This window comes from Amycolatopsis decaplanina DSM 44594, assembly GCF_000342005.1.
GTDB classification, from domain to species: domain Bacteria; phylum Actinomycetota; class Actinomycetes; order Mycobacteriales; family Pseudonocardiaceae; genus Amycolatopsis; species Amycolatopsis decaplanina.
In genome coordinates, this window is sequence record NZ_AOHO01000032.1 from 56,301 (window position 1) to 113,266 (window position 56,966).

Here is a 56,966-nt window from a genome sequence, read left to right on the forward strand (position 1 = left end):
TCGCCAAGAACAAGGTGATCCGCGTCGACCCGAGCCCCGGTTCGCAGCTGAACATCGGCGGACAGGTCACGATCATCCTGTCGAAGGGCCCCGAACCGCTGCCGCCGGTCCCGGACGTCACGGGCCAGAGCAAGGACGCCGCGTTCCAGATCCTGCAGCAGGCGGGCTTCCAGCCGTTCCAGGCCGGTGAGGAGTTCTCCGACCAGTTCGCCGCGGGTCAGGTGATCCGCACCGACCCGAAGGGCGGCGGGAAGGCGAGCAACCGCCGGATCGGCGTGTTCGTTTCGAACTCCGTCGAAGTACCGAACGTGACCTTCAAGCCGATGGAGGAAGCGATCCAGATCCTGAAGCAAGCAGGTCTGGAGCCCGACCGTCAGGGTCGGGGAAAGGGCAACGGTCACGGCGGCGGAAACGGTGGTTTCGACTTCGTCCTGGAGCAGGATCCGCAGCCGGGCACCAAGGTGCCGAAGGGCACGAAAGTGAAGCTCAAGGGCTTCGGGTGACGCGAAAGGTGCGTTGAAACCGTTCAGTACCGGCATGGTCATCGGATACCGTGAAGCGCATGGTGGTCGTTGACTGCGTGAGCGGCGTGTCGGACAGGTTCACCCTGCGCCCTGCCGCGCCCGGTCCACGATGAGCTTCTTCACGGACGGTCCGCGCAGCCGTCCCCTGTTCCCGGTGCCGGAACAGGAACTGTTCGGCTACAACGGCCGTCCCTGGGTGGAGACGCCGCACGAGTACATCGTCCCGGCGATCCTGCCCTGGTCGATGCCGCTGGGCCGCGCCGAGCGGACCATCGTGGCCCTGCGCGGCCTCGAGGTGTGGCCGGAGTCGGTGTCCTTCCAGCTGTCGGTGTACTCGCGGGATCTCCTGCTGGACGAACCCGGCGAAGGCCTGATCGACCACCGCCGGGTCCCGGACTACAACGCACTGCTGGTGGGGGTGCTCTTCCCCGACGGCAGGCGGGCCAGTTCGGAGACCATCTCCGTGCCGTCGGCCACCAAACCGGATCAGCCGGTGCTACGCGCGCAGGGGCTGGGCGGTTCGGCGTTCCACGTCGACCACGAGATCTTCCTGTGGCCGCTGCCGCCCGACGGGCCGCTGGAGTTCATCGTCCAGTGGCTCGACCGCGACATCGAGGAGACGCGCACCTCGCTCGACGGCACCGCGATCCGCGACGCCGCCAAGGAGGCCGGCGAGATCTGGCCCGGCCTGCCCGCGCGGGAGGCGCACGGGCTGCCGGTCCGCCGAGTCGGAGCGCAGGCGATGATCACGCCGGCCTGGCCCCGCGAGTCGCAGGCTCCGCCCCCGCTGCCCCAGCCGCAGCGATCGTCCTCTCCACCCGCCGGGGCTACAGAGGATCAGCCGCGGCGTGGCGCGCCACTGCCGACCCGCCTTCCCCGCCGGGCCCGCTGAAACGTCGCCAAGAGCCTCGTGAGTGGTAAGGACGGTTCTAACCGTCCTTACCACTCACGAGGTCGACCCTCAGCGGAATGCTTCGACGTTCGCCAAGGCCCATTCCGCGTAGGTGACGCCAGGACGCCCGGTGAGTTCCTGGACGACCCCGGTCGGCTTGTCGGGGTTTTCGGTGAAGTACGCGAAGCCGTCGAGCAGCCACTCGGCGATCTCCGCCGGAACCCCGGCGGCGGCCCACTGCTTGTTCGCCTCTTCCCGGGTGAGCTCATGGAAGGCCACCTCTTCGCCGAGCGCGGCCGAGATGGCGGCGACCTGTTCGCGCTGGCTGATCGCGGTCGGCCCGCTCAGCGTGTGCTTCTTGCCGACATGACCCTCGGTCAGGATGACGTGCGCGGCGACGGCGGCGATGTCCGCGAGGTCGATCGGCGTCATCCGCGATTCGGGGTAGGCCGCGCGGACCATCCGCTCGGCCTTGATCGTCTCCGCCCAGCCGAGGGTGTTGTTCATGAACGCGCCCGGCCGCAGAAAGGTCCAGTCGAAGTCCGCCTCCCGGACCGCCTTCTCGATGATCGCGTAGTCCACACCGCTCGAGTTCTCCGGCGGGTCGTCGGCGTTGCTGCCCGACAGCGCCACCACCCGGCGCACTCCGGCCTCCTTCGCGAGCTTCACGAAGTCGTCCACTTTGGCCGCGAGCGGCGCCAGGTAGACGGTCTCGATGCCCTTGAGGGCTTCCGGCAGCGTCTCCGGCTTGCCCAGGTACCCCTTGGCGACCTCCACCTGCTCCGGCAACGCCGCCTTCGCCGGGTTGACGGTCAGCGCCCGCACCGGCGCCCCGGCCTCCACCAGCTCGTCGACGAGCAGCCTGCCGACGCTTCCGGTCGCACCGGTCACCAGGATCGTCACGATTCCCCACTCCTTTTCGTACGCCCTACGGAATCAGTTTAACCGTACCTCATACGAGAATGTAGAATCCAGCTTCACGGCCGAGTGGAGTGTGGATGGACTTCGAGCGCAGCCTCGATCTGTTGTGGCGTGACCGCGGCGAAGCCCGGCAGCCGACCAGGGGACGAAAGCCGAAACTGACCCTCGACCAGGTGATCGCCACCGCCGTCGCACTCGCCGACGGCGCGGGCGAGGCCACCGTGTCGATGAGCCAGATCGCCAAGGAACTCGGTGTCGGCACGATGACGCTCTACACCTACGTTCCCGGCAAGACAGAGCTGCTCGACCTCATGGTGGACTCGGTGCTCGCCGAACGGGACCTCCCCGGCCCCGGCGATCCCCGGCCGGACGGCTGGCGCGAACAGGTGCGGCTCTACGCCGACCGCACGCTGGCCGTTTTCCGCGCGCATCCGTGGCTGCGCTCGACGTCGATGGTGCGGCCGGTGCTCGGCCCCGGGCTGATGGCGGGCCAGGAGTACCTGATCGCGGCGGTGTCGGACATCGGACTGGCGCCCCGGAAGGCGGCCGCGGCCGCGAACAGCATCGAGATCTACGTGCAGGCCAACGCGACGCTTTTCGCCGAGACCGCGCAGGTCGAACAGGAGACCGGGCAGTCGACCGACGCCTGGTGGGGGCAGCGGTCGGTGTTCTGGGAGAAATACTTCGACGTGGAGCGGCATCCCGCGATGACGCGGATGTGGGAAAGCGGCGGTTACGAGGCGGACACCTGCGAAGCCGCCGATGAGACCTTCACGTTCGGCCTCGAACGCATGCTGGACGGCATCGAAGCCCTCGTCACCCGCTGACCCCTCCGCAATTCGGCACCTCCTTGCGGTAGTTCGTACTGCCGAATTGCGTCAGGAGACCGTCGGCAGATCGGGTGCGGAGACGTCGAAGACCTTGCCCTCGCGCGTGAGCAGCGCGGCGAGGACCTTCGCCTTGCGTTCGGTGTCGGCCGAGGTCCCCCAGCGCACGGTCTTCCCGTCGGCCAGCGCGAACTCGACGCTGCCGGGCGTCTTCGCCGTCGCCGTGGTGACCTGTTTGAGCAACTGCTGCGGGATCACGCCGAGGACGCCGGTCACCGCGCGGGTCACCGGGTCGTCGGCCGAAACCGAAGGCAGCTTCAGCTCGGGCAGCCCGGCGGGCCGTTCCTTGACGGTCTTGAACACGACTCCCCCGCCGTCGACGAGGTGCACGCCGTCGCCGCCGGGCCCGCTGTCGAAGAACGCGATCGCGGCGCGTTCGGTCACGGTGATCTCGAGGGAGCTCGGCCAGGACCGGGAGACGTCGGCGGTGGCGATGCCGGGCATCTGCGCCACCCGATCGCGGATCTCGTCGGTGTCCAGGCGCAGCATCGGCTTCTGGTCCGGCACCGCCGCCACGGCGCGGATCTGTTCCGCGGGCACGGAACTCGCCCCGACGACGTCGACCTGCCGCACCCCCAGCATCGAGCTGAACCACAGCAGGTAGACGAGGGCGACGACGGTCAGCACCGAAAGCAGCGCGACCCAGCGCCGCCGCATCTCCTTGTGCCGGGCCGGCCGGGCGGTGCGGCGGCGGTCGTACCCCGACCGCCTGCCGCGCCGGGCCTTCGCCCGTTGAACCCGTTCGCCCCGTCCGGTCCGTTCGGTGCGCGGACGCCGACCGGGTTCGGCCGGGCGGCGGCGTTCCCCGGTCTGCGTCATGGCTGGAGAGTGCCTCCCGAACTGAAGTTGGCAGGTTGCGTGAGGGTACGCGCGCGCGTTTCTTTCCGGCCGGAGGCCTCGGATTCGCGAAGGCGGGCCGCCGGCATGGCCGGGTGAGTGAGCAGACGATGCCGCGGCCCGGCTGCGGGAATCCGAAAGCGCGCTTTGAGAGACACTGCTAGCCCGCCCGCCGGTCCAGTTCGGCCAGGATCTCCGGGCCGAGCTGCGTGACGTCGCCGGCGCCCATGGTCACCAGCAGATCTCCGGGTTCGACCAGATCCGCCGCCAGCTTCGCCGCGACGTCGAACGCGGGCTGGTAGTGCACGGGGACGCCGGAGATCTGGTCGGCGATGAGCGCGCCGCTCACGCCGGGCTCCGGCTTCTCGCGCGCCCCGAACACATCCAGCACGACGACCTCGTCGGCCAGCGACAGCGCGGCCGCGAACTCCTTCGAGAACGCCTTCGTGCGCGAGTACAGATGCGGCTGGAAGACCACGATGACCCGGCCCGAACCCGCGGCCGTCCGCACCGCGCGCAGCTGCGCGTCGACCTCGGTCGGGTGGTGCGCGTAATCGTCGTACACACGGACATCGCCCGAGCGGCCCTTGAATTCGAACCGCCGCCGGACGCCGCCGAACGCGGCGAGCCCTTCGGCCAGTCCTTCGACCGGAGCGCCGAGCTCGATCCCGGCCAGCAGCGCGGCGATCGCGTTCAGCGCCATGTGCTCGCCCGGCACCGCGACGCGGAGGACGATCTCCTCGCCCTGCAACGAGATCCGGACGACGCCGCCGTCCGGCGCGGGCGCGTAGTCGAGCACCTTGGCGTCGTCCTCGCCGGTGACCGAACGCCCGTAGCGGCGGACGCGGATGCCACGTTCCTCCGCCTGCGCGCCCAGCCTGTCGGCCGCCTCGTCGTCACCGCAGACGATGAGCAGCCCGCCCGGCACGATCCGGCCGAGGAAGTCGGTGAACACCGAGACGTACGCCTCGGCCGTGCCGTGGTGATCCAGGTGGTCCGGCTCGACGTTGGTCACCACGGCGACCGACGGCGAGTACGCCAGGAACGACCCGTCGCTCTCGTCGGCCTCGGCGACGAAGACCCCGCCCTCGCCGTGGTGCGCGTTCGCGCCCGACTCGTTGAGGTCGCCGCCGATGGCGAACGACGGGTCGAGACGGCACTGCTGCAGCGCGACGGTCAGCATCGACGTCGTCGACGTCTTGCCGTGCGTCCCGGCGATGCAGGCGACGCGGTGGTCCTCCATCAACCCGGCCAGAGCCTCGGCTCGGTGCAGCACGGTGATCCCGCGTTCCCGCGCGGCCACCAGTTCCGGGTTGTCGTCCTTGATCGCGGTCGACACGATCACCGAGGACGGGCCTTCGGGGAAGGCGTCGAGGTTCTCGGCGCTCTGGCCGACGGCGATCTCGGCGCCCTGGGCGCGCAGCGAAAGGAACGCGCGCGACTCCTTGGCGTCGGATCCGGAGACCTGGGCACCGCGCGCCAGCAGGATGCGGGCGATGCCGCTCATCCCGGCGCCGCCGATCCCGATCAGGTGGGCACGCGTGAGCGTGTCGGGGAGATGGTCAGGCACCTGCGGCCTCCAGCACGATCTTGGCAAGGGTCTCGTCGGCCTCTCGGTGGCCGAGGCCGACGGCGGCCGCGCTCATCTTCGCGACCCTGTCGGCGTCGGACACCAGCGGGATCACCAGCTCCGCGACCTTGGCGGGGGTGAGGTCGGCGTCGTCGACCATCAGCCCGGCACCGGCGTCGACCGCGGGCCGGGCGTTGACCGCCTGTTCGCCGTTGCCGTACGGCAGCGGGACGAACACCGCGGGCAGGCCGACGGCGGAGACCTCGGCGACGGTCATCGCGCCGGAGCGGCACAGCACCGCGTCGGCGGCGGCGTAAGCGAGGTCCATGCGCTCCAGATACGGCACCGGGACGTACGCGGGCCTTCCGGGGAACTCCTGGACGACCAGCGTGTTCTTCGGCCCGTGGGCGTGCAGGACGCCGACACCGGCGTCCGCGAACTCCTTGGCCGCACCGGAGACCGCGCCGTTGATGGACACCGCGCCCTGCGAGCCGCCGAAGACCAGCAGTGTCGGGGCGTCGGGGTCGAGCCCGAAGAACTCACGGGCTTCGGCGCGCAGCGCGGACCTGTCGAGCGAGGTGATGGAGCGCCGCAGCGGGATACCGATGACCTCGGCCTTCGCCAGCGGTGTCCCCGGGACGGCGACGGCGACGCGGACGGCGAACCGCGCGCCGACCTTGTTCGCCAGGCCCGGCTTCTCGTTGGCCTCGTGCACCACGATCGGCGTGCGGCCGCGCGCGGCGAGGTACGCCGGGAGCGCGACGTACCCGCCAAAACCGACGACGACGTCCGCGCCGACCCGGTCCAGGACCTCACGGGTGCGCTTGACCGCGTCGCGGACCTTCAGCGGCATCTTCAGCAGTTCGGGTGTCGGCTTGCGGGGCATCGGCACCGGCGGGATCAGCTCCAGCGGGTAGCCCCGCGCCGGGACGAGCTTGTTCTCCAGCCCGCGCTGGGTCCCCAGCGCGATCACCTTCGCGTCGGGACGCAGGCGCATCACCGCGTCGGCGAGGGCGAGTGCCGGTTCGATATGCCCTGCGGTACCGCCGCCGGCGACCACGACCACCGGTGCCTTGCCGGCGACCTCGCCTGTGGCGCCACCTCTGACGGGGTTGTTCACCTATGACCTCTCCGGTTTGCGGTACCCCGTTTCGCGGTACCGCGGTTCACCGCCGTTCGCGCGGCCGTCCTCCTGCCGGGTTCCCGTACCGAACGGCGCCGTTCCTGGGCGGGCGCGGGCCTCGCCGTCCTCGGCGCGGGCCTCGCCGCCTTGGCGGCGCCTCCCCTGGCCGCGGCGCCCTTGCGCTTGGCGGGCGGGCGGTACGGCTCGGGCGCGGGAAGCCTCAGCAGGCGTCCGAATTTACCCGGCCCCTGCGAGCGCAGTGCGGCCACCGCCTCCGGTTCGTGCCGGGCGGCGTTGGCGAGGATCCCCATGATGAGCATGGTGATCACCAGTGACGTCCCGCCGTAGGAGATCAGCGGCAGCGTGACCCCGGTGACCGGCAGCAGGCCGACGACGTAGCCGATGTTGATTCCGGCCTGCGCGACCAGGAAGACGGTCAGCGTGCCGGACACGATGCGGATCCACGGATCGAGGTTCCGGGTGGCGATCCGCAGGCCCACGACGGCGACCCCGGCGAACAGCCCCAGCACCACGACGCAGCCGATGAAGCCGAGTTCCTCGCCGATCAGGGCGAAGATGAAGTCGTTCTGCACGTTCGGCAGGTAGCCCCAGTTGGACTGGCCCTGGCCGAGGCCCTTGCCGAACAGCCCGCCGTCGGCGAGCGCGAGTTTCGCCTGGTTGGCCTGGAAGCCGTCCGCGCTGGTGTCCGGGTCGCCGGAGACGAACGACATGACCCGCGCGAGCCGGTACGGCGCGATGATGGCCAGCACCAGGATCCCGGCGAGACCGCCCGCGAGGATGACGCCGAACAGCCGTTTCGGCGCGCCCGCGAACCACAGCAGAGCCAGCAGCACCACCGCGAGGGTGACGGTGCCGCCGAGGTCGGGCTGCATCATGACCAGCGCGAACATCAGCAGCGCGATCGGCACGACCGGGACGAGCAGATGGCGCCACTGGTTGATGATGTTGTACTTGATCACCAGGATGTGCGCGCCCCAGAAGGCCAGCGCGACCTTGGCCGCCTCGACCGGCTGGAAGGCGAATCCCCCGAGCCTGAACCAGCCTTGCGAGCCGTTGACCTCGGAGCCGAGCGGGGTCAGCACCAGCACGAGCAGCCCGAGGCAGATCACCGTCGCCGTCGCCGACAGCCGCCGGACGCGTTCCAGCGGGACCCGCAGCCCGACCCAGAACACCACCGCGCCGATCGCGACGAACATGATGTGCTTGCTGAACTGGGCGTACACGCCGGTGCCGGTCTTGGGGTTGTACGACGCGACCGACGAAGCGGACAGCACCATCACGATGCCGATCACGGTCAGCACGCCGGTGAGCGCCAGCACCAAGTGGAACGAAGCGAGCGGCCGTGAGAGCCACGCCGTCAGCGCGGTGCGGAAGGCGACGAACGGGCTTTCCTTGCGTTCACGGCCCTCACGAGACTTGCGCTGCCGGGGCGCGGGCTCGCGCTTCCTGTCCTCAACCGCCGTCACTGGTCTCCCCCGCACCGTCGCGCAGGACACGGACCGCACGCGCGAACGCGTCGCCGCGTTCGCCGTAGGAGCGATACATGTCCAACGACGCCGCGGCGGGGGCCAGCAGCACCACATCTCCGGGACGCGCCAGGGCGCGGGCCGCCTTCACCGCCGCAGTCATGGTGTCATCGTCACCCGAAGGGAGGCTGTTGACCGGGACATCCGGCGCGTGTCGCGCAACAGCGGCGGCGATCACGGGTGAATCCACGCCGAACAGGACGACTCCGCGCAGCCTTCCGGCGATCGAGCCGACGAGCTCGTCCACGGAAGCGCCCTTGAGCTGGCCACCGGCGATCCAGACGACGTTCAGATGCGCGCGCAGCGAACCGCTCGCCGCGTGCGGATTGGTCGCCTTGGAGTCGTTGATGTACCGGACGCCGTCGATCTCGCCGATCTCCTCGGCCCGGTGCGGGGCGGGCCGGTACTCGCGCAGCCCCTTGGCGACGTCCTCGCCCGTGACGCCGTACGCGCGGGCCAGGGCGGCCGCGGCGAGCGCGTTGGAGACGTTGTGCGGACCGGCGGGACGCACGTCGGCCAGCGTGCCGAGTTCGTCGGCGCTGGTCGCCGGGTCGGCGACGAAGGCGCGGTCGACCAGCAGATCCTCCACGATCCCGAGTTCGCCGGGGCGCGGGGTGTCCATGCCGAAGGCGACGCGGCGGGCGCCGGCGGGCGCGTGTTCGTCGGCGAGCCGGGCGGACCACTCCTCGTGAAGGTTGTGCACCACGTTCCGGGAGTGGGTGTGGACCCGTCCCTTCGCGGCCGCGTATTCCTCCATCGAGCCGTGCCAGTCGAGATGGTCCTCGGCCAGGTTCAGCACCACCGAGGCGAGCGGGGCCAGCGTCGACGACCAGTGCAGCTGGAAGCTCGACAGCTCCACGGCGAGCACTTCGTGCCCGGCCCGCACCGCGTCGAGCACCGCGAAACCGACGTTACCGCAGGCCACGGCGTCGACCCCGGCGGAACGGAGGATCGATTCCAGCATCCCGACAGTGGTGGTCTTGCCGTTGGTGCCGGTGATCGCGAGCCACACCGGCGGTTTGTCGCGCAGCTGCCCGACGCGCCACGCCAGCTCGACGTCGCCGATCACCTCGATACCCGCCTCGGCCGCCGCCACGAGCAACGGCGACGTCGGCTTCCAGCCGGGGCTGGTCACGACCAGTTCGACACCTTCGGGCGGCTCCGGCAGGCCGGGCACCAGTTCGGCGCCGAGACCTTCGAGTTCCGCCAGCCGTTCGGCGTCGCCGTCGGTGACGGTGATCCGCGCACCCAGGTCCTTCAGGACGGGGACGATCGACTTGCCGGTGACCCCGGCTCCGGCGACGAGGACATGCCGCCCGGCGAGCTCCACTTCTTAACCCCCGAAGCTGAGCTGTTCGCTGTAGAACAGGCCGAGCCCGAACATGCAGCAGATGGCCGAAAGCAGCCAGAACCGGATGATGACGGTGGTCTCGGCCCAGCCCGCGAGTTCGAAGTGGTGATGGAACGGGGCCATCCGGAACAGCCGCCGCCTGGTGGTGCGGAACACCGCGATCTGCGCGACCACCGAGATCATCTCGACCATGAACAGACCACCGATGACGATGGCGAGCAGTTCGGTGCGAGTGGTCATCGACAGGCCGGCGACGAGGCCACCGAGGGCGAGCGAGCCGGTGTCGCCCATGAAGATCTTCGCCGGGGCCGCGTTCCACCACAGGAACCCGACGCAGGCGCCGGTCGCCGCGGCGGCCACCACGGCCAGGTCCAGCGGGTCACGGACGTCGTAGCAGGCGGTCTGCGGGGTGACCGCGCACGAGAGGCGGGTCTGCCAGAAGGCGATGACGACGTAGGTCGCCAGCACCATCGCCGCGGTGCCGCCGGCGAGTCCGTCGAGGCCGTCGGTGAAGTTCACCGCGTTCGACCAGCCCGAGATGACGATGTAGCAGAAGATCACGAAGAACACCGACGGGAAGGTGATCAGCGCGAGGTCCCGCACGTAGGACAGGCTCTCCGAGGCCGGGGTCAGCCCGCGCTCGTCGGCGAACTGCAGCGCCAGGATCGCGAAGGCGATCGTGACCACCAGCTGGCCGACCAGTTTCGCGGTCTTGTTCAACCCGAGGTTGCGCTGCTTGCGGATCTTGATGAAGTCGTCGAGGAACCCGACGAGCCCGAGGCCGACGGCCAGCAGGAGGACCAGCAGCCCCGAGGCGGACGGACCGCCGGTGCCGTTGCCGCCGCTGAGCGCGCTGATCAGATGCGCCACGAAATACCCGACGACCATCGCGACGATGATCGCGACACCACCCATCGTCGGGGTACCGCGTTTGGATTTGTGTCCCTGCGGTCCTTCCTCCCGGATCTCCTGGCCGAAGCCCTGCCGGGAGAACACCCGGATCAGATAAGGAGTGAGGAGGATGGAGACCAGCAGGCCCGCCGCGGCCGCGATCAGGATGCTGATCACGCGTCACCACCGTTCGAGCGTTCTTGAGAGGGGGAAGGGAGTACTGCAGGGGATTCAGCGTTGGTTCCGGGGGAGGCGAGCACGGCGTCGGCCACTCGCCACAGCGCGGCGGCCTTGGACGCCTTCACCAGCACCACGTCCCCCGCGCGGAGCTGATCATGCAGCAGGGCGATGGCGGCCTCGACGTCGGGTACCAGTACCGACTCCTCGCCCCAGGAACCCTCGTGCTGCGCGCCCTGATGCGTCGCGGCGGCGGCCTGGCCGATGACCACGAGCTTGTCGATGTTGAGCCGGACGACGAGCCTGCCGATGCCGTCGTGCGCCGCGACCGAGTCCTCGCCGAGGTCGCCCATCACGCCGAGCACGGCCCAGGAGCGGCGGTTCGCGCTCATCGACGCGAGCGCCTTGAGAGCGGCCCGCATCGACTCGGGGCTGGCGTTGAACGAGTCGTTGAGCACCGTGACGCCGTCGGCCCGGGTGGTGACCTCCATCCGGCGTTCGGAGCGCCGTTCGAGGTTCGACAGGCGGGCCGCGACCTCTGCGACCGTCGAGCCCATTTCCAGCGCCACGGCGGCGGCGCTGAGCGCGTTGCCGACGTGGTGCTCGCCGTAGAGCGGCAGTTTCACCGGCGCCTCGCCGTCCGGGGTGACCAGGCGGAACGACGCACGCGCTTCGTCATCGAGGGTGATGTCGACGGCGCGGACCTGCGCGGACTCGCTTTCGCCGACGAACACCACCCGCGCGCTCGTGCGGCTCGCCATCGCCGCGACGTACGGGTCGTCGAGGTTCAGGACCGCGACACCGCCGTCCTCCGCGCTCGGCAGTGCCTCGACGAGCTCACCCTTGCCCTTGGCGATGCCCTCACGAGAGCCGAACTCGCCGACGTGCGCGGTGCCGACGTTGAGCACGACGCCGATCCGCGGCGGCGCGATGGCCGCCAGCTCGGCGATGTGACCGGGCCCGCGAGCGGACAGCTCCAGCACGAGCTGCCGGGTCGTGTCGTCGGCCCGCAGCGCCGTCCAGGGGTGGCCCAGCTCGTTGTTGAACGATCCCGGCGGCGCCACCGTCGGGCCGAGCGGCTCCAGCAGCTGGGCGATGATGTCCTTGGTGGAGGTCTTGCCCGACGAGCCAGTGACCCCGACGACGGTCAGGTGGTCCCCTGACAGCTTCTGGATCACGTGCCGGGCGAGTTTGGCCAGCGCGGCCAGCACCGCGGCGCCCGCCCCGTCCTTGTCGGAGACCAGCGCGAACGCCCGCTCGTGCGTGGCACCGGCGGCAGGCGGCGGCACGATCACGGCCGGGGCGTCGACCTCACGGGCCGCGAGCACCGCGACGGCGCCGGACTCGACGGCCTGCGCGGCGAAGTCATGGCCGTCGACCTTCGCGCCGGGCAGCGCGACGAACAGACCGCCGGGCGTGATCTGGCGGGTGTCGAATTCGACGCTTCCGGTGACCTCGGCTGTCCCGTCGGTCCGATGCAGCCTGCCGCCGACGATGGCGGCGATCTCGGCCAGGCTGAGCACGATCACACTGTCTCCAGACGTCTGCGGATGGCGGCGGCCAGCTCGTCCCGGTCGGAGAAGGGGTGCACGACACCCTGGACCTCCTGGCCGGTCTCGTGGCCCTTGCCCGCGATGAACACGATGTCGCCGGGCTGGGCGAGCTCGACCGCGTGGACGATGGCTTCCCGGCGGTCGGCGATCTCGAGGATCTCGCCGCCCAAGGCCGGTCCGGCGTTGCGGGCACCGGCCAGCATCGCCGCCCGGATCGCGGCCGGATCCTCCGAACGCGGGTTGTCGTCGGTCACGATCAGCATCTCGCTGCGCCGGACAGCCGCCTCGCCCATCATCGGGCGCTTCGCGGTGTCGCGGTCCCCGCCGCAACCGAGGACGGTGATGATCCGGCCCTCGGTGCGGGCACGCAGCGCGTCGAGCCCCTGCGCGACCGCGGCGGGCTTGTGCGCGTAGTCGACCACCGCGGTGAACGGCTGGCCGAGGTAGACCCGCTCCATCCGGCCCGGCACTTCGACCGAGGCGAGCCCGGCGACGATGGCGTCGAGCGGGACACCGGCGGTGTTGAGGATCGCGGCCGCGAGCACGGCGTTCGCGACGTTGAACTCACCCGGCAGCGGGATCTTCGCCGAAGCGGTGAGGCCGTCCGGACCGTGGAGGGTGAAGGTCTGCTCTCCCGCCGGGGTGGGCGTCAGGTCGGTGGCGCGCCACAGCGCGTCCGTTCCCGGCTCGGTGGAGACGGTCACCGTGTGCGGGGTGAGGAGTGCTTGGCCCCAGGCGCTGTCGACGACGACCACCTCGGCGGTGGAGCGGCCGTCGAACAGCAGCGACTTGGCGGCGAAATACTCCTCCATGTCCTTGTGGAAGTCCAGGTGGTCCTGGGAGAGGTTGGTGAAGGCGCCGACCGCGAAGCGCGTGCCGTTGACCCGGCCCAGCGACAGGGCGTGGCTGGAGACCTCCATCGGGACGTGCGTGACTCCGCGTTCCACCATCACCGCCAGGAGCGCCTGCAGATCCGGCGCCTCGGGAGTGGTGAACCCGCTGGTCAGCCGCTCCCCCGCGATCCGGGTCTCGACCGTGCCGATGAGCCCGGTGGTGAGCCCGGCCGCCTTGAGCCCGGCGTCGACCAGATACGACGTCGTGGTCTTGCCGGACGTCCCGGTGATACCGAGGACGGAGAGCTCCAGCGACGGCTCCCCGTAGATCCAGGCGGCGATCTCGCCGAGGGCGGCGCGCGGGTCCGGGTGCACCAGGATCGGCACGCCGGCGTCGCGGAGCACCGGACGCTCGGCGCCCGCCTCGTCGGTGAGCACGGCGGCCGCGCCGGCGGCGATGGCCTGGTCGCTGAAGTCCGCGCCGTGGGCGCGGGCGCCGGGAAGGGCGGCGAAGAGGTCACCGGGGAGGACGTGCTGCGCACGCAGCGTGCTGCCCGTGACCGTCAGCTCGGCCGCGGCCGTGTAGTCGTCGTCACCGACCACGAGCCGGGCGCCCGCCCTGGCGAGCAGCGTGCCCAGCGGCATCGGCTCGATCCTGGCCGGACGCGGGGGTGCGGCGACGGCCTTGACCGGGCTGTCCGGGACCTGGGCAGCCGTCGCGCCGGACCCGCTTTCGACGGCGGGACCGCTGCGGGGATCTGAAGTAGGCACCGACACAGCCAAGGAGGTTACCGGCGCGGCATCCGGGTGACTGAAGCGGTGCGGGGTGTGCGCGCGGCGATCATGCTCGTGGTAATGGGTTTCGCACGCTCTCCTTGGCACGCAAGGGCTTCCGACTGTCGCTTGAGGACTTCGGGCGAGAAGAGCTGAAGGGGACTTTCCCCGCGTCTTACGCGGCGAAGGACGCTTCCCCCCATGTCATGCGGGGAAAGCGCCCTTCAGCGGCGTCAGGAAAGCACCAGCGGGACCTGAGGCGACGGGCCGTCCGAAAGCGGGATCTGGAACCGCTGCGCCAGGTACGCGGCCACCGAGTGGAACAGCGGCGCGGCCGAGAGTCCTTGCTGCAGTGTGGCGTCCGGGGCGTCGAGCCGGATGCCGACCACGAAACGCGGGTTGTCGGCGGGCAGGATCCCGGCGAAGGTGATGTTGTAGAGGTGGTTGCTGTACGTCTTCGTCTGCGGGTCGACCTGCTGGCCGGTGCCCGTCTTGCCCGAGATCTGGTAGCCCTCCAGTGCCGCCTTCGGCCCGGTGCCGCTCTGCTGCCCGCGGCCCTTCTGCGTCACGGCGCGCATCATCTCGCGGACGGTCTTCGCCGCCTGCGGGCTGATGACCTGGACGGTCTTCGGCGCCGGTTCCGGGACGACGGTCCCGTCCGGATTGACCTTCGCCTTGACCACCCTGGGTTCCACGCGCAGCCCGTCGTTCGCGATGGCCTGGTACATCCCGGCCATCTGCACGACCGTCATCGAAAGCCCCTGCCCGATCGGCAGGTTTCCGAAGGTCGTGGCCGACCACTGGTTGCGCGGAGGCACGACGCCCGGGCTCTCACCGGGGAGGCCGAGACCCGTGCGCTGGCCGAGGCCGAACTTCTTGAGCAGGTCCGCGTACCGGTCCTCGCCGAGCTTCTGCGCCAGCAACAGAGTGCCGACGTTCGACGACTTGGCGAAGATGCCGGTGGTCGTGAACTGCTGGGTGCCGTGGTGCCAAGCGTCCTTGACGATCTTGTCCGCGACCTGCAGCGAACCCGGTACCGGCAGGGACGCCTCGGGCGTGGTGATGCCGTCGTCGATCGCGCCCGCCGCGGTGACGATCTTGTTCACCGAACCGGGTTCGAACGGCGTGGTCACCGCGCGGTTGTTCAGGTTCTCCGTCTCGCTGCGCGAAGCCGGGTCGTTGAGGTTGACGGTCTTGTCGTTGGCCAGCGCGTAGACCTCGCCGGTCTTCGAGTCCAGGATGACCGCCTGGCCGCCCTTGGCCTTCGACTTGACGACGTACTCGCTCAGCTGCCGCTGCAGTTCGTACTGCAGATCGGTGTCGATCGTGAGCTGCAGGTCCGAACCGGGGACGGCGTTCTGGATGTCCCGTTCGGTACCGGGGATGACGAGGTTGTCGTTGCCGTTCCGCGTGTTGACGATCTTGCGGCCCGGCGTTCCGGCGAGGTCGTTGTCCCGCGAAGCCTCGAGACCGTAGCCACCGTGCAGGTTGTGCTTGGAGACGTCCTTGTCGTCGGTGCGCCAGTTCGCGTAACCGACGATGTTCGCGCCGATCGAGTCACCGGGGTATTCCCGTTTCGAACGCTTCTCGACGCTGATCCACGGGTATTCCTTGACGATCGCTTCGGCGACCGACGGTTCGATGTCGTGGACGAGGTAGGTGAACCCCTCCGGCTTGTGGAACTTGTCCAGGAGTTCCTGCTCGGTGATCACCCCGGGCAGCTTGGCCGCGATCAGTTTCGCCGCGCCCGCCACCTCGGTCTCGAAGTTCTTTCCCTTGGCCGGGTTCTTCGCGGCGAAGTCGTCCATCGTCTTGTGGAGCCAGTTCAGGCTCACGGCCAGTGTCCGCACCTCGACGCTGAACGCGATCTTCGTCCCGTTGCGGTCCAGGATGGACCCGCGCTGCGCGGGGCTTTCGATCACCGACGTCCGCTGCCGTTCGGCTGCCTCGGACAGCGCACCGGCCTCGAACCACTGCACCTGAACCAGTTTGAGGCCGGCGAGCACCATCACGACGATCAGCAGGATCCGGACACCGGTGAACCGGCTCCGGTTTCCCCCGTTGCCCCGGCGGGCGGTGGCACGGCGGGTCCCGGCGGCGTAGGTCCGCCGCGCGCTCCCCGCCGACCGCGCCCTGGCCTGCGCCGGGCGGCCGGGTGACATCACTGACCTCCCTGCGCCGGGGGCACCGCGTTCTCCTGGGGCACCGCGGGCTGGTCGCCCTCGTACGGCGTGCCCTGCTGCGTGCCCTCGGCGGGCGGAGGCGCCGTCGAGTCGGACGGAGCGACCGACGCTTCGGCTTCCGCCTTCTTCGGCTCACCGACCACAGTGGACTGTCCATCCGGGCCGACCACGATATGCGCGGGGTCGCCGCCGGGCACCATGCCCAGTTCCCTGGCCTTGGGCGCCAGCGAAGCGGGCGACTCGGCCTTCGCGACCTCGCGCTGCAGCCGCTCCTTCGCCTCGGCGAGCCCGGCGTTGGTCGTGCGGAGTTGTTCGAGCCGGTACGAATCGGCGATGGCCTGCGTGGTCAGCCACAGCGTGCACGCCACGCCGACGGCCAGCATGCCCATCATCATCAGCACGAACGACGCGCGCGACCGCGGCCAGCGCAGCTTGAGCTTCTTCTTCGGCTCTTCCTTGCCCACGCCGCCTTCGGCGTCGGGACGGTTGCGTTGCTGGTCTCGCTGCAGCAGGTCGGCGCGCTGGGCGCGGCGGGCGTAGGCGCGTTCAGCCGCCGACGTCCGGCCGCGGGAGGCGCGGGTGGACGTCGTGGTCTCGGTGGTGCCGGGCGTCTGGTCGACCGTGCCGGTCGCGCGGGCACGCCGTCCGGGCGCCGGTGTCCGGCGGCCGCGGGACTTCGCGGGAGCGGTCATCGTGCTCGGTCTCCGATCCGTTCGGCGGCTCGCAGCCGCACGGAGGCGGCCCGCGTGTTCTGTTCGGTCTCCGCCTCGCCGGCCTTCTCGGCCCCTCTGGTGAGCAGTTTCAGTTCCGGGCCGTGGCCCGGCAGTTCCACCGGAAGCCCTTCCGGCGTCCGGGATTTCGCCAGTTCCGCGAAGGCCTGCTTGACCAGCCTGTCTTCGAGGGACTGATAGGACTCCACGACGATGCGGCCGCCGACGGCGAGCGAGGACAACGCCCGCGGCATCGCCCGCCGCAGCACCTCCAGTTCGCCGTTGACCTCGATCCGCAACGCCTGGAATGTGCGCTTCGCCGGATGGCCGCCGGTGCGCCTGCTCGCCGCGGGGACCGCGTCGTACAGCAGTTCCACCAGCCGCCCGCTGCGCGTGAAGGGTTCCTTCTCCCGTTCCGCCACGACGGCTTTGACGATCCGCTGGGCGAATCGTTCCTCGCCGTAGTCGCGCAGGATCCGGATCAGCTCGCCGGGGGCGTAGGTGTTGAGCACGTCGGCCGCGGTGATCCCGGTGGTCGGGTCCATCCGCATGTCGAGCGGGGAGTCCTTGGAATAGGCGAAACCGCGCTCGGCGCGGTCCAGCTGCATCGAGGAGACCCCGAGGTCGAACAGGATCCCGTCCACTCTGGACAGTCCGAGACCCTGCAGCGCGGACGGCATCTCGTCGTAGACGGCGTGCACGAAGTCGACACGATCACCGTGCGGCGCCAGCCGTTTCGCGGAGAGTTCCAGCGCGTTGGGGTCACGGTCGAGGGCGACCAGGCGCAGCGAGGGGAACGCGGTGAGCAGCGCGTCGGAGTGACCGCCGAGTCCGACGGTCGCGTCGACCAGCACGGCCTCGCGGTCGGAGAAGACCGGCGCGAACAGCTCGACGATGCGGTCGAGCAGCACCGGAACGTGCTCGTGTTCGTCTGCCATGTCTTCCCCCTTTCCTGTAGTGCCGGGGAAGATGCCGGATGCCGTCAGGTCCCTGTCCGCCCGCCTGCTGACCTGGTACCGGGGAAGGTGTACCAGGGCCACTGAGCGGACAGAGGCCTCACGGCATCCGTGTGGGCGCTTCCCGGCGTGTCCGAAGCGTGAACCCGCGCCCCCCGACGGCGTGGGTGCTTCCTCGGCCACGTCTAGAAGACGCCCGGCAGAACTTCCTCTCGAGCCTTCGCGTAGCTGTCCTCGTGTTCGTCCAGGTAGCCCTGCCACGCTTGGGCGTCCCAGATCTCCAGCCTGGTGATCGCCCCGATCACCACGCACTCCTTGTTCAGCCCGGCGTAGCGTCGGAGCTCGGACGCGATCGCGATACGTCCTTGCCCGTCCGGGCGTTGTTCGTCCGTCCCGGCGAAGAGATAACGCTGGTAGGCCCGGACCGCCTCGTTCGTGAACGGGGCGTCGGCGACCTTCCTCGCCATCTGCTCGAACTCGGCCCGGGGAAAGACGAAGAGACAGTGATCCTGTCCCTTGGTGACCATCAGCCCACCGGCGAGCGCGTCGCGGAACTTCGCGGGCAGCGTGAGCCGCCCTTTGTCATCCAGTTTCGGGGTGTGGGTGCCGAGGAACACCGGCCCCACCTCCCTACCGCTCCCGGTTGCGAACAACCGAGCTCGGCCACGGGGCTCCCTTCTGCCCCACTTCGCACCACCGTACCCCACTTTTCACCACAGTCAACGCGCCGAAAGCCGCCACCACTCCGTCGTGTCAGGCGTTTTCGCTGGTCAGCCAGGTGGGGCCAGGTGGGGGCTTGGTGGGGGACGGTGGCCAAGATCCCCCTGGCCGGGTATCGAAGCAACCTCATCCATGCCTGATGCGTCCGGAAATCGGCAGCCGGAACCCTGCTGTGGGGCGAAGTGGGGTGAAAGTGGGGAAGCCGGTGGGGATCGGTGGGGACACTGTGGAGGGTGACATCGGTTCATCCCATGACCCATGTCGACAAAGGACAGCCGTCACGTCCCTCGTGAGTGGTGAGGACGGTTCTAACCGTCCTCACCACTCACGAGGTCAGCGGCGGCCGCGCTTGCGGCGGCGTCCGTTCATCCCTGGGGTCGCGCGACGGCTGACGCCGCGCCAGTCCTTGGGCTTCTCCGTCGGTTCCGGCATGAGCCTGTCGATGCCCTTGCCCGCGAACCAGCCCACGACATAACCGGGGATCAGGCTCACGAAGGTGAAGAACATCCACCACCCATAGGAAAACGGCGCGCGCGGCCGATCCACGGGGACGATGCTGTACTGCAGCGCCCCATAGCGCCCCGCCGACCGATAGGACACCACGTTCACCTCACCCGACAGGTCCGAAACCGAACCGATCACCGCGGAAGTGACGAGTGGCCTGCCCAACGCCTTCCGATCCCACCGGACCTCGGCCTGGCATACGTGGATCATCCAGAACCGCAGCGGGCTGCGGTGGCATTCCTGAATGCGCGCCACCCCGAACCGATCCACTTTCCCCTGGTCACTGATCCCCAGTGAAACTCCCAGCGAGATCATGAACCAGGCGCTCAGTACGACGAAGACGACGCCAGTGATCATTCTCAGGCTGGATCGGCCTCGCCGCTTCCGGGCCGGCCGGTCGCCTTGTCCGGCCAAGTCAGTCATCGTCGTCGAGCGAGCCGCTGATCCGGCCGGTGCGCGGTGGAGTAACTCGACCGCGTTCGGGTGAGCCGCCGTCGTACTGGCTGCGGTCTCCGGCGACCGCCTTGCCTGCTTCCTTCCCGATCTTCAACGCGGTGTTGTCTGCGATCTTCCCCGCAACCGTGTTCTCCATCCGGTCCATCCCGCCACGCGTGTGTTTGAGCACGCGCTCGGCACCGGTTGCTTCGGAATCCAAAGCCTTCTTCGCGAGTTTGAGGTTGTCGGCCTTGAAAGCGTCCAAGGTGGTGTCGCTGGCCTTGATCGCCCTGTTCGCGTCGCGCCCCAGTTCGGAAGACTTCCGCCCCAACGTCCGCGCCGCCTCCCGTGCCCTGTCACTCGATCCTTCGAACCGTTTCACGAACTTCTGGATCGCGCTGAGCAGTTTGCCGAGCTTCTTCTGGATCTTCGCCATGACCTTGACCGCGTCGGCGAAGATGCTCGCGGTGAACGCCGCGACCGAACCACCGAGGGTGAACCACGAGGAAGCGAGTGCCAGGAGCGCACGGGTGATCACGTCGCTGATGAAGCCGGCGATGATATCGAAGATCAGCGCTCGCGCGGTGGCCACCACCATGCCGCCGGTCGTGATCCAGTGCGCCGAATCCCTGGCCTCGGCGGCGACATCACGCAGGGACCGCGTGTACTGCAGTGCGACCCGGCGGTAGGCGACCGCCGCGTCGCCATCCCATCCGGATGTCGTGGACAGCGCACCTTCGTAGTCGCCGGCCACGGCTTCGAGTTCGGCGGCGATGTTGTTCCAGGTCTGCGCCGCCTGCTGGACCAGGTCTGGATCACCGGTGAGGATTTCCAGTGGTTCGCGGATGAAATCGAGGTTCTCCATCAGCCAGCCGACTCCGGCCTTCACCAGCTCACCGAGCGGGTTCAGGACCATCGACAGCGCATCCAGCCCGACGGAGACCCCGTCCATGGCGAGCGCGAACTCGTCGATGTCTTCACCCGGCTTGGGTTTCAAAGTACCGGCCAGGCCTTCGAGGCTGTCGGCGAGACCGCCTCCCTTGAAGTTCTTTTTCTCGTCGTTCTTCCGCGCGACCAGGTTCTGTTCCCTCGGCCCCGCGACCGGCCCTTCGCTCACAGCTTCTTCCCCAGGTCCCGGCTGAGCCCCGCCGCGTCGTCGTCGATCTTCGTGTAGTCCGTGGCCGCCTTCCGCAGCGCATCGGACAACGCGTCGCCGAGGTTCGCCGCGCTGGTCATCAGCTCGTCCGCGTCGCCTTGTGCCAGCTGCAGGACGCCGCCGACGGGCACCGCGCACAGCAGGCCGTACCCCTGAAAGCCGCCCAATCCGACCTGGTTCGCCGCCGAGGCCGCGCCGCGGATGCGGTCGGCGAGATCGGAAACCTGGTCCGCGTGCGCCTTGAGGCGTTCCGGCGAGACGCCGTATCCCGGCCCGCTCACGAGCGGCCGGTCCAGTCGACGTGCTGGAAGTCTTCACCGTCGTCCTCGTCGGACACGGGGCGGGGCGGCCGGGGTTTCGCGGGTGGAGCGGGAGGCGGTTCGGAGGGGACGCCGAGGCGCGCGGAGTCGTCCGGTTCCGGCGAGGGCTGCGGTTCTTCCCGCGGCGGCAGGGTGCTCTTGATGAAATCGACCGCGTCGGAGTCTTCGCCGGTCAGCCCGGCCATGATCTCCAGCGTGCGGTCCGCCGCCCTCGCCGTCGCCTTGCGGTAGGTGCTCATGATCAGCGACGCGAGCTGCGCCGGCGGCCGTTCCTGTGCCTGCGGGGACAACGAGAGCGACGTCAGGCCACCGCCGGGGTTGACCGTCACGGTGACCAGCCGATCCGGGCTGCTCAGCGTGACGACGTTGTTCTCCAGATCGGCCTTCGCCTGTTCCGCCTTGGCGAGCAGGGCGGCACTGCGCCGCTCCTGTTCACGCATCCACTCCTGCGGATCGCGCACGTGGCCACCGAAGGGCACGGTCATTTCGAAACCCCCACTTCCCGAAGGCCCCCTCAGGCTTTCGACTCGTCTTAACCTAGCGGTCCGGGTCGAGCAGCGAGGCCAGACGCGCGGCCAGCCGGGGGCCGTCCACAGGGGACACGTTCACCCACGCCTGCCCGCCGCGGCCCTCGGTCCGCGCCGCGCAGTACGCGCCGACATCGGTGTCGAACCAGGTCAGCCCACCAGCCCGGCGCGCCCGGCCGTCACGGTCCCGGGTCCGCACGGTGAACTGACCCGCGCTGTAGACGGGCCGTGCCTGGATCGCGAGCACTTCCCGCAGCTGACTGTCCGAAGCCGACGATCGCCCGCCGTCGCCGAACACCGGATCCTCCAGGTCGTCGCCGAAGCGCGCCGCGGGCAGGCTGATGCCGTAGCCGGGGCCGGGCCGCAGTTCGGGCAGGACGTCGACGATCGCGGCGAACACCTCGCCGTCGCCGATCCCGGACAGCGCGATGGTCTGCCCCGGCTGTGTGGCCAGCACGCCGTGCCGCCCGCGCGCGGCCGCGACCGCGCGGAACGGGGTTTCGGCCATCATGTCGGCCAGCGCCTCGCATTCGACGTAGACCTCGGCGCGCGCGAGCAGGTCCAGCCGCGCTTCCAGGGCGGCGTCGAGCCGGTCCCCGTCATAAAGGCCTCGCTCGGCGAGGTTTTCGTAGACCGCGTCGCGGATCTCGGCGCGTTCGGCTTCCGTGAAGCCGACGCTACGCACGGACAGCGGCCAAGGCGGGGACGCGTGTCCCAGGTCGGACCAGAGGACGTCGAACGCCGACGCGGAAACGCGGATCAAGACCGCCCCAGCTCGGGCGGTTTCTCGAAGGAGACCTGCGGGGTCAGCGCGTGCAGCGAGGCGTCGCGGGTGTTCATGACGTCGACGGCCTTGCGACGGGCCTCTTCGGCCTGCGCGTGCTTGGCCTCCATCTCGTCGGCGAGCGCGGCGAGGAGCGCGAGGTTCCCGCCGGCGGCGGCGCCGCGGATCATCGCGCCGGGGTCGTAGTCCACCGGCGGCGGCATGTCGGCACGGGCCCGCGCCGCCGCCTCGGCCTGTCCGGAGACGGCCTTCCCCAGCGCGGACGAAAGGTCCGCGGACCAGGTCAGCCAGCCGGACGCGGTGGCCAGCACGCCGCGGAGCGCGTCGCCCGCTTCCCCGCGCCAGTTCTCTTCGCTGCTGCCGACCAACCCGGCCAGCTCGGACGTCGCGTCGTGCATCCGCCGCGCGAGCGCGTCCCAGGCGGCGCCGATACCGCCCGCCGCCTCGGGGTCGTTGCCCGCTTCGACTTCGGCGGCCAGCGCTTCGTGGCTGTAGGCCTCGTACCGCGTGGCCGCGACCGGGACCTCGCGTCCCGGCGTCTCTCCTTCAGGCACGGCACCTTCTCCTCAGTGTTCGGTGGTGAACCCGCGTCCGCTGACAGGCCCTAAGGCAGTTTGGGTTCGGCCAGTCCCGCCACCGTCACCGCGCGCTCGCAGGCGAGCGGGGTGTCGGTGAAGTTCGTGTTGCTCACGTCGATCTGGACGCTCGCCTTCTCCCCCATGCCGAGCAGCACCGCGCAGGTCCCGTCGGCGGCCTTCTTGTCGGCGACCTTGAGCGCGTCCCGGCCACCGACCTTGGTCTTGGTGGCGGTCTTGCGCGCGACCTCGAGGTCGGCCAGCCCGTTCCGCTCGTCCACGGTGATGGTGACGCCGAAGGTCGCGGGCACCGTCCAGTCGCAGGCACGGGCGCCGTTGATCTCCTTCGCTACGCCGAGCACGTTCAGCCCGGCGGTCGACCTGTCCGCCGGGTCGAGCAGCGAGCACGGATCCACACCGCGATCCGGCGCGGGCGCCGAAGAAGAAGGAGCAGGTCCCGCACCGTCGTCGGCGGCCGGAATCCGCGCCTGACCTGCGGTCCCTTGCCCACAGGCGGACACTGTCATGACGGCGAGCGCGCCGAAGAGGGCGAAAACAGAAAAGCGGGAGCTCATGGGTTCAGCCGCCGACACAATCCACATCCGCCGCCGCTTGTTCATCCTGCCGGGTGTACTTGGCCAGCGCCTTCTCGATCCGGTTCTTGAGCGCCTCGAGTTCCTTGCCGAACGCGGTGAGCGCCTCGACCGCGGAGCCTTCGGCGCCGATCCCGTACTGCGCCATGAACTTGCCGACCCTGTCCGCGTATCCCCCGCCGAGAGGAACCGTGCGGCCGAGCACCTTGGCCTCGCGGACCATCTGGCCGACCACGTCCTGCAGGGCGGAGATCTTCACGTGGGCGTCGGCCGCCAGCTCCGGGGCGACCGCGAACCCGCTCAGATCGAACCTGGGTTTGGCGGTACTCACCTCGCTCATATGCGATTACGCCTCTCCGTAGTCGAGCGACCTCGCACCGCAGCATACGACAAAACCCGGCGTCAGCGGGAGCACCAAAAACGCACTCAACTCACCCGATCGAGGTAAGGTCTCCGGTTGCACAGAGTCATCGACTGGGGTTGGCGGGGTTGCCCCCACGAGTTCGCCCGAGTTTGACACACTTCGTGGGAGGCTGACCGCTGCCCGGGGGACTGCTCGGGACTTGAGAGCTGACCTTCAGCAGGATCCAGCGGACATCCAGCCACGCGGCATCAGGAGGTCGAGTGACGTCGAGAATCCAGTCTGCGACGCCCGGCGAACACCAGGGCGAGCAGGCAACCGGGCAAGCGCCATACCCCACGGGCGCGGGCTCGGTCAGCGGACGGCAGAACGGCCAGGCCGGCCGTGCGTCGCTGGACGAACTGCACGAGACCGCGCGGCGGATCGCCGCCAACGTGGAGCGGGTGCTCGTCGGCAAACCCGACGTCATCCGCATCGCGCTCGTGACCCTGCTCGCCGAAGGCCACCTCCTCGTCGAAGACGTCCCCGGCGTCGGCAAGACCTCGCTGGCGAAGGCGCTGGCCCGCTCGATCGACTGCACCGTCAGCCGGATCCAGTTCACCCCCGACCTGTTGCCCAGCGACGTCACCGGGGTGTCCATCTACAACCGGCAGAGCGGCGGGTTCGAGTTCCGTCCCGGCCCGGTGTTCGCGAACATCGTGGTCGGCGACGAGATCAACCGCGCCTCGCCGAAGACGCAGTCGGCGCTGCTCGAATGCATGGAAGAGCACCAGGTCACCGTCGACACCTCGACGTACCACCTCGAAGAGCCGTTCATGGTGATCGCCACCCAGAACCCCATCGAGATGGAGGGCACCTACGCGCTGCCCGAGGCCCAGCGGGACCGGTTCACCGCGCGGGTCTCCATCGGCTATCCCGACCAGCAGGCCGAACTGGCCATGGTCGACGAGCACGCCGGGCACAATCCGCTGGCCGATCTCGAGCCCGTCTCCGACCGCGAGTCGGTGCAGCGGCTGATCGAGGCGGTGCGGTCGGTGCACATGTCGCCGGAGATCCGCCGGTACGCCGTCGACCTGGTGGCCGCGACCCGTCAGGTGCCGGAGATCCGCCTCGGCGCCTCGCCGCGGGCGACCCTGCAACTGGTCCGTGCCGCCCGCGCGCAGGCCGCGCTCTCCGGCCGCGAGTTCGTCGTCCCGGACGACCTGCACACGGTCGCGATCCCGGTGCTGGCGCACCGCATGGTGCTCACCACCGAGGCGCACGCCGCCCGCCGTTCGGCCACCGACGTGGTCCGCGCGATCCTGCACCGCGTTCCCGTTCCGCAGGGCTCGAACCACCGCTGAGTAAAGGAAACGTGGCCATGCTGCGTGCGCTGTCCGGCCTGACCACACGCGGCCGCTGCCTCCTCGCCGCCGGCGTCGCCGCGGCGGCTTGCTCGTTCGTGCTCAACGAACGAGATCTGCTGCGGGTCGCGGTGTTCGTCATCGCTCTGCCGCTGCTGGTCGCCTTCTTCATCTCGGCGACCCGGCTGCGGCTGGGCGCGGCCCGCTCGCTGCGCCCGGAGCGGGTCTCGGTCGGTTCGCCGGGCGAGGTCCAGCTCGAACTCTGGCGTGACGGCAGACTCCCGGCGGGCGAGGTGCTGCTCGAAGACGGCGTGCCGTACGCGCTGGGTTCGCGGCCGCGGTTCGTCGTCGAACGCCTTCCCCACGACCGCCGGGTCGCGCTGCGGTATCCGCTGCAGCCGGTGCTGCGCGGGATCCAGCAGGTCGGCCCGCTGCGGGCGACGATCACCGACCCGTTCGGGCTGTGCGAGTTCGAACGTGAGCTGATCGGGCATTCGCGGCTGGTCGTCGTGCCCAAGGTGGCCGGCCTGTGGGGGCTCCCCAGCGGCGCCGGGATCGGTGCGGGCGACGACGGCAGCATCCGCCTGCACGCCGGACAGGGCGAGTCGGACGTGATCGTCCGGCAGTACCGCCAGGGTGACGACCTGCGGAAGGTCCACTGGCGCTCGACCGCCCGCCGCGACGAGATCATGGTCCGCGTCGAGGAACGGCCGTGGCGCGGCGGCACCACGGTGCTGCTGGACCACCGCGCGGCCGCGCACCACGGCACCGGTCCCGCGGCGAGCCTCGAATGGGCCGTCTCGTTCGCCGCTTCCGTCTCATTGCATCTGCGCCGCTCCGGCCACCGGGTCCGGCTGATCACCGAACACGGCCAGACCCTGGCCGACACCCCCGGCGAGGGTGGCGAGCACTACGACAACGTCGTGCTCGACGTCCTCGCCGCCCTCCAGCCCGCGCACCAGCGCGACATCACGCTCGGCCACGACCCGGCCGAAGGACAGGAACTCATCGCGGTGCTCGGCACCGTCAGCAACGAATCCGTGCACGAGCTCTCCCGGTACCGCCCGCGCGGGATCCGGAGCCTCGCCGTGCTGCTCGACACCCCCGGCTGGTCGTCCGGCGTCAACCGGCCCGAAAACCGTGCCGCCGCCACCGAAGAATCGGTGGCGCTGCTGCGAGCCGCGGGCTGGGGCGTAGTCGTCGCCGGCCCCGGATCGCCCATGCCGCAGGTCTGGGCCGAGCTCTGCCAGACGGCCACCCGCCGGGGCACGCTGATCGGAGGCGGCCTGTGACCGCGACCGCGCCACCCCGGCCGCACACCCCCACACCACGTCCCGCCGCTCCGCCCCCGGTCTGGACGAGCAGCGTGCTCGCGCCGGTCGCGGCCGGGCTGGCCACGCTGTTCGCGTCGACTTCGCTCACCGGCGTGGTCTCCGGCTGGGCGTGGTTCGGTTATCTGCTGGTCGCGGTCGTGCTGATCGCCTCGACCGGTCTCGCCCTGCGCTCGCTGCGCGCGCCGACCATCGTCGTCGGCCTGGCGCAACTGCTGGTGCTGCTGTTCCTGATCACCGGGGCGTTCACCACGAGCGGGATCCTGAAGATCTTCCCCGGCTCGGACGCGCTCGGAGAACTGCGCGGCGTACTGGCCGCGGCGGCCGAGCAGATCCGCGTCGGCCTGCCGCCGGTCGACGGAACTCCGCCGATTCTCTGCCTGATCACCATCGCGATCGGCCTGGTCGCGGTGCTGGTCGACACCCTGGCCGTGGCCGCCGCCGCGCCCGCCGCGACCGGCCTGGTCCTGCTGTGTGTGTACGCCGTCCCGGCCGCGCTGGCCGAGGACATGCTGCCGTGGTGGACGTTCCTGCTCGGCGCGGCCGCGTTCGCCGGCCTGCTCGCCGTCGACGGCAACCACCGGCATCGCCGCTGGCGCAACCGGGACGCGCCCGGACTGGGCAACTCGGCGAGCACGTTGTCGGCCCCCGTCGGCGTGGTGGCCGCCGCGATCGCGATGGGCCTGGTGATCGGCACCGCCGTCACCGGTGTCGGCACCGTCGGCAGGCTTCCGGGCGCCGAAGGATCCGGCCGCGGTGGGGCGGGTGGCTTCGGCGTCGAGCCGTTCACCCAGCTGCGAGGCCTGCTCGACCAGGGCGAGAACGTGGAGCTGTTCAAGGTCTACGGGATGGGCGCGGACAAACGGCTGCTGCGCGCGTTCACCCTCGACACGTACACGCCGAACAAGGGCTGGGGGCTCGCGCAGAACGGCCGCGCCCAGCAGGGCGTGCAGGCCAACAAGGGGCTCCCGCCCGCTCCGGGCGACGACGGCGCCGGGCCCGGGCGCGAGATCCGGATCGAGCCGACGAACTGGGTCGACAACTGGCTGCCGATCTACGGCGCGCCGAGGGCGCTCAACGGGCTGGCGGACAACTGGCTGTACGACCCGGTCGGCGGTGCCGTGTTCACCACGACCAAGCAGAACGCGCCCGCCTACACCGAGACCGCGTCGATCAAGGAACCGTCGAAGGACGAACTCCGGCTCGACGACGCCCGCCTGGCCGAGGTTCCGCAGCAGTTCCTCCAGGTCGACCGTGTCGATCCCCGTGTCGCCGCGAAGGCCAAGCAGCTGACGGAGAACGAGTCCAACAACTTCGACAAGGCGCAGGCGATCTGGTCGTTCTTCACCGCGCAGAACGGCTTCGTCTACGACACCAAGACCGCCGACGCCACCGACTCCGACGCGCTCGCCGACTTCGTCCTCAACGGCAAACGCGGATTCTGCGAGCAGTTCGCGTCCGCGATGGCCGTGATGCTGCGGTCGGTCGGCATCCCGTCGCGGGTCGCCATCGGCTTCACCTCCGGGACGCCGAAGGGCGATCACATCTCGATCAGCTCCGAGGACGCGCACGCGTGGGTCGAGGTCTACTTCCAGACGAAGGGCTGGGTCAGTTTCGACCCGACCCCGCTGGTCGACGGCCGCGCGGTCGTCCCGCCGTACCTGCAGACCGATGCGGGCAGCTCCACGACCAACGACACCCAGGAAGTGCCGAGCGCGCCCGCGTCGAGCGCCCCCGCCACCGGCACGCCCCGTGACCCGGGCGCGGACCTCGGCGCGGACGGCAACGCGGATCAGCAGGAGGAAGAGCCGCTGTGGCCCGCCATCTTCGCCGGGATTCTCGGCGGGCTGGCGGCCGCGCTGACCGTGGTCGCGATCGTGCGGTCGCGGTTGAGGTATCGGGCGCTGATGCGGCCGTCATCTTCCCCGGACTCGCCCGCCCCGGAACACGGGTTCGTGGAAAACCAGAACGTGACGAACTGGCTGCCGCTGATCGCGATCGGGCTGTGGGTGGCGGCGTTCGCGTTCCTGGCGGCGTGGGTGTCGTGGTGGTTCGCGCTGGCGCTGGTGATCGTCCTCGGCGTGCTCGGTACGCCGACGACGATCCGGGAGATCAAACGACGGCTGCGGCTGCAGAAGATCGCGTCCCGCTCCCCCGCAGCGGCCGACGCGGCGTGGCGCGAACTGATGGACGAGTGCGCGGACCGCGGCCTGCCGCTGTCGGGCGGCGACACGGTGCGCGTGGCTGGCCGGAAGGTCGTCGAGAAGCACCGGCTGGACGAGGAGGGCCGCTCCGGCCTGCGGACGGTCATCGGTGTCGTGGAGAGGTCCTGGTACTCGGACAAGCCGGCGGACGACGAGACGCTGGGCCCCGCCTTCGACGAGGTCCGCAAGAGCCTGAAACGGAACGCGCCGATGTCGTGGAAGGGCCGGTTGTTCCCGCGGTCGCTGCGGCGGGGGAAGTAGCCGGGCAAGTACATGAAGGCCCCCTTCCTTGCGCTAGGCGCAAGGAAGGGGGCCTTCATGTACTTGCCCGAGGCATGACAACGCGAACATGCCGACAAGGCATCGCCCCGTCGGCATGTTCGCGTGTGTGAGAGCTATTGCTCCTCGAAGCGCTGGCGGAAGCGCTCTTCCATGCGCTGGGTGAACGAGCTCCGGCGCGAGGACGACTTGCCGCCACCTCCGCCGGCCCCCGGGCCACCACTGTCCTTACCGCCTTCCGTTTCGGCTCCTTGCCGAATCGATGTGACGGCCATCATGACTCCGAAGAACATCACGAGGAACCCGAGCACGCTGATCACTGGGATCTCGGCGACCCGGATGTTGACCACCACGCCGAGCACCAACAGTGCGACGCCCACTACGAACAGGGCGATGCCCTGCAAACGCCGTCGGCGGGCGGGGCGGCGCAACCGGGTGCCTCGCACCGTGGATGCGAACTTGGGGTCCTCGGCATAGAGCTCGCGCTCGATCTGATCGAGCAGCCGCTGCTCATGCTCGGAGAGTGGCATCTTTCCTCCTCCGGCACAGCTGTCGCGGGCGCCGGGCCGCGCAACGTCATGGACCCAACAGACAACCCCAGGCGGGGTGTCTCTGTCCAGGATACGAGCCCCGCGCTCGTCCGACTACCCGATCCCGCATCCAGAAGGGATCGAATTGGCCGAAACCACCCGACTCGGCTCTCTCGAAGACGGCCGAGCGAGCGATGTCACTGGTCACGGGGGGTCAGTAGGGACGCGGGCCGCACCGCGGCGGCGCCGAACTTCGACCTCGCGACGTCGGCGGCGACTTCCGCATCCCGCCAACGGGGTTCGGGTGAGTCGAAAAGCAGCTGTTCTCCATCACTCTCCGTGTCCAACCCCTCGACCCTTACGCCGATCAGGCGGACTGCGCCCGTCGGCGCGTGCTCGGTGAGGAGTTCGACGGCGGTGCGGTGGATGTCGCGGGCCACATCCACTCCGACGGCGGTCGTCCTGGCGCGGGTGATGGTCTTGAAGTCCGCGAACCGGACCTTGATCGAAACCGTCCGCCCGCGCAGTCCCCGGCGGCGCAGGGTGGCGGCGACCCGTTCGGACAGCCGGAGCAGTTCGAGCCCGAGAGCCGAGCGGTCGTGGAGGTCGACGTCGAAGGTCACTTCGGCACCGATCGACTTGTCCGGAGACTCCGGGACCACCTTGCGATCGTCGTGCCCGTTCGCGAGGGCGTACAGGTGTTCCCCCAGCGCCCGCCCGAGCGATCGCCTCAGCCTGGACAGCGGAGCGGCGGCGACGTCGGCGACGGTGTCGAGGCCCTGCTGCCGCAGATGCTCCTCGGTGCGCTTGCCGACGCCCCACAGCGCCGACACGGGCAGCGGATGCAGGAACGCGAGCGTCTCGGCCGCCGGGACGACGACCATGCCGTCCGGTTTCGCCATCCCGGAAGCCAGCTTCGCGACGAACTTGACCTTCGCGACGCCGACCGAGCAGCTGATCCCGAAGTCGGCGGCCACCCGCTCCCGGATCCAGGCGCCGAGCCGCGCGGGCGAGGAGTCCAGGCGCTTGAGCGCCCCGCTGACGTCCAGGAAGGCCTCGTCCAGGCTCAGTGGCTCCACCAGCGGCGTCAGCTCGCGGAAGATCCCCATGACGCCCTTGGACACCTCGCCGTAGAGCCCGGGTGTCGGGGTGATGCAGATCAGCCGTGGGCAGAGCCGCTTGGCGGTCGAGAACGGCATGGCCGACCGGACACCGAACTCACGCGCCGCGTAACTCGCGGCCGCGACGACCGACCTCGGACCGCCACCCGAGACGACCACCGGTTCGCCTGCCAGCTCCGGGCGCGTGCGCAGTTCACAGGACACGAAGAAGGCGTCCATGTCGACGTGCAGCAGACCGCAGCCGGTGTCGTCGGGCCAGCTGGTGGCACCGGTCGTCACGCGGTAGCGGGCCATCCCGCCGGGCAGCTCAGCGTTTCGTCCCACGGGCAGAAGCTAGCCCGGACCACCGACAGTCTCGTGAGTGGTGAGGACGGTTAGAACGGACCGGTATTTGCCTACCTGCTGCTGACCTGCACGAGGACGACGATCCGAGCGGGTATCGGGATCGTCCATGAAGGAATCAGGACACTCAACGTCCCGATTCCTTCATCAACGCGAGGTGACCCCCGTCCCGGACCATGATCAACGGAAGATGAGGTCAGGCTCAGCAGGTAAGCAAATACCAGGTCCGTTAGAACCGTCCTCACCACTCACGAGGATCAGGGACGGTGGGCCAGGACGTGCAGCCTGCTGGAGATGTCCCGCAGCGGCGAGACCGTCGCGGCCGCCAGCTCGAACTCCGCCAGATCCTCTTCCCGCACCCCGCCGGGCACGAAATCCGCCACGACGCCGTCGCCCTGCAACGAGGTCACCTCGAGCCCCGCCTCGATCAGCTGCGCACGGAGCGCCTCGGCGTCGAAGCGCCGCAGCACGGTCTCCCGGCCGCCGCCGAGCACGCCGCTCTCGGCCGCGAGCAGTTCCCGCGCCTCACCGAGCCGTCCGGCCAGCGCGCGTTGCAGGATCGCGGCGTGGCGGTTCGCCACCAGCACCGAGACCGCGCCGCCGGGTTTGACCGCGGCGGCCAGCGCGGCGAGCACCGCCGCCGGGTCGTCGACGACTTCGAGCAGGCCGTGCGCGAGGACGAGGTCGGCCGATCCGGCCGCGACGTGGGCTCCGAGCGCGTCGGAGTCGTCGGCGATCACCGTGATACTGCCGGAGACGCCCTCCTCCCCGGCGCGGCGGCGCAGGGTCGCCAGCGCGTTGGGATTCGGCTCGACCACGGTCACCAGGCAGCCCGCCGAGGCCAGCGGCACCGCCCAGCCGCCGCTGCCGCCGCCGACGTCGACGACGTGCGGCTGTTGCGCGCCTCGCGCCCGTGCGGCCCGGAGTTCTGCTTCGAGAACCCGGCGAACCGCCCCCGATCCCCGCGTGGCCACGGTGTCCGTCTTCATAAACGCACAGGGTAATGCCCGCCTTCCGGGCGCCGCCGGGTGTAGTCCGATGCGGTGTTCGACACCTTGCCAAGGAGCCACCCCGTCGGCTGCCCGTAGGCTGTATCGAGTGCACACGGTCGCTGTTCTCAGCCTGAAGGGTGGCGTCGGTAAAACGACGGTCGCCCTCGGTGTCGCGTCCGCCGCGCTGCGTAGGGGCGCCCGGACTCTCGTGGCCGACCTCGACCCGCAAGGCAACGCCACCACCTCGCTGGACCCGCCCTTCACCGATCGCACGCTGGCCGACGTCCTGGAGACACCGGTGCGCTCGGTGCTCGAACGCGCGATCGCGCCCAGCGTGTGGAGCGACCAGATCGACGTCCTCGTCGGCGCCGAAGAGCTGGAGATGCTCAACGAACCCGACGCCGACAGCCGCCGCTTGGAGAACCTCTCCCGCGCGCTCGACGAACTGCACACGAACCCGCTGCGCGAGGAGCCCTACGAACTGGTGATCCTCGACTGCCCGCCGTCGCTGGGCAGGCTGACCCGCTCCGCGCTGGTGGCCGCGGACAGCGCGCTGATCGTCACCGAGCCGACGATGTACGCCGTCTCCGGCGCCCGCCGCGCGCTCGACGCGATCGAGAAGATCCGCGAAGAGCAGAACCCCGGGCTGCGGCCGATCGGCGTCGTGGTCAACAAGCTGCGCGTGCGCTCCTACGAGCACCAGTTCCGCGTGGCCGAACTGCGGGAGAACTTCGGCCCGCTGGTGATGCCGACGGCCATCCCGGACAGGCTCGCGGTGCAGCAGGCGCAGGGCGCGTGCAGCCCGATCCATGAGTGGCACTCCCCCGGCGCGCAGGAGATCGCGCTCACCTTCAACATGGTGCTGGCGAAGGTCCTGCGCTCGAGCCGGGCCGGACGGCATCGCGTCCGCGGCGAAGAAGAGCCCGAGACCACCGAAGCGCCCGCCAAGCTGAGCGACACCGGCACGGGATAACGCCGATGCCCGAAGGCGACACCGTATTCCTCGCCGGCAAGGTCCTCGACAAGGCCTTGGCAGGCAAGACACTGCTGCGAGGCGAGTTCAGGGTCCCTCAGCTGGCCACGACGGATCTCGCCGGTCGTGACGTGCTCGGCGTCGGCACGGTCGGCAAGCATCTGCTGACGCGCCTCTCCGGCGATCTCACCCTGCACAGTCATCTCCGCATGGACGGCAAGTGGGACGTCTACCGGCCGGGCGCGCGCTGGCGGCATCCGGCGCATCAGGCGAGGGTCATCCTCGCCACCGAGGATCTGCAGGCGATCGGGTTCCGCGTGCACGACCTCGAGCTCGTGCCCACGGACGAGGAAGACCGTCTGGTCGGGCACCTCGGCCCGGATCTGCTCGATCCACAGTGGACGGACAAACTGGCGGAGCGGGCGGCGGCCGCGCTGGCCGCGGACCCGGATCGCGAAGTGGGCGACGCCCTGCTGGATCAGCGGATCATGGCCGGGATCGGGAACATGTACAAGGTCGAGATGTGCTTCCTGCTCGGCGTCACGCCGTGGACACCGGTGTCCGAAGTGGACACCACGAAGGCCGTCGCGCTCGGGCGCAAGCTGCTGAAGAGCAACGCCTGGCGCACCTCGCAGACCACCACCGGCGACCTGCGCCGCGGCCGTGAGCACTGGGTCTACGAGCGGACCAAACAAGGCTGTTTCCGCTGCGGCGGACGGCTTCGGGTCGCACCCCAGGGCGCCGGGTACCAGGCGAGGCCGACCTGGTTCTGCCCGAAATGCCAGTCAGGGCCCGCTCCCGGCGGCTGACCTGGCCTGGTGCTTCGACATCCCCGGCGGGAAAGGGGTCGTCGCCGGTCGCGAGACGGTCGTGTTCGCGCTACGCGAACGCCCCGAAGGCCTGGTGCACTTCGACCTCTGGGGTGACGGAGATCGAAAAAATCTTGTTGCAGGACACCGAACTTCTCGCATAGCGTGGCGGTACACGAGAGAGGAGGTGGTCCAAAGTTGTATTCCAACAGGACTCGTGAGGTGGCTGTCCGCTAGCGGACCGCACGCGTAGGACTCAGAGCAGCGATACAACGCAAGTTGGAGCCACCTTCGGCTCGTCGTCTCTGCTTCGCGTGATGCCTGATAGCGAATACCAGGCAGTCACCGGGCCCCCGAGGTTCCCGAGCACCGGTCCGGCTCGGGCCCGGACGCCGATTCCCGGCGTTCGGGAGCCGCCTCGGGGGTACCCCTATTTCCGGGTAGTCGCCCCTTCGCGAGGCCGAAGAACCACCCGCCCGCTCCGAAGGACCGTCCGCCGCTGTTCCGCCCCCAGGAACCCCGCCGACTGGATAGCCTGACGCCATGCTGAGGCCCGATTTCCCGATCATCACCCAGCGCCTGACACTCCGCGCCTTCACTCCGGCGGATCTCGACGAACTCAACTCCTTCCAGTCCCGCGCCGACGTCGCCCGCTACCTCTACTGGGGTCCGCGCAGCCGCGCCGAATCCGCCGCCGCGCTCGCCAAACGGGTGCACAGCAGCAGCCTGTCGCAGGAAGGCCAGTTCCTCGCGGTGGCCGCGGAACTGACCGAGACCGGTCAGCTGATCGGCGACCTGAACCTCGAATACCGCAGCAGCGAGCACCGCCAGGGCGAGATCGGGTTCGTCTTCCATCCCGATCACCACGGCAAGGGGTACGCCGCCGAGGCCGCCACGGAACTGCTGCGGCTCGGCTTCGAAGAACTGGGCCTGCACCGGATCATCGGCCGCTGTGACGGACGCAACACCGCGTCGGCCGCACTGATGGAACGCCTGGGCATGCGCCGGGAAGCACACCTGCGTGAGAACGAGATCGTCAAGGGCGAATGGACCGACGAACTCGTCTTCGCGATGCTCGAGGACGAGTGGAAGGCGAGCCGCTAGCGGCGACCAGGCATGATGGGGCCGTGCTCTTCGACAAGATCGTCCGCCCCGCTCTCTACCGGGTCTCCGGCAGCGACCCCGAAACCGTGCACGAACGCACCATCGGCACGCTCGCCAGGCTGAGCCGGGTCTCCCCCGCGCTCGCCGCGCTCGGCCGCGTCTACCGGACGGACGATCCGGTCACCTTCCTCGGTCTCCGTTTCCCGAACCGGGTCGGCCTGGCCGCCGGGATGGACAAGAACGGCCGCGCGCTGCACGCCTGGCCCGCGCTCGGTTTCGGCTTCGTCGAGGTCGGCACGGTCACCCGGTATCCGCAGCCGGGCAACGACAAACCACGGCTGTTCACCCTCACCGAGACCGACGCGGTGATCAACCGGATGGGCTTCAACAACGAAGGCGCGGAAGCGCTCGCCGCCCGTCTCGCCGCGACCGGGAAGCCGCCGGTGCCGCTCGGTGTCAGCATCGGCAAGTCCAAGGTGACCCCGCTCGACGAGGCCGTCGAGGACTACCGGTTCTCGCTGCGGGCGCTGTACCCGTACGCCGACTACTTCGCGATCAACGTCAGTTCCCCGAACACGCCGGGACTGCGAGCGCTGCAGGACAAGTCCGCGCTGGCCGAACTGCTCGCCGAGCTGCGGAAGACCTCGGCCGAGCTGGCAGGCGACGCGAAGCCGACGCCGGTGCTGGTGAAGGTCGCCCCTGATCTCTCCGACGAAGCGCTCGCGGAACTGCTGGAGGTCTGCCTCGAACACGGTGTCGCCGGGCTGATCGCGACCAACACGACCCTGTCCCGCGAAGGGATCGCCCCGACCGAGGCCGCCGTCGGCGAGCAGGCCGGCGGGCTGTCCGGCCGCCCGCTCACCGCGCGCGCGGTCGAGGTGGTGCGGTTCGTGCACGGCGAGACCGGCGGCAAGCTGCCGATCATCGGCGTCGGCGGGATCTTCGACGCCGGCGCCGCCGCACGGATGCTCGACGCCGGCGCCGGTCTCGTCCAGCTCTACACCGGTTTCGCCCTGCACGGTCCCGGTCTGGTCAAGCGGGTCGCCCGAGGTCTCGCGGCCCGGCCGTACTGACGAACCTCAGGTAGGCGCGCCAGCACTGGTACCGCGTCAGCTCCGTCGCCGTCGCCGTGGCGGCCTGGTCGCAAAGGACCGCCAGCGGCGTTTCCCCGTTCTCCAGCCGGATCCGGCCCAGGACGAACGGGGCGGGCAACGTGGCCGCGAAGGCGCCGAGTGCGGCCGGCGAGAGCCGCCAGCGTTCACCCGAGAGCATCGTGTGCTCGCCCGTGGCACTCACCGGCACCACCCCCGGCTGGGACGGATCGGTGGGCAGCAACAGCATCCGGTAACCCTCACCGGTCTGGACCAGCCCGGTGAACCGAGCCCCGGCGGCGACCAGGCTTCCGTTCAACGGCTGCCCGCGCAGATGCGCGCCGAACACCACGAGATCCGCACCCGGTGCGGGATAAGGGAAATCGGCCTGTTCGTCGGTGAGCACGGCGGCGAGGTCGATGGCGACCTGGTCGTCGAACGGCCGTACCACCACCGAAACCCCGTACGGCCCGAGATCCGACGGCGACGCCGGCACCGTGACCGCGGCGAGGTCGAGCAGGTTGACGAACGCCGTGAACCGCTCCAGCCGTTTCGCGACGCCTTCCGGATCTGACAGCGCCTCGGAAACCTCGGGGTGGTCCGCGACGGTCGGGAGGACCAGGGCGTCGTACTCGGACAGCATCCGGAGCGCGAGCATCCCGGCCTCGGCGACGCGCTGCCTGTCGGCGGTGAAGCCGTCGTCGTGGATCAACTCGCCCACCGTCAGCAGCGCGGAGACCTCCACTGTCTCCACGAGAGCCCCGGACGCCCGCAGCGCCGAAACCGCGCCGAGGAAAGCGGACCGGGACTGGAGCGAAAGGCCGGTGAGCGTTTCGGAGCCGGGGATCGCCACCCGCGGCCGGTCGCCCGCGGACAGCCGGACGTCCGGGGGCCAGTCACGCGCGAGCGGGTCGATCCCGTCGGGACCGGTCATCAGTCCCAACGCGCGCTGGCCCAGCGTGAGACTGCGCGCGAACAGGGCGATCCCGCCGCACGGCGCGGCACCGGTCTTGGGCACCAGGCCGAGCGTCGGCTTCAGCCCGACGATCCCGTTGAGCGAAGCGGGAACCCGGCCCGCTCCCGCCGTGTCCGTACCGACCGCCAGATCGACAAGGCCGAGCGCGACGGCGACGGCGGCGCCGCTGCTCGCGCTCCCGGAGACCCGGGCGGTGTTCAGCGCGGCGCTCACCGCGCCGTACGGGCTGTGGGTGTGCTCGAGGTCGCTGCCGAACCGGTCGCAGTTGGTCTTGCCGATCACGACCGCTCCGGCCGCGGTCAGCCGGGACACCGAGGTGGCGCCGACGCAGCAGACGTCCTCCCCCGTCGAGGGAAGGCCTGCGACGTCGACGACGTCGGCGACCGCCACCAAGATTCCCGCGAGCGGCAGGTCCGCGCCCGCTCGGAGACGTTCGTCGACCGCCTTCGCGTCCACGAGGGCGTCTTCCAAGGGGCGCAAGGTGATCCAGACGTCGGGCCGGTCGACTTCGGCGATCCGGTCGTACGCCGCTATGACGCGCTTATAGGAGCTGGGAGGAGGGGTGGGGGTCGGCTCTGGTTCCGGGGGAAGCGTCGTCACTGGGCGTCCTTTCCTCGGTGGGGACGAGAAAGACCACTGCGCGAGTTCCACTGTGTCCGGTCCGCCACCCTGGGACGCCCGCTCACGCGGGCTGGGTTCAGGCCCGAGCTGGGAAGAGCACTGCGTGCATGAAAGAAACGTTAGGCATCGCAGGTCGCCGTCACCAGCGGATTCGGGTCACGCGAGCATTTCGGTATCACACAGTGAGAAGGTCGTTACGCAATGGAGTATTAGCGACGACGAATGAGACGATGGTCCAGGAAGGTTCGTCAGGACAGCTCGCGCAGCGCCATCGCGAGTCCGGCGAGCTTGTCGGTCGCGTCGGACAGCGACTCCTTGGACGACGTCATGCCGTCCGAACTCGCGGCGACGGTGTGCCCGGCGGCCGCGACGAGACCGCCGTAGCCGTCGAGGCCGTCGTCGAGCTGGTCGCGCAGTTGCTTGATGGCGGCGTCGAGAGCGCCGCGTTCCCGCTCGGGCGCGGCGTCACGTCCGCGTTCGATGGCCTGGATCCGGCCCGCCAGCCCGCGCAGGGCCTGCGCCGCCTCCGCGGCGGTGGTCCGGGCGTCCGCCACGGCGATCTCCGAGACCGGCATGGTACCGAGCGACGTCGGCTGCGAAAGCTGGCGAAGCAGCTCCGCCAGCGAAGCCTCGCTCTCGGCGAGGCGCTCCATCGGCTCGCGCGCGACGGACCGCGCCGGGGGCAGCGGCGGCGGGGTGGCGGGAGCAGCGGGCAGCACGGTGCGGTTGAGCGTCCGCAGCCGCAGCCCCGATTTGACCCCGAAGGTGCCGAAGATGACGGCGAAAGCGCCGCCCGCGATGGCCTGGAGGACGTCGGCTTGGCCGTCCTTCAACAGGCCGGTGCCCGCGACGACGGCGAACAGTCCACAAAGGAAGGTGAGGAGGATCCAGAACGTCAGCGCCCGCGAGGTCCGGCGCTTGCGTCGCTCCAGTTTGGCGGCGGGTTCGTTCCAGCGCGCCCATTTGGCCTTCGCGTCGGCCACGACCGGGATCTGGCCCGCGGCCATCGACGTCAGCTGCTGCGAGATCTTCGGCATGGCCGGCATCTGCGGCATTTGCGGACGGGGCCGGGGCGGCGCCGGCTGAGCGGGCCGTGAAGAACCCTGCTCGGAGGGCGGGATGTAGCGCTGCAGCTTCTCCTGCGCGCGCTGGGCGTAGTCGGGCAGCTTTTCGATGTGCTTCTCAAGCTTGGCGGTGAACTCCCCGAAGTCCTTGCGCCTGCCCTGCCCCATTGCCCTCTCCCCTGTCTTCCGGCGAGACCGGTCCCGCACCCGCGTGGGTACGGGACCGGCTCCAGTTGGTGTGTCAGGCGGGGTTCTTGCCCTGTTCGGCCTGAACCCGTGCCTGGATCTCACGCTGGATGTCCGCGGAGCTCGACGCCTTCGGCGCGGCGGCGGTCTTGCCGTCGGTCACCTGAGCGACGGAGTCACCCTTCATGGACGCGCGGATCTGCTCCAGCCGCGAGTGCCCCGCGAGCTGCGTCGTGGAGGCCTGGACCTCCATCATCCGGCCCTGGACGGAGTTCTGTGCGAGTTCCGCCGAGCCGAGCGCGGTGGTGTAGCGCTTCTCGATCTTGTCGCGAACGTCTTCCAGCGACGGGGTGTTGCCCGGCGCGGCCAGCTGGCTCATCTGGTTCAGCGAAGCGGAGACCTGCTCCTGCATCTTCGCCTGCTCCAGCTGCGAGAGCAGCTTGGTGCGCTCGGCCAGCTTCTGCTGCAGCATGGTCGCGTTGCGCTCGACGGCCTTCTTCGCCTGCTCCGCAGCCTGAAGCGACTGGTCGTGCAGGGTCTTGAGGTCCTCGATGCTCTGCTCGGCGGTGACGAGCTGCGCGGCGAAGCTCTCCGCCGCGTTCTCGAACTCGGTCGCCTTCTGCTCGTCACCCTTGGCACGCGCCTCGTCGGCGAGCACCAGCGCCTGGCGGGTCGAAGCCTGCAGCTTCTCCACGTCGCCGAGCTGGCGGTTCAGCTTCATCTCCAGCTGACGCTGGTTACCGATCACCGAGGCGGCCTGCTGGGTCAGCGCCTGGTGGTTGCGCTGCGCCTCCTCGATGGCCTGCTGGATCTGTACCTTCGGGTCGGCGTGCTCGTCGATCTTCGACGAGAACGCCGCCATCATGTACTTCCAGAACTTCACGAACGGGTTGGCCATCTCCTCCGCCTGCCTTCTCGCATCCCACGGGCTGTTACCTCGAGGTGGGGCGTCCCCTCTGTGATGTTGCAACGTCCCGACCCCGGCGTTGAGTTCCATCGTGTCAGGTCGGCGTCCCGCGTTCCAGGCGACCCCGGCGGAATTCAGGGATACCCCTGACTGTGATGTCCACGACCTTTCGGGTTCACCGTCCGGTGACGGTGGGTGAAGACGGCCCTGGCTCAACGGCGCAGGGCGGTCTCCCGTTCAATCCGTGAAAGCTTCTTGGGGTTGTGCACCGCGTAGAGCCCGGTGAAGAGGCCGTCGTCGACGCGCAACGCGACAACGGTATCGACCTCGCCGCCGAGCCGGAGGATCAGCGCAGGCGGCTCCTGACCAGGCGGGCACGTTCGACAACGCCGCGAGCTGACCAGTGAGCGGGAAACGCGAGAGGCCCCAGGCGGACTGCCTGGGGCCTCTCCCGTACACACCTAGGCGGCGACCATCTTCGGTGCGGAGATCGTCGTCCGCAGTGCGGGGCTCATCCGCGGCGGTGGCGAGATCCGCAGGTCGGCCAGGTCGTTGCCGATCAGCTCGGATACCAGGCGGCCACCTTCGAGGCCCGCTTCGGCGCTTTCGCGCTCCGGAGCGCGCCGCTTGCCCGCTTCGACCTTCTCGTCCACCGGGGCGACCTCGACGTTGTCCATCGCCGAGACGTCCGCCGCGACCTTGTGCAGGAGTTCGCCCAGCGGAAGGTCCAGGGCCTCGCAGATGGACGCCAGCAGCTCGCTGGACGCCTCCTTCTGCCCGCGCTCGACCTCGGAAAGGTAGCCGAGGCTCACCCTGGCGGCGCGGGAGATGTCCCGCAGCGTTCGACGCTGGTTCGTGCGGGCGTGTCGGAGCCGGTCGCCGATCGCTTCGCGCAACAGCACGGTCATCACGCGCCTCCCTTCCAGGACTGACTACCCCCTACGTTACCCAGTGCGGTGCCCTGGGCGCAGGTGTTGACACGGCAATACGCCAAGGGCGAACGCGGCGATCATGCGAGATGTTCCCCCAGCAGGGCGAACGCGCCGGAGACCGCACCGGCCCTGACCGAGGCTCGATCACCGCTCAAGTCCAGCGTACGGACGGTGACCGCGTCCGGGCCCGCGAGACCGACATGGACGGTGCCGGGTGCGACACCGTCCTGCCCGGCCGGGCCCGCGACACCGGTCAGGCCGAGACCCCAGGTCGCGCCGCACCGGTCCCTCGCGCCGGCGGCCAACTGCGCCGCGACCTCGGGATGAACGGCGCCGTGCGCGGCGAGGAGGTCCGCGTCGACCCCCGCGAGCGAAGCCTTGAGGTCGGTGGCGTAGACCACCAGCCCGCCACGCACGACGGCACTCGATCCGGGGACCTCGGTCAGCGTCGCGCAGACCAGTCCGGCGGTCAGCGACTCGGCCGTCGCCACCGTCTCTCCACGCTCGATCAGGTGAGTGATCAAGGTCTCAGGTTTCATAAGCCCGCGGCACGCCTTCCGGCGGAGCGCAGCCGCACCGCGCGCACGACGTAGTCGAGTCCGGTCACGACGGTCAGCACGAGCGCGAGCCCCATGAGCACCCAGCGCACCGGCTCGGCGGACGCGGGCAGAGGCAGCAGGTACGCGGTGATGGCCGCGATCTGCGCGAGCGTTTTGGCCTTGCCGCCCCGGCTGGCCGGGATGACACCGTGCCGGATCACCCAGAACCGCAGCAGCGTCACGCCGATCTCACGGATCGCGATGACGATCGTGACCCACCAGCCCAGTTCACCGAGCACGCTCAGCCCGATCAGCGCGGCACCGATCAGCGCCTTGTCCGCGATCGGGTCGGCGATCTTGCCGAAGTCGGTGATCAGCCCGTACTTGCGCGCGACCCAGCCGTCGACCTGGTCGGTGAACGACGCGATCGCGAACAGCGCGGTGGCGATCGCGCGCCAGAAGGTGTCCGCCCCGTCGCCGGTGAACAGCGCCATCACGAACAGCGGCACCAGTACCAGCCGCGACATCGTGAGCAGGTTCGCCAGGTTCAGGGTCGGGACCGGGGTGGCCTCGGGTATCCGGGCGTGCTCACCGCCCGCCCCTTCGCCGGCCCCGGCGTCGCTCGGGGCGGCATTCACCGGTCGGCCTCGAGCGGCGCGGGCCGCACGATCAGGTCGACACCCTCGGAGTCGACGACCTCGCAGCGCACGAAGTCACCCACCGCCAGCGGAGGCAGGTCTTCCGTCTCGATCAGGACGCACTCGCCGTCGACCTCGGGGGCCTGGTGCGCGGCACGGCCGATCGGGTCCTCGCCGTCCTCGGCCTGCTCGATCAGGACGTCGACGAAGTCGCCGATACGCTCCTCGGCACGCTGCGAGGTCAGCTCCTCGACCAGCGCGGAGATCCGCGCGACCCGCTCGGCCACCACGGACTCGTCGAGTTTGCCGTCGAAGGTCTCGGCCTCGGTGCCGTCCTCGTCCGAGTAACCGAAGACACCCACCGCGTCCAGCCGCGCACCATTCAGGAAGCGCTCCAGCTCGGCGAGGTCTTCTTCGGTCTCGCCGGGGAACCCGACGATGACGTTGGTGCGGATGCCGGCGTTGGGCGAGTACTCCCGGATCTGGTCGGTCAGCGCGAGGAACGAGTCCGTGGACCCGAAGCGGCGCATGCGGCGCAGCACGGTCTCGCTGGAGTGCTGGAACGACAGGTCGAAGTAGTCGGCGACGCCCGGCGTGGTCGCGATGGCCTTGACCAGACCGGGGCGTGTCTCGGCGGGCTGCAGGTACGAGACGCGAACGCGTTCGATCCCGGGCACCGCGGCCAGGCGCGGGACCAGCAGTTCCAGCGCGCGGGCGCCGTCGCGGCCGAAGTCCTTGCCGTAGGAGGTGGAGTTCTCCGAGACGAGGAAGACCTCCTTGACCCCGTTCTCCGCGAGCCACATCGCCTCGGCGACGATCTCGTCCGGCTGGCGGGACACGAAGGACCCGCGGAACGACGGGATCGCGCAGAACGAACAGCGACGGTCACAACCGGACGCGATCTTCAGCGCGGCCACCGGGGAGGTGTCGAGCCTGGTCCGCAGTACCCGCGGGCCCCAGCCGTGCTGCGCGTGCCCCGGCACCTCGACCGACTCGGCGGCCGTCGGACGCTGGACCGGGCTGATCGGCAGCAGCTTGCGCCGGTCGGAAGGGGTGTGGGACTCGACCTTGCGGCCTGCCACGACGTCGTCGAGACGCTCCGCCAGGTCCGCGTAGTGGTCGAAACCCAGGACCGCGTCGGCCTCGGGCAGGCTCTCGGCCAGCTCGTTGCCGTAGCGCTCGGCCATGCAGCCGACGGCGACGACCTTCTTGCCGGTGTCGGACGCCGCGAGCAGGGTGTCGACCGAGTCCTTCTTGGCCGACTCGACGAAGCCGCAGGTGTTGACGACCACGACGTCGGAGTCCTCGGGCTCGGCGGCGAGCTCCCAGCCGCCCGCCGCCAGCCGTCCCGCGAGTTCCTCGGAATCGACCTCGTTGCGGGCGCAACCGAGGGTCAACAAGGAAACGCGACGGGTGGCGACAGGATCAGTGGTGGGAGAAGGCACGTGCCTTAGGGTAGCTGGCCTGCTCGCGGGGTCGGCGATCGCTCGCTCGGGCGAGCCCTCGACCGCGTCTGGCCCCGGGGATGGCTTAATGGTGGGCGTGCCGTCAGACCCCCTCGAACCGCTCCATCGCCGCCGCCCGAACGTTCGCCGGGCGCGGATCGCGGACGTCCGCAAGATCAAGGCGCTGGTCGACTCCGACGCCGGGACGGTGCTGCTGGAGAAGGAACTCGTCACCCTCTACGAGAGTGTCCAGGAGTTCTGGGTGGCCGAGGACGGTGACGACGTACTCGGCTGCGGCGCACTCCACGTGCTGTGGGAGGACATCGCCGAGCTGCGCACCATCGCGGTCGACAAGGACTCCCGGGGACGCGGCATCGGGCACGCGCTGGTGGAGCAGCTGATCGGCTTCGCCCGCGAGATCGGGCTGAAGCGGCTGTTCGTGCTGACCTTCGAGACCCATTTCTTCGCCGGTCACGGGTTCGTCGAGATCGACGGCACCCCGGTGACCCAGGAGGTCTACGAGGAGATGCGGCGCTCGGCCGATCCGGGTGTCGCGGAGTTCCTCGACCTGCCGTACGTGAAGCCCAACACCCTGGGCAACAGCCGGATGCTGCTCGAGCTCTAGGCCTTCTTGGCGTGGCGGGCGACCCGGACCCGGTTGCCGCACAGCGACGGCGTGCACCAGACCCGCCTGCTGTTGGCCGCCACGAACAGCATCGAGCAGTCGTGCGCGCCGCATCGGCGCAGCCGAGCCGCACGCGGTCCCGACACGAGGTCGATCGCCGCGACCGCGACGGCGGCGAGGGCGATCTCGCCACCGTCCTCGCCGTGCCAGGACGTCTCCGCGCCCCCGGCGGTCAGCCGCGGGCTGGTGGGGACCGCGGCGGCGGCCGCGTTGACCCGCTCGACCGCCCACGCCTCGGGCTCGCGCGCGGCCACGACCGCCTCCAGCACCTCGCGCACCGCCGAACGCAGCCGCCTCGTCCGCTCGGACGACGGTGGCCGGGCGCCTTCGGGCAGTAGCGGCGCTTGCGTCGACCAGAACTTCGCGTGACCGTCGTCGAGCAGGTCGATCGACGGCGAGACGGCCAGCATGACCGTGTCGGCGAGGTTCACCGCGAGATCGTCACCGGGGAGCGAGTCGAGATCGAGCATGCCTTGACACTATCAGGTACTAATGGTTCGAGACAGTTTTAACCATTAGGGAGCGTCCATGGCGACCATCCGGCACCGTTCCGTCAAGCTCGGCGACGTCGAGGTCTTCTACCGCGAAGCCGGCGACCCCGAAGCACCCGTTTTGCTCCTGCTGCACGGCTTCCCGACGTCTTCGCACCAGTTCGTGCGACTGATGCGCCGTCTCGCCGGCCGGTGGCGGCTCATCGCGCCGGATCTGCCCGGATTCGGGCAGACCGTCACGCCCGAGGGCTTCACGTTCACCTTCGACCGGCTCGCGGAGGTGGTCGGCGAGTTCGTCGACGCGCTGGAACTGCGGCGATACGCGCTCTACGTCTTCGATTTCGGCGCTCCGACAGGCCTGCGACTGGCGGTCTCGCGGCCGTCCGAGATCACGGCGCTGATCACGCAGAACGGCAACGCCTACGTCGAGGGGCTCGGGCCGGCGATGCCGGACTTCGCCTCCCTGACGGACGAAACCGAGGCACGGCGCGGATTCGAGGAGATTCTCGAACCGGAGCAGGTCGAGTGGCAGTACACCGAAGGCGCCCGCGACCCAGAGACCATCGATCCCACGAATTACCTGCTGGACCAGTACTTCCTCGGCCTGCCCGGCCGGTCGGAGGCGATGCTGGACCTGCTCTGGGACTACCGGAACAACCCGCCCGTGTATCCGAAGTTCCAGGCGTGGCTGAGGGAAGCGCAGGTGCCCGTGCTCGCCGTCTGGGGCCGCAACGACAAGTTCTTCGTCCCCGCGGGGGCCGAGGCGTTTCGGAATGATGTTCCCTCGGCGGAGGTTCACTTCTTCGACACCGGGCACTTCGCGCTGGAAGAGGACGTCGAACCGATCGGTGAGCTGATCGACCGCTTCCTGGCCGCGCATCACTGAAAGGCGGGACATGGACACCTCGGTCACCGACCACCTGCTCAGCACGACACGGTCGGTCCGCCGCAAACTCGACCTGGACCGCCCGGTGGAACCCGAGGTGCTCGAAGAGTGCCTGCGGCTCGCGTTGCAGGCGCCCACGCCGGGCAACCAGCAGGCGTGGCGGTGGCTCGTCGTGCGGGACCAGGGCGTGAAGGACCGGCTGTCCGAGCTGTTCCGCCGGGTCGGGAAGGCATACCTGGAAACGAACGCGGCGGCACTGGGCGAGGCGATCACCGAGCCTTCGGTGGCGCGGGCGTTCGCTTCGGGGCAGCACCTGATCGACGTGATCGACCGGGTGCCCGTGTTCGTCATCCCGTGCCTGACCGGCAGGCCGAGCGGTGACAACGCGACCGACGCGGCGTTCTACGGCGGGATCTTCCCGGCGGTGTGGAATTTCCAGCTGGCGCTGCGGTCGCGGGGTCTCGGCTCGACGCTCACGACATACCACCTGACACACGAGGCGGAGGCGGCCGGAATCCTCGGCGTCCCCTCCGACGTCACGCAGGTCGGGCTGCTACCGGTCGCCTACACGACGGTACCGGACTTCAAACCAGCATCGCGCGTGCCGCTGTCGGAAGTCGCGTACCTCGACGGCTGGGGGAACGCGCTTTAGGCAGAGATGCCGCCGGCCGGTATCGGGTCGGCGACCTACGCGACGGGACACCGCGACCTCTGGCTGTGTGGATTTCGGGACGTCAGATGTCCCGAAATCCACACAGTCCTGTCTTGACGGCCAGATCACGGCGGTGAGCAGCCCTGTCGTGAACGGGGTGTGTGGAACAGGGACGTTGAGTGTCCTGTTTCCCCACACCTCTCACCCAACGTCCTCTTGCCTCTCTAGGCCTTGGACACCCGCAGGGTGACCTGGTCGCCCCCCGAACTCACGGCGACCAGGTCCACCCGGCAGGCGGCGAACTCGACGGACTGCCTGCCCCCACGTCCGGTGGAGGCGACTTCCGCCGTCGTCCGCTCACCGCGTCCCGGTTCGGCCAGGGTCAGCTCGACCACGGCTTCCCCTTCCCAGACGCAGACCATTCCCTCGGCGCAGCGGGAATCGGACACGAGGCGAGCGAAGCGGATACTGACGTCCTTCGACGCGACCTCGGTCGTGTCACCGGCCTTGAGCACGACGGTCTCCCCCAGTTCGACCGCGCCCTGAGGCTGGTGGGCCGGCTGAGGCTGCTGCGCCGGCGCGGGCTGGGCCACAGCGGGTTGTTCGCGCGCGGCGGAGCTGCCGGCTCCGCAGGCGAGGCCGACCAGGGCACAGAGGACGACGAGCAGCTTCTTGAGGTCCACGGGCTGGAGACGTAACGGAGGCTCCGGTCCGTTGCATCGGTTCTTCAGGTGCCCTCGTGAGTGGTAAGGACGGTTAGAACCGTCCTCACCACTCACGAGGCCTTCAAGGACTCCGGTCAGTCGTCGGAGACGTCCCCGCCGTTCGCGTCCCCGCCACCGCGGATCATGAACAGCACCGACTCCAGCTCCTCCGGCTTGATCAGCACGTCCCGCGCCTTCGAGCCCTCCGAAGGACCGACGACGCCACGGCTTTCCAGGAGGTCCATCAGCCGCCCGGCCTTGGCGAAGCCGACCCGCAGCTTCCGCTGCAGCATCGACGTCGAGCCGAACTGCGAGGTGACGATCAGCTCGGCGGCCTGCAACAGCACGTCGAGGTCGTCGCCGATGTCCGAGTCGATTTCCTTCTTTTCGCCCGCCTTCGCCGCGGTGACGCCGTCGGTGTAGTCCGGCTGCGCCTGCTCCTTGGCGAAGTTCACCACCGCGGCGATCTCTTCGTCGCCGACGAAGGCGCCCTGGATGCGGACCGGTTTCCCGGCACCCATCGGCAGGTACAGCGCGTCACCCATACCGATGAGCTTCTCCGCGCCCGGCTGGTCGAGGATGACCCGCGAGTCGGTGAGCGAGGAGGTCGCGAACGCCAGCCGCGACGGCACGTTGGTCTTGATCAGGCCGGTCACGACGTCGACCGAGGGGCGCTGGGTCGCCAGCACCAGGTGGATACCGGCCGCACGCGCCTTCTGGGTGATCCGGACGATCGCGTCTTCGACGTCGCGCGGGGCGGTCATCATCAGGTCGGCGAGCTCGTCGACGATCGCCATGATGTACGGGTACGGCGCGTACACGCGCTCGCTGCCCGGCGGCGCGGTGATCTCGCCGGAGCGCACCTTCTTGTTGTAGTCGTCGATGTGCCGGACCTTGTTGACCTGCATGTCCTGATACCGCTGCTCCATCTCCTCCACCAGCCAGGCCAGCGCCGCGGCGGCCTTCTTCGGCTGGGTGATGATGGGCGTGATCAGGTGCGGAATGCCTTCGTACGGGGTCAGCTCGACCATCTTCGGGTCGATCAGGATCATCCGGCACTCGTCCGGCGTCGCCCGCGCGAGCAGCGACACCAGCATCGAGTTGACGAAACTCGACTTACCGGAACCGGTGGACCCCGCCACCAGCAGGTGCGGCATCTTCGTCAGGTTCGCGGTGACGAAATGGCCTTCGATGTCCTTGCCGAGCCCGATGACCATCGGGTGGTTGTCCTTGACCGTCGACGGCGCGCGCAGCACGTCGCCGAGGCGCACCATCTCGCGGTCGGAGTTCGGCACCTCGATACCGACCGCGGATTTGCCGGGGATCGGCGCCAGCAGCCGGACGTTGTCGGTGGCCACCGCGTAGGCGATGTTCTTGGTCAGCGCGGTGATCTTCTCGACCTTCACCCCGGGGCCGAGTTCGACCTCGTACCGGGTGACCGTCGGCCCCCGCGTGAAGCCGGTGACCTGCGCGTCGACGTTGAACTGCTCCAGCACGCCGGTGATCGCCTCGATCATGGCGTCGTTGGCCTTGCTGCGGGACTTCGGCGCGTCGCCGAGCTTCAGCAAGTCCGGCGGCGGGAGCTTGTAGTCGCCCTCGACGGTCCTGGTGACCGCCAGCGGCTGCTCGGCCTTCTTCGGCTTCTTCTCCGGCACCTCGACGGGCTTGGGAGCGGCCTTCGGCGGGCGCAGCGGCGTCGGCGCTTCGGCCAGCGCGGCTTCGATGTCGAGTTGCTCGCCGTCGTGGTCGCCCGAGGCTTGACGGCGCCGCGACGGTTTCCGCAGCCGGACCGACTTCGGGTCGGCTTCGGTGACGGCGTTGCGTTCCTCGTGGATGGCCTGGCGCTCGGCCTCGGCCTCTTCGATCTCTTCGGGGTCGAGACCCCAGTTGCGCAGCCGGTGCGGGATCTCCCGGACCGGGGTCCCGGTGAACACGAGCGTGCCGAACAGCAGCGCGAGCACCAGCAGCGGCACGGCGACCCAGGTGGTGACGCCCATGGTCAGCAGGCCGCCGGAGAACGCGCCGATCACCCCGCCGGCGTACATCCGGCCGTCGTTGGTCTCGGGCAGCGCGGTGAAGATGTGCAGCAGGCCGAGCACGGACATGATGACCAGCAGGGTGCCGATGACCATCCGCGGCCGGGCTTCCGGCATCGGTTCCGACCGCATCAGCGCGACGGCCACGACGGTGAGCACCAGCGGGAGCGTCACCGCTCCGGCGCCCAGCAGCGAGCGGGTGCCGACCTCCACCCAGCCGCCGATCGGCCCCGCGGCCCGCCACCAGACGCCGAACGCGATCACCAGCGCCAGCGCGATGAGACCGAGGGCGAGACCGTCGCGGCGGTGCTCGGGTTCGAGTTCGCGGCCGCGGCCGACCGTCCGCGCCAGGGTGCCGAGGCCCTTCGCGAGCAGATTCCAGGTGCCGCGCACGCCCTTGGCGAACGCGCCGGAGGACTTCTTCCGAGGCGCCGGACGCCGTGGGGCGGGCTTCCTCGCAGCCGTTGACCTGGGCTTCGCCGGGGTACGCGGCTTTCGCGCCGGCCCCTTGCTGCCGCCGCTTCGCGCCGTACTCCGTTTCCTGGTCGTCGACCCGCTAGCCATGTCTCCACGGTAGCCGCCTCGCCCCTCCAGCCCCGGCTGCCACTCGGAGCACATCGGAGAACATTCGTCTCAGGCCACAGCTTGAGCGGCCATCCGGGTGAAAAGTTGTTCATGACATGCTCTGCCCCATGTTCGCGCTGCATCAGGATGAGAATTCGGCTCGCCGCGCCCCGGCAATCTGGCGCACGATGCTGAACATCGACCGGGGGCTGGTCAACTTCGTCGGCAAACTCACCGTGACCGGCGGTGTTTCGGCGGAACTGCGACGGCAGCCCTTGCTCATGACGGCCAACCACATCGGCGTCTTCGACGCGTTCGTGCTGATGGCGGCCTGCAAACGGATCGGCATCAACCCGCGGTTCATGCTGGCGGGCGGCATCCTCGACGCGCCGGTCATCGGGCCCGCGCTACGGGTCAGCGGTCACCTGCGGGTCGACCGCCAACAGGCATCGACGGCCATCGGCCAGTTCGCCGAAGCCACCGAAGCGCTGCGGACCACCCGCGACCCGCTGATCGTCTATCCCGAGGGCCGGATCAGCCACGACCCCGGCCTGTGGCCGGAGCGGGGCAAGACCGGCGCGGCCCGGCTCGCGCTCGCCGCCGGGGTGCCGGTGATCCCGATCAGCCAGTGGGGCGCGCACGAAGCCGTGTACTGGGGGACAGAGACCGTCAACGGCCCCGCCGACCTGGTGCCGCTCGCCAAGTCCGGGCTGAGCGCGCCCATGCGCCGACCGCGGTTCAAGGTGCATTTCGGCGATCCGGTGGACCTGTCGGAGGTCGAGCCGGAGCGGCCGGGCGCCGGGGTCCGCGCGCACGCCAAGATCATGCAGGCGATCACCGATGGCCTGGTGCCGCTGCGCCGCGACGAACTGGACAAGCCGCGATTCCACGACCCGACGAGGCCGACCGACACCGTCAGCCCCTGGAAAAGGCACTGAGTTCCGGATACCGGGACAGGTCGAAGGACAGGTGAAGGGAACCGCGCGCCCGTCTCCCGCGTCGTAGTGTGGTCACACAGCGTCACGCCACGGGGAGGAAGCGGGATGGCCGGCGGGTACGAGGTGGCCTTGGAGGCGATCGGCGCGGCGTCAGGCGCGGCGAAACGGGCTTCGGACGACGTCGGGAAGGTGGACCTCGCGGCCACGCTCGCCGACGTCGCGGATGGTTTGCCGGGTGGCGTCTCCGGCGAAGCCGCCCGCCTGCTCGCGGATGCCTGGGGCCGCGCAGTGCCGGGCTGGGCCGGGAACACCGCGGACTACGCCGAACGACTCGACGAGGCGGCCGTCCGCTACCGCTCGAACGAGCAGGAGGCGTCGCGTGATCTGCGCGCCGCCGGGACGCCGGTCTGATGCTCACCTGGGGAGATGTGCGCCGGTGGGATCCGGCCGCGATCGGCCGGGTCGCCGACGCGCTGAACGACGGCTGCACCCGGATCATCGCCGCGAACGACGACGTCGAAGCCATGGCGCGCTTCACGGGATGGACCGGCGATGCGGCCACCGCCGCGTCGACGCGGGGCGAATCGCTGACCTCCACCCTGGAGCGGCTCGTCGCCGAGGCGTCCGCGGTCCGGCGGGGTGCTCACGAGGTGCAGATCGCGCTGGACCGGATCGTCGCGTTCGTGCGGGAGACCGACGAACTGGCGCGACGGAACGGCCTGGCCATCGGTCCCGGCGGCGAGATCGCCCCGTCGGGTGGCCCTCCGTCGCCCGACCAGCCCCGGGTGATGGCGGAACTGGCCGACAGGGTCGAGCAGGGCTTGCGCCGCGCGGCGGACGTCGACGCCGATTTCGCCGAGATCCTGCGCCGTGCTCTTCGTGGCGAGATCACCGAACAAGGTGGCAGCACGCTCGCCCAAGCGGCGGACGCCGGAGCCGCGCAAAGCGGCCTGTCGATCATCGGCCCGCCTGAGAACGGCGCCCCCGGTGACAACAAGGCGTGGTGGGCGAGCCTGTCGGACACGGCGAAAGTCGCTCTGCTGCAAGGAAATCCGGGTCTCATCGGAAATCTCGACGGTATCCCGGCCGCCGACCGCGACACCGCCAACCGCGCCGTCCTCGCCCGCGAGATCGCACGACTCCAAGGCGATCCCAAACTCAAGGGACTGGAAGCCATCGAGCGGCGGCTGGCGCGGTCGGAACCACAGGCGTTCCTGCTCGGGCTGGACACCAGCGGCGACGGGAAGGCGATCGTTTCCGCGGGGAATCCCGACACCGCGGTGAATGTGGCGACGTACGTGCCGGGGACCGGTTCGGAGCTGTCGAAGATCGGCGGCGATCTCAACCGGTCCGACAAGATGTGGGCCGCGGCGACCACCTCGGGCTCCCCCTCCACGGCCGTGATCACCTGGCTCGGTTACGACGCGCCGAACGAGATCACCGACGCCGCGAGCGCCAAGTACGCCGACGGCGGCAAGGCGGCACTCGCGGAATTCCAAGACGGGCTAAGGGAAACGCACCAAGGACCGCCCTCGCACAACACGGTGATGGGACACAGCTACGGCACCACCGTAGTCGGGCACGCGGCCGGTGACGGCGGCCTCGCCGCGGACGAACTCGTCTTCGTGGCGAGCCCCGGCGTCGGCGCGCACGACGTGAGCGAACTGCACCTCGACGGGGTGAATCAGGACGAGATCGGCAAGCACGTGCACGCGACGGTGGCCGAACACGACATGATCAACCTGGCGAACGTCGAAATCGCCGGGTACGACCCGATCCTCGGCCAGGACCCGACCGACGCGGACTTCGGCGGACAGGTGTTCACCTCCGCGCCGGGCACGGACGGATGGGGCGGGTACAGCACGGAGGCACACAGCGAATACTGGGAGGACAACAACCCCTCGCTCCGGAACCTCGGCCTGATCATCGCGGGGAAGCCCGCCGCGTGAAACTTCCGCTTCTGACCGCCCTTCTCGTGCTCTTGTCCGCTTGTTCCCCCGGAGATGAAGACGCCATGAAACCGACCATCACCGAACACGAGGCGAAAGACAGGGTCGAGCAGTACATCGAGGGCGTGCTCGGCGCACTGCCCGACTCGGCGGAACGAAAGCCGTTCACCCAGAACAGGTCTGAATGCACCGACCCCACCGACAACGGTCCCCAAGGCCGCTTCGAGATCTCCGCGACCTATGAGGTGACAGGTCTCGAACCAGCACGGTTCGGCGAGTACTTCGACGCCGTCGTCCAGTGGTGGTCGGCTCACGACTTCACGGTCTTGACGGATTCGCGGCCGAAGGATCAGTACGTGTTCGTCAGGAACAACGCGGACGCCTTCGACATGACCGTGCAGGCGAACGACCTCGGCAAGTTCTACGTCGGGGCGACCTCACCCTGCGTCTGGCCGAACGGCACGCCCGAACCGCAGGCCCTCGAAGCCACCGAGCCCGAGCAGCCGGTCGCCGCTCCCCCGGAGCCGGAACCCGAGCCGGTTCGCAAACCGCGTCGCGCTCCCGTCGACGACGAAGACTTCGCCCACACCGACTGGACCGACGGCGGCACCTCCTTCTGACCCTCGTGAGTGGTGAGGACGGTTAGAACCGTCCTCACCACTCACGAGACCCGCATGCCCAACCGCTGAGAAAACGGGTCGCCCCGCCGTCACCTGGCCTCTACCCTCCGGCCGTGACCGCCGAACTCGCCCCCGCCGTCAGCCGGCACGTCGCGCATCGCGGCCGGGGCATCACGCTCATCCTGCTCGCCGCGCTCTTCTTCGGGACCTCGGGCGTGCTGGGCAAACCGGCGATGCAGGCAGGGTTGTCCCCGGAGCAGGTCGCGGCGATCCGCATCGGGCTGTCGGCGATCGTGCTGCTCGCGCTGGTCGCCGTCTTCCGGCCGGAACTTCTCAAGGTGACGAAGAACGAGTGGCCACTGCTCCTCGCGTACGGCTCGCTCGGCGTCGCGGGCGTCCAGCTCATGTACTTCCTCGCGGCCGGACGGATCCCGGTCGGGATCGCGATTCTGCTCGAGTTCACCTCACCGGTGCTGATCGCGCTGTGGGTGCGGTTCGTGCGCCGGGTGCGGCTGCCGAGGGCGATGTGGGCGGGGATCGCGCTGGCGATGACGGGACTCGTGCTGGTCGCGCAGGTCTGGGAGGGGCTCGGCCTGGACGTCCTCGGGTTGCTCGCCGGCCTGGGCGCGGCCGTCTGTTCGGCGGGCTATTTCCTGCTCGGGGAGCGTGGCGTCGCGGACCGCGATCCGCTCGGCATGGTCACCTGGGGGATGACGATCGGCGCGGTCCTGGTGTGCGCGGTCGCCCCGCCGTGGACGATCCCGTGGGGTGTCCTCGACGCCCCGGCGGCGTTCGGGCCGTGGGAGCCGCCGGTGTGGTCGTTGCTGGTCACCCTGGTGCTGATCGCGACCGTCCTCGCCTACGCGACGGGCATGGCGGCGCTGCGTCATCTCCCGGCGTCGGTGGCGAGCGTCGTGGGGCTGGTGGAGCCGCTGATCGCCGCGGCCGCGGCCTGGCTGCTTCTGGGTGAGGCGCTCAGCTGGGTTCAAGCCGCCGGCGCGGTGGTGCTGCTGACCGGCGCGTACATCGTCCAGCTGAATTCGAACGTGGTCCAGACCGACTCAACCCTGCTGGAAGCCCCGTAGGTCGCTGATCTCCTGCTGCTGCGAACGCGAAGTCGTCGCGGCGAGGTCGCGGGCGTCGGGGTTGCGGCCGTGCTGGGTTTCGGCGTCGGCGATACGGACACCGGCCTCGCGCTGGCGCAGCAACCGCGCGACGAACTGGCGGTCGAAGTCCTTTCCGGACAGTCCGGCCAGTTCCGCCATGTCGCCGGGGGCGATGTACCCGTCGCGCTGGACGTGTTCGAGGTTCGGGTCGTCCGGTGCGGGCTGCCCCCACGACTCGATGAGCCGGGAGAGCCGCGCGATCTCCGGTTCATACGTGTCGATGACCCGCTTCGCGAGCGCCTTCAGCCGCTCGTTCCCCGCGCGGGTTTCCGCCAGGGAGGCCAGATCCACGCCCTGCTGGTGGTGTGCGAGGGCTTGCCGCGCGAACGCCAGGTCTGCGTCGTTGAACGGAACGGCGGCCTGCTGCGCCGCTGGTGACGACCCGGGAGGCGCCGTCTGCGTCTGGGGCGCCTCGTCCGAGCAGCCCGCGAGCACGACGGCGGCCAGGGCGACGGCGGGCAGGAACCGGAGGACGGCGTGCGGCATCGAAGAGCTCCTCGGAACGCGCGGTGGAGGTGCCTAGGTTGGCAGAGTCCACATCGGCCTGTTCACCGGGGGTTGCGCAAACACTTTTCCTTCCGGCCTCGCGGTGCGACAATCCCGCGATCCACCGCGACTCCGGCAGGAGGAAACAGCGAATGGGCGCGGAAACCACCCCGGACACCACGACCGAGCGGACGGGCCTGCGCCCGGACCTGCGGCAACGCCACGTCCGGATGATCGCGCTGGGCGGGATCATCGGAGCGAGCCTGTTCATCGGCAGCGGCGCGGTCATCCACACCGTCGGCCCGGCGGCCGTTCTGTCCTACGCCATCGGTGGCCTGATCGTCGTACTGGTGATGCGGATGCTCGGCGAGATGGCGACGGCCTCGCCGTCACAGGGGTCCTTCATGGAATACGCGCGGACCTCGCTCGGCGGTTGGGCGGGCTTCACCGTCGGCTGGCTGTACTGGTACTTCTGGGTCGGTGTGGTCGCGTTCGAGGCCGTCGCCGGGGCGAAGATCCTCCAGACCTGGATTCCCGTTGTCCCGCAATGGATCTTCTCACTGGTGCTGATGTTGTCGCTGACCGCGGCCAACCTCGCCTCGGCGCGTTCGTTCGGGGAGACGGAGTTCTGGCTCGCGTCGGTCAAGATCGCCACGATCGTGGTGTTCCTCGTGGTGGGCACCCTGTTCGTGCTCGGGGCCTGGCCCGGCGGATCGTTCTCGGTCGGCAACATCGCGCAGGACGGTTTCCTGGCCAACGGCCCGTTCTCGGTGGTGCACGGCGTGGTGATCGTGATCTTCTCCTACTTCGGCGCGGAGATCGTCACCATCGCCGCCGCCGAATCGCGTGAGCCCGAGACGGCCGTGCGCAAGGCGACGTCGTCGATCGTCTGGCGGGTCATCGTGTTCTACGTCGGCTCCGTGACGCTGCTGGTGATGATCACCGGCTGGCGTGACATCCCGGCCACGACGAGCCCGTTCGCCGCCGCGTTCGGCCGGTTCGGCATCCCCGCCGCCGAGACCGTGGTCAGCGCGGTGGTGCTGACGGCCGTGCTGTCGGTGCTGAATTCGGGGCTGTACACCGCTTCCCGCATGTTGTTCGCGTTGCGTGGCAACGGCTGGGCGCCGAAATGGATCGCGGACACGAACCGGCGCGGCGTGCCGTGGAAGGCGATCCTGGTGTCCACTTCGGTCGGTTACGTGGCCGTGGTGATGAACTTCGTTTCCCCGGACAAGATCTTCTACTTCATCATCAACTCCGCCGGGGCGGTCGCGTTGTTCGTCTACGCGATCATCGCCGGTTCGCAGCTGCGGATGCGGCGCCGTCTGGAGGCCGAAGCGCCGGAACGGCTGAAACTGCGCATGTGGGGCTACCCGTGGCTGAGCAGGCTCACTCTCGCCTGGACGCTGGCCGTGGTCGCGTCGATGCTGTTCGTGGACGCGGACACGCGGGCCCAGCTGTACCTGAGCCTGATCAGCCTGGCGGTGATCCTCGCCGTCTACTTCATCCAGCGCCGGCGATCCGGCCGAGAGCACCGTAAAACACCTCTTTGATCTTCGCGGGGTCACGGCTGAGGAAGGCCTGACCGCCGGTGGGCGCGACGAGCTGCCCGAGTTCGGTCTCGTCGGCCTCCGGGCCGATCCCGATGGCGACCAACGGCACCGGGCGGTCCCTCTCGCGCAGCTTTCCCAGCTCGGCCACCAGGTTCTCACGGCTGATGCCGTGGGGATCGGTGTCGCGGCCGTCGGTCATCACGACGACCAGGTTCAGCTTCCCCGGCTCCCATTCCTTGTACGCCAGCCGATAGATGTCGAGGACGCTGTCGTAGAGACCGGTCTGCCCGTCCGGCACGGCGCGGACGGCGCGCAACCGGTCGACGGCGGCCAGCTGCTGCCCGACCGGCGCCATCGGCAGGATCTCCCGGTAGTCACGGTCACCGTCCATTTTGGTCGCGAAGGCCAGAAAACGGATCTGTGATGTGGGTTTGAACAGGTGCAGGGCGTTCTCGGCCGCCTCCAGCGTGATCCGGAGGCGGGATTTGCCGGTTCCCGGCACCGGGGCGCTCATCGACCCGGAAACGTCGATGAGGACCTGCACCCGGGCGCTCATGTTCACTCCGGCCCATTGCCTGAGCGTTTTGTCGACCTCGGCGGAGTCCGGGATCTCGGCACTGCGCTGCCCCTGTGCCGAAACGCGCTGATCGGTTTCGGTCAGCCGCAACGCTTGTCCGCCCGGGGCGCGCAGATCGGACCGCGTGCCGGTCGCGGCGCCGTGGAGCAGGGCGCGTTTCAGTTCCGCGACGGCCTTGCCCTGCTGCTGATTCCCACCCGCGATCTCGACGAACGGGTAGTCGAGCGCCGGGGCCGCGGGGGAGTACGCGGCCACCAGCGCGGTCTCGTCGCCGGAAAGCTCGGAGTTGTGCCGCAGCACGGCGTTCTCCGACGCGGGGAACACCGTCGCGCCGGAAGTGGCGGCGGAGAACTTCCGGAGCAAGGCGACGTACGCGGCTGCCGGATCCGAGGCACCCTTCGCGACATCGCGGAGCGCCAGTAGCGCGGAAACACCGACGGGGTCGCGCACCGGGTCCGGCATTCCGGCGACGACCTCGGCGCCGCCGAGCACTTCCGGCCAGGTCAGCGGCTTGCGGGGCCAGCCGAG

55 protein-coding genes (2 of these 55 cut by a window edge) are annotated in these 56,966 nt (G+C 69.6%); 19 read left to right on the top strand and 36 right to left on the bottom strand.

The genetic code is table 11. The features are described from left to right. Positions 1-503, top strand: the 3' portion of a protein-coding gene (locus tag H074_RS06960; RefSeq protein WP_007029317.1) for a PASTA domain-containing protein. 1,552 nt of this gene lie to the left of the window's left edge; only the last 503 of its 2,055 coding nucleotides appear in the window; its start codon lies beyond the left edge, outside the window; it ends in the stop codon at positions 501-503. Positions 504-633: 130 nt separating this feature from the next. Further along, entirely contained in the window at positions 634-1,416 is a 783-nt protein-coding gene (locus H074_RS06965) for a hypothetical protein (RefSeq protein ID WP_007029318.1), read from the top strand. Between the two features lie 69 nt (positions 1,417-1,485). Here the strand turns inward: H074_RS06965 and H074_RS06970 are convergent, their stop codons facing one another. Further along, positions 1,486-2,319: an NAD(P)H-binding protein gene (locus tag H074_RS06970; protein WP_007029319.1), complete on the bottom strand. Its 834-nt coding sequence runs from the start codon at positions 2,317-2,319 to the stop codon at positions 1,486-1,488. 95 nt (positions 2,320-2,414) lie between these two features. Here H074_RS06970 and H074_RS06975 point away from each other — a divergent pair, with 95 nt between their 5' ends. Continuing rightward, the gene (locus tag H074_RS06975; protein ID WP_007029320.1) at positions 2,415-3,164 is read left to right on the top strand and encodes a TetR/AcrR family transcriptional regulator; all 750 of its coding nucleotides are present in this window, start codon (positions 2,415-2,417) and stop codon (positions 3,162-3,164) included. 51 nt (positions 3,165-3,215) lie between these two features. Here the strand turns inward: H074_RS06975 and H074_RS06980 are convergent, their stop codons facing one another. From H074_RS06980 to H074_RS07075, 20 genes are all read right to left on the bottom strand, one after another. Continuing rightward, entirely contained in the window at positions 3,216-4,043 is an 828-nt protein-coding gene (locus H074_RS06980) for a cell division protein FtsQ/DivIB (RefSeq protein WP_007029321.1), read from the bottom strand. Positions 4,044-4,221: 178 nt separating this feature from the next. Continuing rightward, positions 4,222-5,631 (bottom strand): UDP-N-acetylmuramate--L-alanine ligase, encoded by a 1,410-nt coding sequence (gene murC, locus H074_RS06985; RefSeq protein WP_007029322.1) that lies wholly within the window; start codon positions 5,629-5,631, stop codon positions 4,222-4,224. Further along, a complete protein-coding gene (murG, locus tag H074_RS06990; protein WP_007029323.1) occupies positions 5,624-6,751 on the bottom strand; it encodes an undecaprenyldiphospho-muramoylpentapeptide beta-N-acetylglucosaminyltransferase in 1,128 nt (375 codons plus the stop codon). Before murG ends, murC begins: the two co-directional genes overlap by 8 nt. Then, positions 6,748-8,241 (bottom strand): putative lipid II flippase FtsW, encoded by a 1,494-nt coding sequence (gene ftsW, locus H074_RS06995; protein ID WP_007029324.1) that lies wholly within the window; start codon positions 8,239-8,241, stop codon positions 6,748-6,750. The genes murG and ftsW overlap by 4 nt, the downstream gene beginning before the upstream one ends. Next, a complete protein-coding gene (gene murD, locus H074_RS07000; protein ID WP_007029325.1) occupies positions 8,228-9,631 on the bottom strand; it encodes a UDP-N-acetylmuramoyl-L-alanine--D-glutamate ligase in 1,404 nt (467 codons plus the stop codon). The genes ftsW and murD overlap by 14 nt, the downstream gene beginning before the upstream one ends. Positions 9,632-9,634: 3 nt before the next feature. Then, positions 9,635-10,720 carry a phospho-N-acetylmuramoyl-pentapeptide-transferase gene (gene mraY, locus H074_RS07005; protein WP_007029326.1) on the bottom strand — a complete coding sequence of 362 codons (1,086 nt, stop codon included), beginning with the start codon at positions 10,718-10,720 and terminating at the stop codon, positions 9,635-9,637. Further along, on the bottom strand, positions 10,717-12,249 hold the full coding sequence (locus H074_RS07010) for a UDP-N-acetylmuramoyl-tripeptide--D-alanyl-D-alanine ligase (RefSeq protein ID WP_007029327.1): 1,533 nt from the start codon (positions 12,247-12,249) through the stop codon (positions 10,717-10,719). Before H074_RS07010 ends, mraY begins: the two co-directional genes overlap by 4 nt. After that, positions 12,246-13,751: a UDP-N-acetylmuramoyl-L-alanyl-D-glutamate--2,6-diaminopimelate ligase gene (locus H074_RS07015; RefSeq protein WP_007029328.1), complete on the bottom strand. Its 1,506-nt coding sequence runs from the start codon at positions 13,749-13,751 to the stop codon at positions 12,246-12,248. The genes H074_RS07010 and H074_RS07015 overlap by 4 nt, the downstream gene beginning before the upstream one ends. Before the next feature lie 362 nt (positions 13,752-14,113). Next, positions 14,114-16,042: a peptidoglycan D,D-transpeptidase FtsI family protein gene (locus tag H074_RS07020; RefSeq protein ID WP_007029329.1), complete on the bottom strand. Its 1,929-nt coding sequence runs from the start codon at positions 16,040-16,042 to the stop codon at positions 14,114-14,116. Then, positions 16,042-16,755, bottom strand: coding sequence for a cell division protein FtsL (gene ftsL / locus H074_RS07025; RefSeq protein WP_007029330.1), 714 nt, complete (start codon positions 16,753-16,755; stop codon positions 16,042-16,044). The genes H074_RS07020 and ftsL overlap by 1 nt, the downstream gene beginning before the upstream one ends. Further along, positions 16,752-17,711: a 16S rRNA (cytosine(1402)-N(4))-methyltransferase RsmH gene (rsmH, locus tag H074_RS07030; protein WP_007029331.1), complete on the bottom strand. Its 960-nt coding sequence runs from the start codon at positions 17,709-17,711 to the stop codon at positions 16,752-16,754. The genes ftsL and rsmH overlap by 4 nt, the downstream gene beginning before the upstream one ends. A 203-nt stretch (positions 17,712-17,914) precedes the next feature. Continuing rightward, positions 17,915-18,346 (bottom strand): division/cell wall cluster transcriptional repressor MraZ, encoded by a 432-nt coding sequence (gene mraZ / locus H074_RS07035; RefSeq protein WP_005156436.1) that lies wholly within the window; start codon positions 18,344-18,346, stop codon positions 17,915-17,917. 436 nt (positions 18,347-18,782) lie between these two features. Continuing rightward, positions 18,783-19,310 (bottom strand): hypothetical protein, encoded by a 528-nt coding sequence (locus H074_RS07040; protein WP_007029332.1) that lies wholly within the window; start codon positions 19,308-19,310, stop codon positions 18,783-18,785. 58 nt (positions 19,311-19,368) lie between these two features. Beyond that, entirely contained in the window at positions 19,369-20,505 is a 1,137-nt protein-coding gene (locus tag H074_RS07045) for a WXG100 family type VII secretion target (RefSeq protein WP_007029333.1), read from the bottom strand. Beyond that, a complete protein-coding gene (locus tag H074_RS07050) occupies positions 20,502-20,825 on the bottom strand; it encodes a type VII secretion target (RefSeq protein WP_007029334.1) in 324 nt (107 codons plus the stop codon). The genes H074_RS07045 and H074_RS07050 overlap by 4 nt, the downstream gene beginning before the upstream one ends. After that, positions 20,822-21,349 (bottom strand): YbaB/EbfC family nucleoid-associated protein, encoded by a 528-nt coding sequence (locus tag H074_RS07055; RefSeq protein ID WP_007029335.1) that lies wholly within the window; start codon positions 21,347-21,349, stop codon positions 20,822-20,824. The genes H074_RS07050 and H074_RS07055 overlap by 4 nt, the downstream gene beginning before the upstream one ends. 52 nt (positions 21,350-21,401) lie before the next feature. After that, positions 21,402-22,154 (bottom strand): ESX secretion-associated protein EspG, encoded by a 753-nt coding sequence (locus H074_RS07060; RefSeq protein ID WP_007029336.1) that lies wholly within the window; start codon positions 22,152-22,154, stop codon positions 21,402-21,404. Further along, complete coding sequence (locus H074_RS07065) at positions 22,151-22,729, bottom strand: PPE domain-containing protein (RefSeq protein WP_007029337.1); 579 nt, start codon at positions 22,727-22,729, stop codon at positions 22,151-22,153. The genes H074_RS07060 and H074_RS07065 overlap by 4 nt, the downstream gene beginning before the upstream one ends. A 50-nt stretch (positions 22,730-22,779) precedes the next feature. After that, positions 22,780-23,325, bottom strand: coding sequence for a DUF3558 family protein (locus tag H074_RS07070; protein WP_200865754.1), 546 nt, complete (start codon positions 23,323-23,325; stop codon positions 22,780-22,782). A gap of 4 nt (positions 23,326-23,329) precedes the next feature. Further along, positions 23,330-23,683, bottom strand: a complete 354-nt coding sequence (locus H074_RS07075; RefSeq protein ID WP_007029339.1) for a hypothetical protein — start codon at positions 23,681-23,683, stop codon at positions 23,330-23,332. A 284-nt stretch (positions 23,684-23,967) separates the two neighbouring features. Here H074_RS07075 and H074_RS07080 point away from each other — a divergent pair, with 284 nt between their 5' ends. The 3 genes from H074_RS07080 to H074_RS07090 are packed head-to-tail and all read left to right on the top strand — an operon-like array spanning position 23,968 to position 28,843. Then, a complete protein-coding gene (locus tag H074_RS07080; RefSeq protein ID WP_007029340.1) occupies positions 23,968-25,047 on the top strand; it encodes an AAA family ATPase in 1,080 nt (359 codons plus the stop codon). A 17-nt stretch (positions 25,048-25,064) separates the two neighbouring features. Further along, positions 25,065-26,339 (top strand): DUF58 domain-containing protein, encoded by a 1,275-nt coding sequence (locus tag H074_RS07085; RefSeq protein WP_007029341.1) that lies wholly within the window; start codon positions 25,065-25,067, stop codon positions 26,337-26,339. Continuing rightward, positions 26,336-28,843 carry a transglutaminase TgpA family protein gene (locus H074_RS07090; RefSeq protein WP_039921729.1) on the top strand — a complete coding sequence of 836 codons (2,508 nt, stop codon included), beginning with the start codon at positions 26,336-26,338 and terminating at the stop codon, positions 28,841-28,843. Before H074_RS07085 ends, H074_RS07090 begins: the two co-directional genes overlap by 4 nt. 134 nt (positions 28,844-28,977) lie before the next feature. Here H074_RS07090 and H074_RS07095 read toward each other — a convergent pair whose 3' ends face one another. The 3 genes from H074_RS07095 to H074_RS07105 all read right to left on the bottom strand — a co-directional run bounded on the left by H074_RS07095 (position 28,978) and on the right by H074_RS07105 (position 31,843). Further along, positions 28,978-29,391: a DUF3040 domain-containing protein gene (locus tag H074_RS07095; RefSeq protein ID WP_007029343.1), complete on the bottom strand. Its 414-nt coding sequence runs from the start codon at positions 29,389-29,391 to the stop codon at positions 28,978-28,980. Between the two features lie 197 nt (positions 29,392-29,588). Continuing rightward, positions 29,589-30,806 (bottom strand): DNA polymerase IV, encoded by a 1,218-nt coding sequence (dinB, locus tag H074_RS07100; protein ID WP_007029344.1) that lies wholly within the window; start codon positions 30,804-30,806, stop codon positions 29,589-29,591. Between the two features lie 305 nt (positions 30,807-31,111). Beyond that, complete coding sequence (locus H074_RS07105) at positions 31,112-31,843, bottom strand: methyltransferase domain-containing protein (protein ID WP_007029345.1); 732 nt, start codon at positions 31,841-31,843, stop codon at positions 31,112-31,114. Between the two features lie 109 nt (positions 31,844-31,952). Here H074_RS07105 and H074_RS07110 point away from each other — a divergent pair, with 109 nt between their 5' ends. The 4 genes from H074_RS07110 (at position 31,953) to H074_RS07125 (ending at position 35,805) form a co-directional block, all read left to right on the top strand. Next, entirely contained in the window at positions 31,953-32,819 is an 867-nt protein-coding gene (locus tag H074_RS07110; RefSeq protein ID WP_007029346.1) for a ParA family protein, read from the top strand. A 5-nt stretch (positions 32,820-32,824) separates the two neighbouring features. Beyond that, positions 32,825-33,628 (top strand): DNA-formamidopyrimidine glycosylase family protein, encoded by an 804-nt coding sequence (locus H074_RS07115; RefSeq protein ID WP_007029347.1) that lies wholly within the window; start codon positions 32,825-32,827, stop codon positions 33,626-33,628. 543 nt (positions 33,629-34,171) lie between these two features. Next, positions 34,172-34,732 (top strand): GNAT family N-acetyltransferase, encoded by a 561-nt coding sequence (locus H074_RS07120; protein WP_007029348.1) that lies wholly within the window; start codon positions 34,172-34,174, stop codon positions 34,730-34,732. A 23-nt stretch (positions 34,733-34,755) separates the two neighbouring features. Further along, positions 34,756-35,805: a quinone-dependent dihydroorotate dehydrogenase gene (locus H074_RS07125; RefSeq protein ID WP_007029349.1), complete on the top strand. Its 1,050-nt coding sequence runs from the start codon at positions 34,756-34,758 to the stop codon at positions 35,803-35,805. Here the strand turns inward: H074_RS07125 and H074_RS07130 are convergent. The 7 genes from H074_RS07130 to rimO form a co-directional block, all read right to left on the bottom strand. Beyond that, on the bottom strand, positions 35,765-37,399 hold the full coding sequence (locus tag H074_RS07130; RefSeq protein ID WP_007029350.1) for an amidase family protein: 1,635 nt from the start codon (positions 37,397-37,399) through the stop codon (positions 35,765-35,767). The genes H074_RS07125 and H074_RS07130 overlap by 41 nt on opposite strands. A gap of 269 nt (positions 37,400-37,668) precedes the next feature. Further along, complete coding sequence (gene pspM, locus H074_RS07135; RefSeq protein ID WP_007029351.1) at positions 37,669-38,652, bottom strand: phage shock envelope stress response protein PspM; 984 nt, start codon at positions 38,650-38,652, stop codon at positions 37,669-37,671. Between the two features lie 73 nt (positions 38,653-38,725). Continuing rightward, positions 38,726-39,568 (bottom strand): PspA/IM30 family protein, encoded by an 843-nt coding sequence (locus tag H074_RS07140; RefSeq protein WP_007029352.1) that lies wholly within the window; start codon positions 39,566-39,568, stop codon positions 38,726-38,728. A 470-nt stretch (positions 39,569-40,038) separates the two neighbouring features. Beyond that, positions 40,039-40,485, bottom strand: a complete 447-nt coding sequence (locus H074_RS07145) for a helix-turn-helix domain-containing protein (RefSeq protein WP_007029354.1) — start codon at positions 40,483-40,485, stop codon at positions 40,039-40,041. A 101-nt stretch (positions 40,486-40,586) separates the two neighbouring features. Next, on the bottom strand, positions 40,587-41,048 hold the full coding sequence (locus tag H074_RS07150) for a CinA family protein (protein ID WP_007029355.1): 462 nt from the start codon (positions 41,046-41,048) through the stop codon (positions 40,587-40,589). Further along, complete coding sequence (gene pgsA, locus H074_RS07155) at positions 41,045-41,686, bottom strand: CDP-diacylglycerol--glycerol-3-phosphate 3-phosphatidyltransferase (RefSeq protein ID WP_007029356.1); 642 nt, start codon at positions 41,684-41,686, stop codon at positions 41,045-41,047. The genes H074_RS07150 and pgsA overlap by 4 nt, the downstream gene beginning before the upstream one ends. Next, a complete protein-coding gene (gene rimO, locus H074_RS07160; RefSeq protein WP_039921732.1) occupies positions 41,683-43,131 on the bottom strand; it encodes a 30S ribosomal protein S12 methylthiotransferase RimO in 1,449 nt (482 codons plus the stop codon). The genes pgsA and rimO overlap by 4 nt, the downstream gene beginning before the upstream one ends. 88 nt (positions 43,132-43,219) lie before the next feature. Here rimO and H074_RS07165 point away from each other — a divergent pair, with 88 nt between their 5' ends. Continuing rightward, entirely contained in the window at positions 43,220-43,756 is a 537-nt protein-coding gene (locus H074_RS07165; RefSeq protein ID WP_007029358.1) for an amino-acid N-acetyltransferase, read from the top strand. Here the strand turns inward: H074_RS07165 and H074_RS07170 are convergent. Beyond that, a complete protein-coding gene (locus tag H074_RS07170; protein ID WP_007029359.1) occupies positions 43,753-44,286 on the bottom strand; it encodes a CGNR zinc finger domain-containing protein in 534 nt (177 codons plus the stop codon). The two genes, H074_RS07165 and H074_RS07170, sit on opposite strands and share 4 nt — an antisense overlap. A 58-nt stretch (positions 44,287-44,344) precedes the next feature. Between H074_RS07170 and H074_RS07175 the strand changes: the two genes are divergently transcribed. Next, positions 44,345-45,193, top strand: a complete 849-nt coding sequence (locus H074_RS07175) for an alpha/beta fold hydrolase (protein WP_007029360.1) — start codon at positions 44,345-44,347, stop codon at positions 45,191-45,193. Between the two features lie 10 nt (positions 45,194-45,203). Then, positions 45,204-45,845, top strand: coding sequence for a nitroreductase family protein (locus H074_RS07180; protein WP_007029361.1), 642 nt, complete (start codon positions 45,204-45,206; stop codon positions 45,843-45,845). A 224-nt stretch (positions 45,846-46,069) separates the two neighbouring features. Here the strand turns inward: H074_RS07180 and H074_RS07185 are convergent, their stop codons facing one another. Then, the gene (locus tag H074_RS07185; RefSeq protein WP_007029362.1) at positions 46,070-46,528 is read right to left on the bottom strand and encodes a hypothetical protein; all 459 of its coding nucleotides are present in this window, start codon (positions 46,526-46,528) and stop codon (positions 46,070-46,072) included. A gap of 116 nt (positions 46,529-46,644) precedes the next feature. Next, a complete protein-coding gene (locus H074_RS07190; protein WP_085940897.1) occupies positions 46,645-49,149 on the bottom strand; it encodes an FtsK/SpoIIIE family DNA translocase in 2,505 nt (834 codons plus the stop codon). Positions 49,150-49,277: 128 nt separating this feature from the next. Here H074_RS07190 and H074_RS07195 point away from each other — a divergent pair, with 128 nt between their 5' ends. The 5 genes from H074_RS07195 (at position 49,278) to H074_RS07215 (ending at position 53,741) form a co-directional block, all read left to right on the top strand. Then, on the top strand, positions 49,278-50,087 hold the full coding sequence (locus tag H074_RS07195; RefSeq protein WP_039921736.1) for a lysophospholipid acyltransferase family protein: 810 nt from the start codon (positions 49,278-49,280) through the stop codon (positions 50,085-50,087). A gap of 105 nt (positions 50,088-50,192) precedes the next feature. After that, positions 50,193-50,498 carry a hypothetical protein gene (locus H074_RS07200; protein WP_007029365.1) on the top strand — a complete coding sequence of 102 codons (306 nt, stop codon included), beginning with the start codon at positions 50,193-50,195 and terminating at the stop codon, positions 50,496-50,498. Next, positions 50,498-52,036: an alpha/beta hydrolase gene (locus H074_RS07205; protein ID WP_007029366.1), complete on the top strand. Its 1,539-nt coding sequence runs from the start codon at positions 50,498-50,500 to the stop codon at positions 52,034-52,036. Before H074_RS07200 ends, H074_RS07205 begins: the two co-directional genes overlap by 1 nt. Positions 52,037-52,101: 65 nt before the next feature. Then, on the top strand, positions 52,102-52,656 hold the full coding sequence (locus H074_RS07210) for a hypothetical protein (RefSeq protein WP_007029367.1): 555 nt from the start codon (positions 52,102-52,104) through the stop codon (positions 52,654-52,656). Between the two features lie 113 nt (positions 52,657-52,769). Beyond that, complete coding sequence (locus H074_RS07215) at positions 52,770-53,741, top strand: EamA family transporter (protein WP_007029368.1); 972 nt, start codon at positions 52,770-52,772, stop codon at positions 53,739-53,741. Here H074_RS07215 and H074_RS07220 read toward each other — a convergent pair. Next, complete coding sequence (locus H074_RS07220; protein ID WP_007029369.1) at positions 53,718-54,308, bottom strand: DUF305 domain-containing protein; 591 nt, start codon at positions 54,306-54,308, stop codon at positions 53,718-53,720. The two genes, H074_RS07215 and H074_RS07220, sit on opposite strands and share 24 nt — an antisense overlap. A 152-nt stretch (positions 54,309-54,460) precedes the next feature. Between H074_RS07220 and H074_RS07225 the strand changes: the two genes are divergently transcribed. Continuing rightward, the gene (locus H074_RS07225; RefSeq protein ID WP_007029370.1) at positions 54,461-55,861 is read left to right on the top strand and encodes an amino acid permease; all 1,401 of its coding nucleotides are present in this window, start codon (positions 54,461-54,463) and stop codon (positions 55,859-55,861) included. On the opposite strand, the gene H074_RS07230 is transcribed toward H074_RS07225, so the two are convergent. Then, positions 55,812-56,966 carry the 3' portion of a VWA domain-containing protein gene (locus H074_RS07230; RefSeq protein ID WP_007029371.1) on the bottom strand. The gene runs 405 nt beyond the window's last position, so 1,155 of the gene's 1,560 nt are visible here — the last part of the coding sequence; its start codon lies beyond the right edge, outside the window; it ends in the stop codon at positions 55,812-55,814. The two genes, H074_RS07225 and H074_RS07230, sit on opposite strands and share 50 nt — an antisense overlap.

Bases quoted from the DNA above. Each gene is read 5' to 3' on its own strand.
- H074_RS06965 (WP_007029318.1), top strand. From the start codon at position 634: ATGAGCTTCTTCACGGACGGTCCGCGCAGCCGTCCCCTGTTCCCGGTG.
- H074_RS06975 (WP_007029320.1), top strand. From the start codon at position 2,415: ATGGACTTCGAGCGCAGCCTCGATCTGTTGTGGCGTGACCGCGGCGAA.
- H074_RS06980 (WP_007029321.1), bottom strand. From the start codon at position 4,043: ATGACGCAGACCGGGGAACGCCGCCGCCCGGCCGAACCCGGTCGGCGT.
- H074_RS07015 (WP_007029328.1), bottom strand. From the start codon at position 13,751: ATGCCGCTGGGCACGCTGCTCGCCAGGGCGGGCGCCCGGCTCGTGGTC.
- H074_RS07020 (WP_007029329.1), bottom strand. From the start codon at position 16,042: ATGTCACCCGGCCGCCCGGCGCAGGCCAGGGCGCGGTCGGCGGGGAGC.
- ftsL (WP_007029330.1), bottom strand. From the start codon at position 16,755: ATGACCGCTCCCGCGAAGTCCCGCGGCCGCCGGACACCGGCGCCCGGA.
- rsmH (WP_007029331.1), bottom strand. From the start codon at position 17,711: ATGGCAGACGAACACGAGCACGTTCCGGTGCTGCTCGACCGCATCGTC.
- H074_RS07040 (WP_007029332.1), bottom strand. From the start codon at position 19,310: ATGATCACTGGCGTCGTCTTCGTCGTACTGAGCGCCTGGTTCATGATC.
- H074_RS07055 (WP_007029335.1), bottom strand. From the start codon at position 21,349: ATGACCGTGCCCTTCGGTGGCCACGTGCGCGATCCGCAGGAGTGGATG.
- H074_RS07070 (WP_200865754.1), bottom strand. From the start codon at position 23,325: ATGAGCTCCCGCTTTTCTGTTTTCGCCCTCTTCGGCGCGCTCGCCGTC.
- H074_RS07075 (WP_007029339.1), bottom strand. From the start codon at position 23,683: ATGAGCGAGGTGAGTACCGCCAAACCCAGGTTCGATCTGAGCGGGTTC.
- H074_RS07085 (WP_007029341.1), top strand. From the start codon at position 25,065: ATGCTGCGTGCGCTGTCCGGCCTGACCACACGCGGCCGCTGCCTCCTC.
- H074_RS07095 (WP_007029343.1), bottom strand. From the start codon at position 29,391: ATGCCACTCTCCGAGCATGAGCAGCGGCTGCTCGATCAGATCGAGCGC.
- dinB (WP_007029344.1), bottom strand. From the start codon at position 30,806: ATGGCCCGCTACCGCGTGACGACCGGTGCCACCAGCTGGCCCGACGAC.
- H074_RS07105 (WP_007029345.1), bottom strand. From the start codon at position 31,843: ATGAAGACGGACACCGTGGCCACGCGGGGATCGGGGGCGGTTCGCCGG.
- H074_RS07115 (WP_007029347.1), top strand. From the start codon at position 32,825: ATGCCCGAAGGCGACACCGTATTCCTCGCCGGCAAGGTCCTCGACAAG.
- H074_RS07120 (WP_007029348.1), top strand. From the start codon at position 34,172: ATGCTGAGGCCCGATTTCCCGATCATCACCCAGCGCCTGACACTCCGC.
- pspM (WP_007029351.1), bottom strand. From the start codon at position 38,652: ATGGGGCAGGGCAGGCGCAAGGACTTCGGGGAGTTCACCGCCAAGCTT.
- H074_RS07140 (WP_007029352.1), bottom strand. From the start codon at position 39,568: ATGGCCAACCCGTTCGTGAAGTTCTGGAAGTACATGATGGCGGCGTTC.
- H074_RS07145 (WP_007029354.1), bottom strand. From the start codon at position 40,485: ATGACCGTGCTGTTGCGCGAAGCGATCGGCGACCGGCTCCGACACGCC.
- H074_RS07150 (WP_007029355.1), bottom strand. From the start codon at position 41,048: ATGAAACCTGAGACCTTGATCACTCACCTGATCGAGCGTGGAGAGACG.
- H074_RS07165 (WP_007029358.1), top strand. From the start codon at position 43,220: ATGGTGGGCGTGCCGTCAGACCCCCTCGAACCGCTCCATCGCCGCCGC.
- H074_RS07170 (WP_007029359.1), bottom strand. From the start codon at position 44,286: ATGCTCGATCTCGACTCGCTCCCCGGTGACGATCTCGCGGTGAACCTC.
- H074_RS07175 (WP_007029360.1), top strand. From the start codon at position 44,345: ATGGCGACCATCCGGCACCGTTCCGTCAAGCTCGGCGACGTCGAGGTC.
- H074_RS07180 (WP_007029361.1), top strand. From the start codon at position 45,204: ATGGACACCTCGGTCACCGACCACCTGCTCAGCACGACACGGTCGGTC.
- H074_RS07190 (WP_085940897.1), bottom strand. From the start codon at position 49,149: ATGGCTAGCGGGTCGACGACCAGGAAACGGAGTACGGCGCGAAGCGGC.
- H074_RS07195 (WP_039921736.1), top strand. From the start codon at position 49,278: ATGTTCGCGCTGCATCAGGATGAGAATTCGGCTCGCCGCGCCCCGGCA.
- H074_RS07200 (WP_007029365.1), top strand. From the start codon at position 50,193: ATGGCCGGCGGGTACGAGGTGGCCTTGGAGGCGATCGGCGCGGCGTCA.
- H074_RS07205 (WP_007029366.1), top strand. From the start codon at position 50,498: ATGCTCACCTGGGGAGATGTGCGCCGGTGGGATCCGGCCGCGATCGGC.
- H074_RS07210 (WP_007029367.1), top strand. From the start codon at position 52,102: ATGAAACCGACCATCACCGAACACGAGGCGAAAGACAGGGTCGAGCAG.
- H074_RS07220 (WP_007029369.1), bottom strand. From the start codon at position 54,308: ATGCCGCACGCCGTCCTCCGGTTCCTGCCCGCCGTCGCCCTGGCCGCC.
- H074_RS07225 (WP_007029370.1), top strand. From the start codon at position 54,461: ATGGGCGCGGAAACCACCCCGGACACCACGACCGAGCGGACGGGCCTG.